This window comes from Methylobacterium sp. TK26 (assembly GCF_055361565.1).
On the sequence record NZ_CM143965.1, the window covers coordinates 1780001 to 1833771 of the forward strand.

58 protein-coding genes (2 of these 58 running past the window's edge) are annotated in these 53771 nt (G+C 69.2%); 27 read left to right on the forward strand and 31 right to left on the reverse strand.

All coding sequences use genetic code 11. The annotated features are described in order from the left end of the window. The 3 genes in view from ACXJ1Y_RS08540 to ACXJ1Y_RS08550 are tightly spaced (at most 14 nt apart) and all read left to right on the forward strand, a layout consistent with a single transcriptional unit that may run on beyond the window. A protein-coding gene (locus ACXJ1Y_RS08540; RefSeq protein WP_463849615.1) for a UDP-glucuronic acid decarboxylase family protein crosses the window boundary here: on the forward strand, positions 1 to 371 show its 3' end. It extends 571 nt beyond the left edge of the window; only the last 371 of its 942 coding nucleotides appear in the window; the start codon falls outside the window, past its left edge; its stop codon occupies positions 369 to 371. Between the two features lie 14 nt (positions 372 to 385). Next, positions 386 to 1237, forward strand: coding sequence for a radical SAM protein (locus tag ACXJ1Y_RS08545; protein ID WP_463849616.1), 852 nt, complete (start codon positions 386 to 388; stop codon positions 1235 to 1237). Further along, a complete protein-coding gene (locus ACXJ1Y_RS08550) occupies positions 1158 to 2072 on the forward strand; it encodes a glycosyltransferase (protein ID WP_463849617.1) in 915 nt (304 codons plus the stop codon). Before ACXJ1Y_RS08545 ends, ACXJ1Y_RS08550 begins: the two co-directional genes overlap by 80 nt. Positions 2073 to 2132: 60 nt before the next feature. On the opposite strand, the gene metH is transcribed toward ACXJ1Y_RS08550, so the two are convergent. The 3 genes from metH to ACXJ1Y_RS08565 all read right to left on the reverse strand — a co-directional run bounded on the left by metH (position 2133) and on the right by ACXJ1Y_RS08565 (position 8036). Beyond that, the gene (metH, locus tag ACXJ1Y_RS08555) at positions 2133 to 5885 is read right to left on the reverse strand and encodes a methionine synthase (RefSeq protein ID WP_463849618.1); all 3753 of its coding nucleotides are present in this window, start codon (positions 5883 to 5885) and stop codon (positions 2133 to 2135) included. A 154-nt stretch (positions 5886 to 6039) separates the two neighbouring features. Further along, entirely contained in the window at positions 6040 to 6954 is a 915-nt protein-coding gene (metF, locus tag ACXJ1Y_RS08560) for a methylenetetrahydrofolate reductase [NAD(P)H] (RefSeq protein ID WP_463849619.1), read from the reverse strand. Positions 6955 to 7016: 62 nt separating this feature from the next. Beyond that, positions 7017 to 8036, reverse strand: coding sequence for an ArsR/SmtB family transcription factor (locus ACXJ1Y_RS08565; protein ID WP_463849620.1), 1020 nt, complete (start codon positions 8034 to 8036; stop codon positions 7017 to 7019). Between the two features lie 122 nt (positions 8037 to 8158). Here ACXJ1Y_RS08565 and ACXJ1Y_RS08570 point away from each other — a divergent pair, with 122 nt between their 5' ends. Beyond that, positions 8159 to 8683, forward strand: coding sequence for a DUF2937 family protein (locus ACXJ1Y_RS08570; RefSeq protein ID WP_463849621.1), 525 nt, complete (start codon positions 8159 to 8161; stop codon positions 8681 to 8683). Between the two features lie 102 nt (positions 8684 to 8785). Continuing rightward, positions 8786 to 10036: a peptide ABC transporter permease gene (locus tag ACXJ1Y_RS08575; protein ID WP_463849622.1), complete on the forward strand. Its 1251-nt coding sequence runs from the start codon at positions 8786 to 8788 to the stop codon at positions 10034 to 10036. A 14-nt stretch (positions 10037 to 10050) separates the two neighbouring features. Here ACXJ1Y_RS08575 and ACXJ1Y_RS08580 read toward each other — a convergent pair whose 3' ends face one another. Continuing rightward, positions 10051 to 10401, reverse strand: a complete 351-nt coding sequence (locus ACXJ1Y_RS08580; protein ID WP_463849623.1) for a septal ring lytic transglycosylase RlpA family protein — start codon at positions 10399 to 10401, stop codon at positions 10051 to 10053. A gap of 428 nt (positions 10402 to 10829) precedes the next feature. Between ACXJ1Y_RS08580 and ACXJ1Y_RS08585 the strand changes: the two genes are divergently transcribed. After that, complete coding sequence (locus tag ACXJ1Y_RS08585; RefSeq protein ID WP_463849624.1) at positions 10830 to 12035, forward strand: site-specific DNA-methyltransferase; 1206 nt, start codon at positions 10830 to 10832, stop codon at positions 12033 to 12035. A 6-nt stretch (positions 12036 to 12041) separates the two neighbouring features. Here the strand turns inward: ACXJ1Y_RS08585 and mutY are convergent, their stop codons facing one another. Continuing rightward, positions 12042 to 13280, reverse strand: coding sequence for an A/G-specific adenine glycosylase (gene mutY / locus ACXJ1Y_RS08590; protein WP_463849625.1), 1239 nt, complete (start codon positions 13278 to 13280; stop codon positions 12042 to 12044). A 68-nt stretch (positions 13281 to 13348) separates the two neighbouring features. On the opposite strand from mutY, the gene ACXJ1Y_RS08595 reads away from it, so the two are divergent. From ACXJ1Y_RS08595 to ACXJ1Y_RS08630, 8 genes are all read left to right on the forward strand, one after another. Further along, positions 13349 to 13855, forward strand: coding sequence for a DUF721 domain-containing protein (locus tag ACXJ1Y_RS08595; RefSeq protein ID WP_463849626.1), 507 nt, complete (start codon positions 13349 to 13351; stop codon positions 13853 to 13855). A 94-nt stretch (positions 13856 to 13949) separates the two neighbouring features. Next, entirely contained in the window at positions 13950 to 14591 is a 642-nt protein-coding gene (locus ACXJ1Y_RS08600; protein WP_463849627.1) for a DsbA family protein, read from the forward strand. A gap of 193 nt (positions 14592 to 14784) precedes the next feature. Continuing rightward, positions 14785 to 15159, forward strand: coding sequence for an AtpZ/AtpI family protein (locus tag ACXJ1Y_RS08605; protein WP_463849628.1), 375 nt, complete (start codon positions 14785 to 14787; stop codon positions 15157 to 15159). 51 nt (positions 15160 to 15210) lie between these two features. Further along, a complete protein-coding gene (locus ACXJ1Y_RS08610) occupies positions 15211 to 15966 on the forward strand; it encodes a F0F1 ATP synthase subunit A (RefSeq protein WP_463849629.1) in 756 nt (251 codons plus the stop codon). 65 nt (positions 15967 to 16031) lie between these two features. Continuing rightward, on the forward strand, positions 16032 to 16259 hold the full coding sequence (locus ACXJ1Y_RS08615) for a F0F1 ATP synthase subunit C (RefSeq protein WP_007566773.1): 228 nt from the start codon (positions 16032 to 16034) through the stop codon (positions 16257 to 16259). Positions 16260 to 16396: 137 nt separating this feature from the next. Further along, complete coding sequence (locus tag ACXJ1Y_RS08620) at positions 16397 to 16975, forward strand: F0F1 ATP synthase subunit B family protein (RefSeq protein WP_463849630.1); 579 nt, start codon at positions 16397 to 16399, stop codon at positions 16973 to 16975. A gap of 14 nt (positions 16976 to 16989) precedes the next feature. Continuing rightward, on the forward strand, positions 16990 to 17475 hold the full coding sequence (locus tag ACXJ1Y_RS08625; protein ID WP_463850071.1) for a F0F1 ATP synthase subunit B family protein: 486 nt from the start codon (positions 16990 to 16992) through the stop codon (positions 17473 to 17475). A gap of 134 nt (positions 17476 to 17609) precedes the next feature. Beyond that, positions 17610 to 18887: an NAD(P)/FAD-dependent oxidoreductase gene (locus ACXJ1Y_RS08630; RefSeq protein WP_463849631.1), complete on the forward strand. Its 1278-nt coding sequence runs from the start codon at positions 17610 to 17612 to the stop codon at positions 18885 to 18887. A 4-nt stretch (positions 18888 to 18891) separates the two neighbouring features. On the opposite strand, the gene ACXJ1Y_RS08635 is transcribed toward ACXJ1Y_RS08630, so the two are convergent. Beyond that, positions 18892 to 19755 carry a formate/nitrite transporter family protein gene (locus tag ACXJ1Y_RS08635; protein ID WP_463849632.1) on the reverse strand — a complete coding sequence of 288 codons (864 nt, stop codon included), beginning with the start codon at positions 19753 to 19755 and terminating at the stop codon, positions 18892 to 18894. Between the two features lie 36 nt (positions 19756 to 19791). Next, on the reverse strand, positions 19792 to 20532 hold the full coding sequence (locus ACXJ1Y_RS08640) for a competence/damage-inducible protein A (RefSeq protein WP_463849633.1): 741 nt from the start codon (positions 20530 to 20532) through the stop codon (positions 19792 to 19794). Between the two features lie 79 nt (positions 20533 to 20611). On the opposite strand from ACXJ1Y_RS08640, the gene sfsA reads away from it, so the two are divergent. Continuing rightward, a complete protein-coding gene (sfsA, locus tag ACXJ1Y_RS08645; RefSeq protein ID WP_463849634.1) occupies positions 20612 to 21322 on the forward strand; it encodes a DNA/RNA nuclease SfsA in 711 nt (236 codons plus the stop codon). Between the two features lie 6 nt (positions 21323 to 21328). Here the strand turns inward: sfsA and ACXJ1Y_RS08650 are convergent, their stop codons facing one another. Then, on the reverse strand, positions 21329 to 22156 hold the full coding sequence (locus ACXJ1Y_RS08650) for an FkbM family methyltransferase (protein ID WP_463849635.1): 828 nt from the start codon (positions 22154 to 22156) through the stop codon (positions 21329 to 21331). Between the two features lie 103 nt (positions 22157 to 22259). Here ACXJ1Y_RS08650 and ACXJ1Y_RS08655 point away from each other — a divergent pair, with 103 nt between their 5' ends. Then, positions 22260 to 23024 (forward strand): alpha/beta fold hydrolase, encoded by a 765-nt coding sequence (locus ACXJ1Y_RS08655; protein WP_463849636.1) that lies wholly within the window; start codon positions 22260 to 22262, stop codon positions 23022 to 23024. Positions 23025 to 23223: 199 nt separating this feature from the next. Here the strand turns inward: ACXJ1Y_RS08655 and ACXJ1Y_RS08660 are convergent, their stop codons facing one another. The 10 genes from ACXJ1Y_RS08660 to ACXJ1Y_RS08705 all read right to left on the reverse strand — a co-directional run bounded on the left by ACXJ1Y_RS08660 (position 23224) and on the right by ACXJ1Y_RS08705 (position 33146). After that, complete coding sequence (locus ACXJ1Y_RS08660; RefSeq protein WP_463849637.1) at positions 23224 to 23985, reverse strand: ABC transporter permease; 762 nt, start codon at positions 23983 to 23985, stop codon at positions 23224 to 23226. 8 nt (positions 23986 to 23993) lie between these two features. Further along, a complete protein-coding gene (locus ACXJ1Y_RS08665; protein WP_463849638.1) occupies positions 23994 to 24920 on the reverse strand; it encodes an ABC transporter ATP-binding protein in 927 nt (308 codons plus the stop codon). Positions 24921 to 25009: 89 nt separating this feature from the next. After that, on the reverse strand, positions 25010 to 25270 hold the full coding sequence (locus tag ACXJ1Y_RS08670) for a hypothetical protein (RefSeq protein WP_463849639.1): 261 nt from the start codon (positions 25268 to 25270) through the stop codon (positions 25010 to 25012). A 616-nt stretch (positions 25271 to 25886) separates the two neighbouring features. Further along, positions 25887 to 26186 (reverse strand): hypothetical protein, encoded by a 300-nt coding sequence (locus ACXJ1Y_RS08675; RefSeq protein ID WP_463849640.1) that lies wholly within the window; start codon positions 26184 to 26186, stop codon positions 25887 to 25889. An 81-nt stretch (positions 26187 to 26267) separates the two neighbouring features. Beyond that, a complete protein-coding gene (locus ACXJ1Y_RS08680) occupies positions 26268 to 26651 on the reverse strand; it encodes an SUF system Fe-S cluster assembly protein (RefSeq protein WP_243954517.1) in 384 nt (127 codons plus the stop codon). Between the two features lie 51 nt (positions 26652 to 26702). Continuing rightward, a complete protein-coding gene (locus tag ACXJ1Y_RS08685; RefSeq protein WP_463849641.1) occupies positions 26703 to 27947 on the reverse strand; it encodes a cysteine desulfurase in 1245 nt (414 codons plus the stop codon). Positions 27948 to 28129: 182 nt separating this feature from the next. Continuing rightward, positions 28130 to 29452 carry a SufB/SufD family protein gene (locus ACXJ1Y_RS08690; protein WP_463849642.1) on the reverse strand — a complete coding sequence of 441 codons (1323 nt, stop codon included), beginning with the start codon at positions 29450 to 29452 and terminating at the stop codon, positions 28130 to 28132. Further along, complete coding sequence (gene sufC / locus ACXJ1Y_RS08695; RefSeq protein WP_463849643.1) at positions 29452 to 30204, reverse strand: Fe-S cluster assembly ATPase SufC; 753 nt, start codon at positions 30202 to 30204, stop codon at positions 29452 to 29454. The genes ACXJ1Y_RS08690 and sufC overlap by 1 nt, the downstream gene beginning before the upstream one ends. A 235-nt stretch (positions 30205 to 30439) precedes the next feature. Next, complete coding sequence (gene sufB / locus ACXJ1Y_RS08700) at positions 30440 to 31909, reverse strand: Fe-S cluster assembly protein SufB (RefSeq protein ID WP_463849644.1); 1470 nt, start codon at positions 31907 to 31909, stop codon at positions 30440 to 30442. A gap of 67 nt (positions 31910 to 31976) precedes the next feature. Further along, positions 31977 to 33146 carry a cysteine desulfurase family protein gene (locus ACXJ1Y_RS08705; RefSeq protein WP_463849645.1) on the reverse strand — a complete coding sequence of 390 codons (1170 nt, stop codon included), beginning with the start codon at positions 33144 to 33146 and terminating at the stop codon, positions 31977 to 31979. A 266-nt stretch (positions 33147 to 33412) separates the two neighbouring features. Between ACXJ1Y_RS08705 and ACXJ1Y_RS08710 the strand changes: the two genes are divergently transcribed. The 3 genes from ACXJ1Y_RS08710 to ACXJ1Y_RS08720 all read left to right on the forward strand — a co-directional run bounded on the left by ACXJ1Y_RS08710 (position 33413) and on the right by ACXJ1Y_RS08720 (position 35935). Next, the gene (locus tag ACXJ1Y_RS08710) at positions 33413 to 34069 is read left to right on the forward strand and encodes an alpha/beta hydrolase (RefSeq protein ID WP_243954529.1); all 657 of its coding nucleotides are present in this window, start codon (positions 33413 to 33415) and stop codon (positions 34067 to 34069) included. A 113-nt stretch (positions 34070 to 34182) separates the two neighbouring features. Then, positions 34183 to 34569, forward strand: a complete 387-nt coding sequence (locus ACXJ1Y_RS08715; protein ID WP_463849646.1) for a response regulator — start codon at positions 34183 to 34185, stop codon at positions 34567 to 34569. Between the two features lie 70 nt (positions 34570 to 34639). Beyond that, a complete protein-coding gene (locus ACXJ1Y_RS08720; protein WP_463849647.1) occupies positions 34640 to 35935 on the forward strand; it encodes an O-acetylhomoserine aminocarboxypropyltransferase/cysteine synthase family protein in 1296 nt (431 codons plus the stop codon). Between the two features lie 34 nt (positions 35936 to 35969). On the opposite strand, the gene ACXJ1Y_RS08725 is transcribed toward ACXJ1Y_RS08720, so the two are convergent. The 11 genes from ACXJ1Y_RS08725 to mdcA form a co-directional block, all read right to left on the reverse strand. After that, the gene (locus tag ACXJ1Y_RS08725) at positions 35970 to 36269 is read right to left on the reverse strand and encodes a type II toxin-antitoxin system RelE/ParE family toxin (RefSeq protein ID WP_463849648.1); all 300 of its coding nucleotides are present in this window, start codon (positions 36267 to 36269) and stop codon (positions 35970 to 35972) included. Next, on the reverse strand, positions 36266 to 36547 hold the full coding sequence (locus tag ACXJ1Y_RS08730) for a type II toxin-antitoxin system ParD family antitoxin (RefSeq protein ID WP_463849649.1): 282 nt from the start codon (positions 36545 to 36547) through the stop codon (positions 36266 to 36268). The genes ACXJ1Y_RS08725 and ACXJ1Y_RS08730 overlap by 4 nt, the downstream gene beginning before the upstream one ends. 53 nt (positions 36548 to 36600) lie before the next feature. Next, positions 36601 to 37770, reverse strand: a complete 1170-nt coding sequence (locus tag ACXJ1Y_RS08735) for an acetyl-CoA acetyltransferase (RefSeq protein WP_463849650.1) — start codon at positions 37768 to 37770, stop codon at positions 36601 to 36603. Between the two features lie 46 nt (positions 37771 to 37816). After that, positions 37817 to 39523, reverse strand: a complete 1707-nt coding sequence (locus ACXJ1Y_RS08740) for an IlvD/Edd family dehydratase (RefSeq protein WP_463849651.1) — start codon at positions 39521 to 39523, stop codon at positions 37817 to 37819. Positions 39524 to 39651: 128 nt separating this feature from the next. Beyond that, on the reverse strand, positions 39652 to 41133 hold the full coding sequence (locus ACXJ1Y_RS08745; RefSeq protein WP_463849652.1) for an aldehyde dehydrogenase: 1482 nt from the start codon (positions 41131 to 41133) through the stop codon (positions 39652 to 39654). Positions 41134 to 41196: 63 nt separating this feature from the next. Beyond that, the gene (locus ACXJ1Y_RS08750) at positions 41197 to 42120 is read right to left on the reverse strand and encodes an acyltransferase domain-containing protein (RefSeq protein ID WP_463849653.1); all 924 of its coding nucleotides are present in this window, start codon (positions 42118 to 42120) and stop codon (positions 41197 to 41199) included. After that, entirely contained in the window at positions 42117 to 42752 is a 636-nt protein-coding gene (mdcG, locus tag ACXJ1Y_RS08755) for a malonate decarboxylase holo-[acyl-carrier-protein] synthase (protein ID WP_463849654.1), read from the reverse strand. The genes ACXJ1Y_RS08750 and mdcG overlap by 4 nt, the downstream gene beginning before the upstream one ends. After that, the gene (gene mdcE / locus ACXJ1Y_RS08760; RefSeq protein WP_463849655.1) at positions 42742 to 43458 is read right to left on the reverse strand and encodes a biotin-independent malonate decarboxylase subunit gamma; all 717 of its coding nucleotides are present in this window, start codon (positions 43456 to 43458) and stop codon (positions 42742 to 42744) included. The genes mdcG and mdcE overlap by 11 nt, the downstream gene beginning before the upstream one ends. Further along, positions 43445 to 44359, reverse strand: coding sequence for a biotin-independent malonate decarboxylase subunit beta (locus tag ACXJ1Y_RS08765; protein ID WP_463849656.1), 915 nt, complete (start codon positions 44357 to 44359; stop codon positions 43445 to 43447). Before ACXJ1Y_RS08765 ends, mdcE begins: the two co-directional genes overlap by 14 nt. A 2-nt stretch (positions 44360 to 44361) precedes the next feature. Further along, complete coding sequence (gene mdcC, locus ACXJ1Y_RS08770; protein ID WP_463849657.1) at positions 44362 to 44670, reverse strand: malonate decarboxylase acyl carrier protein; 309 nt, start codon at positions 44668 to 44670, stop codon at positions 44362 to 44364. Between the two features lie 5 nt (positions 44671 to 44675). Further along, positions 44676 to 46322, reverse strand: a complete 1647-nt coding sequence (gene mdcA / locus ACXJ1Y_RS08775) for a malonate decarboxylase subunit alpha (protein ID WP_463849658.1) — start codon at positions 46320 to 46322, stop codon at positions 44676 to 44678. A gap of 211 nt (positions 46323 to 46533) precedes the next feature. Between mdcA and madL the strand changes: the two genes are divergently transcribed. From madL to ACXJ1Y_RS08790, 3 genes are read left to right on the forward strand one after another with little or no spacing between them, the layout of a single operon-like run. Then, positions 46534 to 46971 (forward strand): malonate transporter subunit MadL, encoded by a 438-nt coding sequence (gene madL, locus ACXJ1Y_RS08780; RefSeq protein ID WP_463849659.1) that lies wholly within the window; start codon positions 46534 to 46536, stop codon positions 46969 to 46971. An 18-nt stretch (positions 46972 to 46989) separates the two neighbouring features. Continuing rightward, the gene (gene madM, locus ACXJ1Y_RS08785) at positions 46990 to 47754 is read left to right on the forward strand and encodes a malonate transporter subunit MadM (protein WP_463850072.1); all 765 of its coding nucleotides are present in this window, start codon (positions 46990 to 46992) and stop codon (positions 47752 to 47754) included. 10 nt (positions 47755 to 47764) lie between these two features. After that, the gene (locus ACXJ1Y_RS08790; RefSeq protein ID WP_463849660.1) at positions 47765 to 48445 is read left to right on the forward strand and encodes a GntR family transcriptional regulator; all 681 of its coding nucleotides are present in this window, start codon (positions 47765 to 47767) and stop codon (positions 48443 to 48445) included. A gap of 7 nt (positions 48446 to 48452) precedes the next feature. Here the strand turns inward: ACXJ1Y_RS08790 and ACXJ1Y_RS08795 are convergent, their stop codons facing one another. Next, the gene (locus ACXJ1Y_RS08795) at positions 48453 to 48851 is read right to left on the reverse strand and encodes a cell division protein ZapA (RefSeq protein ID WP_463849661.1); all 399 of its coding nucleotides are present in this window, start codon (positions 48849 to 48851) and stop codon (positions 48453 to 48455) included. Between the two features lie 4 nt (positions 48852 to 48855). Continuing rightward, the gene (locus tag ACXJ1Y_RS08800; protein WP_463850073.1) at positions 48856 to 49143 is read right to left on the reverse strand and encodes a DUF4164 family protein; all 288 of its coding nucleotides are present in this window, start codon (positions 49141 to 49143) and stop codon (positions 48856 to 48858) included. Between the two features lie 357 nt (positions 49144 to 49500). Here ACXJ1Y_RS08800 and gap point away from each other — a divergent pair, with 357 nt between their 5' ends. From gap to ACXJ1Y_RS08825, 5 genes are all read left to right on the forward strand, one after another. Further along, entirely contained in the window at positions 49501 to 50505 is a 1005-nt protein-coding gene (gene gap / locus ACXJ1Y_RS08805; RefSeq protein WP_463849662.1) for a type I glyceraldehyde-3-phosphate dehydrogenase, read from the forward strand. 86 nt (positions 50506 to 50591) lie between these two features. Next, complete coding sequence (locus tag ACXJ1Y_RS08810; protein WP_463849663.1) at positions 50592 to 51068, forward strand: hypothetical protein; 477 nt, start codon at positions 50592 to 50594, stop codon at positions 51066 to 51068. A 40-nt stretch (positions 51069 to 51108) separates the two neighbouring features. After that, the gene (locus ACXJ1Y_RS08815; RefSeq protein ID WP_463849664.1) at positions 51109 to 52311 is read left to right on the forward strand and encodes a phosphoglycerate kinase; all 1203 of its coding nucleotides are present in this window, start codon (positions 51109 to 51111) and stop codon (positions 52309 to 52311) included. Between the two features lie 63 nt (positions 52312 to 52374). Continuing rightward, entirely contained in the window at positions 52375 to 53445 is a 1071-nt protein-coding gene (gene fba / locus ACXJ1Y_RS08820) for a class II fructose-bisphosphate aldolase (RefSeq protein WP_463849665.1), read from the forward strand. A gap of 33 nt (positions 53446 to 53478) precedes the next feature. Beyond that, on the forward strand, positions 53479 to 53771 hold the beginning of the coding sequence (locus ACXJ1Y_RS08825; RefSeq protein WP_463849666.1) for a thiamine phosphate synthase. Its footprint extends 361 nt past the window's final position; 293 of the gene's 654 nt are visible here — the first part of the coding sequence; its start codon is at positions 53479 to 53481; its stop codon lies beyond the right edge, outside the window.

Here is a 53771-nt window from a genome sequence, read left to right on the forward strand (position 1 = left end):
ACTTCATCCTGCAGGCCCTGCGCGGCGAGCCGATCACGATCTATGGCGACGGCACCCAGACCCGCAGCTTCTGCTATGTCGACGACCTGATCGAGGCGATGATCCGGGTGATGGATCAGCCGCCGGAATTCGGCGGTCCGATCAACCTTGGCAATCCCTGCGAGTTCACCATCCTTGAACTCGCCGAGTGCGTGCTCCGGCTGACCGGTTCGCGGAGCCGGATCATCCACCATCCCCTTCCCTCCGATGATCCAAGGCAGCGCCGACCGGATATCGGCCTGGCCCGTGAACGCCTGGGCTGGGAGCCGACAGTGTCCCTCGCAGACGGGCTGCAAGAGACCATCCGTTATTTCCGAAGCTTGGCCGTCTGACGGTGGACAGGGGAATGACGACGGACACCATACCGGCCCGCACGAAGCCCTGCGATGACGCGGCCGTGAAGGAGGCGCGCCGGAAGGCTCTTCTCGCGATGAAGGCGCCGTCGCAGATGAAGATCATCTGCATCGACATCACCAACAAGTGCGATCTCGGCTGTTCGAACTGCACGCGTCTGCTCGTCAATCAAGACAAGCACTGGGACATGACGCCGAACAATTTCCGGCTCGCCCTCAGGAGCTTGGAGGGGTTTCCCGGGATCATCGCCGTCATCGGCGGCAATCCATGCATGCATCCGAAGTTCGCGGAGTTCTGCCGGATCTTCGCGGAGGAGGTGCCGGACAAGCGTCAGCGTGGTCTTTGGACCAACAACGTGTTCAAGCACGAAGCGCTGTGCAGGGAGACCTTCGGGGTCTTCAACCTCAATCCGCATGGCGATGCCCGAGGCGAGACTTCGCTGAGCCCCCTCAAGAATCTCGGGTGGTACCACCGGGGGCATTCCGAGCATTCCTCGGTTCTGGCTGCGATCCAGGATCTCCACGAGCCCGTTGAAATGTGGGAGCGGATCGGCCGCTGCGATGTGAACCAAACGTGGTCCGCCTCCATCGTCGAGGTCCGCGGGATCCTGAAAGCCTATTTCTGCGAGATCGCAGCCGCCTTCGATCTCGCACGGGGGGGGGCAGCACGGCATGGACGTGGCGCCCGGCTGGTGGAAGCGCCCGTTGAGTCGCTTCCACGGACAGGTCGACCGCTTCTGCCCCGGTTGCGGTGTCCCTGCCCGGGTGAAGGGGCACCTCGATCACGAAGAGATCGACACCTATTCGCAGACCAATGCCGATCTTGCGGTCAAATCGCAAAATAGGAAGAAGCGAAACATCATGGAAGTCGGTAAAACCAGCTACGAAAGCATTGCTCAAATGCCAGTCACTGCCTATTCAGAAGATCTGCGACAGAGCGGTCCCCGGATCTTCGTTGTCACGCCGTATTACCGCGAATCCCTCAACGTGCTCAGGCGGTGTCATGAAAGCGTGATGGCGCAGCAGGTTGAAGCGCGCCTGACGCATGTCATGATCGCGGACGGGCATCCTCGGGAGGAAATCGACGGCTGGGACGTCCTACACATCAGGCTCCCCAAGGCACATGGCGACAACGGCAACACGCCGCGCGCGGTGGGCTGCGTCGTGGCAGAGACCAACGGTGCCGACTTCATCGCCTTTCTGGACGCCGACAACTGGTACTATCCCGAGCACCTCGCGATCATGCTCGACGCCATCAAAGAGACTGGGGCGAGCGTCGCCTGCTGCTGGAGGGACTATTTCGGTCCAGACGGCACGAAGATCGAGGTGATCGAGCCCGATGAGTTGGCCCTGAACCACGTGGACACGAGCTGTATCATGCTGTCGAGCGCAGCGTTCGACGTGAACCAGTTATGGTCTACGATGCCGAAGATCCTGACACCCTGGTGCGATCGCGTGGTCATGACCGGCATCCGCCATCGGCGACACCTGCAGTGCTACACCCGCAAGAGGACCGTCGCGTTCACGACGATCTACTCGAAGCACTTCGAGGATTTGAACCTGCCGCTGCCGCCCAACGCCAAACGGACGCCGGACGAGGCAATGCGCGCCTATCTTCAGTCGATTGAGGGCGTACAGCAGACCGTCCGCCGGATGGGATTCTGGCCCTTAGCCATCTGATCCGGAAGCGCCGGGGCTCTGCCCCGGCACCCTGCCAAAGGGCTGGCCCTTTGGGATCCCCTATTCCGCCGCCTGCGCGAGATACGAGGCGGGATTGTAGTTGAGGATCGGGCCGAGCCAGCGCTCCACCTCCGCCACATCCATCTCCTTGCGGACGGCGTAGTCCTCGACCTGATCCCGCTCCACCTTGGCGACGCCGAAATAGTGGGCGTCCGGGTGGGCGAGGTAGAGGCCCGACACCGAGGAGCCCGGCCACATGGCGAAGGACTCGGTGAGCTTCACGCCGATGCGGCGCTCGGCCTTGAGGAGATCGAACAGGGTCGTCTTCTCGGTGTGGTCGGGCTGGGCGGGATAGCCCGGCGCCGGGCGGATGCCCGCATAGGGCTCGCCCGTCAGCTGGTCCGGCGTGAAGGTCTCGTCCTGGGCGTAGCCCCAGAACTCCCGGCGGACGCGCTCGTGCATCCGCTCGGCGAAGGCCTCCGCGATGCGGTCGGCCAGCGCCTTCACGAGGATCGCCCGGTAATCGTCGTTGGCGCGCTCGAAGCGCTCGGCGATGCGCACCTCTTCCAGGCCCGCCGTCACCACGAAGGCGCCGACGTAATCCGCGATGCCCGTCTCAGCCGGGGCGACGAAGTCGGACAGGCAGAGATTCGGGCGCCCGTCCCGCTTCGAGAGCTGCTGGCGCAGGCCGTGGAACGTGGCGAGCGTGTCGCTGCGCGAGTCGCCCGTCCAGAGCACGATGTCGTCGCCGACGCTGTTCGCCGGCCAGAAGCCGAGCACGGCCTTTGGGTTGAACCAGCGCTCCGCCACGATCTGCTGCAGCATCTCCTGCGCGTCCTCGTAGAGGGCGCGGGCGGCCGGGCCCTGCTCCGGGTCGTCGAGGATCGCCGGGAAGCGGCCCTTGAACTCGTAGGTCTGCAGGAACGGCGTCCAGTCGATGTAGGGCACGAGGTCCGCGACCTCGTAGGAGCCGAAGACGCGGGCATCGGTGAAGGTCGGCTTCTTCGGCGCGTAGGCGGACCAATCCGCCTTGAAGCGGTTGGCGCGGGCCTTGGCGAGGGGCAGGCGCTGCTTGTCGGCCTCCGACCGGGCATGGGCGGCCGCGACCTTGGCGTATTCGGCGCGGACCTTCTCGATGGTGGCGCCGCGGGTCTCCTTGGAGATCAGGCTCGAGACGACGCCCACCGCGCGGCTCGCATCGGTGACATAGACCGCCTGCCCCCGCTCGTAGGCCGGGTGGATCTTCACCGCCGTGTGGACGCGGCTCGTCGTGGCGCCGCCGATGAGGAGCGGCACGTCGAAGCCCTCGCGCTCCATCTCGCCGGCCACATGGACCATCTCGTCGAGCGAGGGCGTGATGAGGCCCGACAGGCCGACGATGTCGACCTGCTCGCGCTTGGCCGTTTCGAGGATCTTGGCGGCCGGCACCATCACGCCGAGGTCGATGATCTCGTAGTTGTTGCAGGCCAGTACGACGCCGACGATGTTCTTGCCGATGTCGTGGACGTCGCCCTTTACGGTGGCCATCAGCACCTTGCCGGCGGCCTGGCGCTTGCCGTCGCCGCCATTGGCGAGCTTCTCGGCCTCCATGTACGGCTCAAGATAGGCGACCGCCTGCTTCATCACGCGGGCCGACTTCACCACCTGCGGCAGGAACATCTTGCCCGCGCCGAACAGGTCGCCGACCACGTTCATGCCGGCCATGAGCGGACCTTCGATGACGTGGAGCGGCCGCTCGACGCCCTGACGCGCCTCCTCCGTGTCGGCGATGATGTAATCGGTGATGCCGTTGACCAGCGCGTGCTCGATGCGCTTCGCGACCGGGGCCTCGCGCCACGTCAGGTCGGCGGTGCGCGCCTGGGCCGAGGCGCCAGTCTTGAACCGCTCGGCGGATTCCAACAGGCGCTCGGTGGAATCGTCGCGACGGTTGAGGACGACGTCCTCGCACAGCTCGCGGAGTTCGGCGGGAATCTCATTGTAGACTGCGAGCTGGCCGGCATTGACGATGCCCATGTCCATCCCGGCCTGGATGCAGTGGTACAGGAACACCGCATGCATCGCCTCGCGCACCGGCTCGTTGCCGCGGAAGGCGAAGCTCAGGTTCGAGACGCCGCCCGAGATGTGGGCGTGGGGCAGGGTTTCCCGGATGGTGCGCGTGGCTTCGATGAAGGCGACGCCGTAGCCGTTATGCTCCTCGATGCCGGTGGCGACCGCGAAAATGTTCGGGTCGAAGATGATGTCTTCCGGCGGGAAGCCGACCTGCTCGGTCAGGATCTTGTACGCCTTCGTGCAGATCTCGACCTTGCGCTCGTAGGAATCGGCCTGGCCCTGCTCGTCGAAGGCCATCACCACCACGGCGGCGCCGTAGGAGCGGCAGATTTTGGCGGCCTCGATGAATTTTTCCTCGCCCTCCTTCATGGAGATCGAGTTCACGATGGCCTTGCCCTGGATGCACTTGAGGCCGGCCTCGATCACCTCGAACTTCGAGGAATCGACCATCACCGGCACGCGGGCGATGTCGGGTTCGGCGGCGACGAGGTTCAGGAACTCGACCATCGCCTTCTGCGAATCGAGCAGGCCCTCGTCCATGTTGACGTCGATCACCTGGGCGCCGGCCGCGACCTGATCGCGGGCGACGTCGAGGGCGGCGGCGTAGTCGCCGTTGGTGATGAGCTTCCGGAACTTGGCCGAGCCAGTCACGTTCGTGCGCTCGCCGACGTTGACGAAGGGGATCTCCTTCGTGAGCACGAAGGGCTCCAGGCCCGACAGGCGCATCAGGCGCGGCACGTCGGGGATCTGGCGCGGCGCCTTGCCGGCGACGGCCTCCGCGATGGCGCGGATATGGTCCGGGGTGGTGCCGCAGCAGCCGCCGACCATGTTGACGAGGCCCGCTTCCGCGAACTCGCCGACGAGGGCGCCCATCGCCTCCGGGCTCTCGTCGTAGAGGCCGAATTCGTTCGGCAGGCCGGCATTCGGATAGGCGCAGACGAGGGTGTCGCAGAGCCGCGAGAGTTCGGCGATGTGGCCGCGCATCTCGCGGGCGCCCAGCGCGCAGTTCAGGCCGAAGGTCAGCGGGTCGGAATGGCGCAGCGCATTCCAGAACGCCGCCGGGGTCTGGCCGGAGAGGGTACGGCCCGACAGGTCGGTGATCGTCCCCGAGATCTGGATGGGAAGACGCACGCCGAGTTCGGAAAAGACCTGCCACGCGGCGGCGATCGCCGCCTTGGCGTTGAGGGTGTCGAAGATCGTCTCGATGAGGATGAGTTCGGCGCCGCCCGCGATGAGGCCGCGCACCTGCTCGACATAGGCGGTCTTCACCTGATCGAACGTGACGGCCCGGTAGCCGGGGTTGTTCACGTCGGGCGAGATCGAGAGCGTCCGGTTCGTCGGGCCGATGGCGCCGGCCACGAAGCGGCGACGGCCGTCCTTCTGTTCGGCGAGCCGGGCGGCCTCGCGGGCGAGGCGCGCGCCCTGCTCGTTCAGCTCATGGACGATGGACTCCATGCCGTAATCGGCCTGGGCGATGGTCGTGCCGGAGAAGGTGTTGGTCTCGCAGACGTCGGCGCCCGCGAGGAAGTAGTCGAGGTGGATCTGCCGGATCGCGTCGGGCTGCGTGAGGATCAGGAGGTCGTTGTTGCCCTTCTGATCGTGGCTGTGATCCGTGAAGCGATTGCCCCGGAAATCCTCCTCCGAGAATTTCAGGCGCTGGATCACGGTGCCCATGGCCCCGTCGAGCACGAGGATCTTTTCGGAGGCGCGGTCCCGCAGGGCCTTGGCGATTGCGGTGCCGTCGACGGGGGCGAAATCGGTCATCGTCAGTCCTTGCAGACTACCTCATCCTGAGGTGCCGAAGCGGAGCGAAGGCCTCGAAGGAGGCCTCCAGAAAGCTGTGCGATCCCTGGAGCCGTCCTTCGAGGCCCGCTGGCGCGGGCGCCTCAGGATGAGGGCTCGGGAGGGAGGTGCCCTGTCAGGCGGCCTTCGCGGCGGCGATCTTCGGCGCCTGGGCGCGCAGGCCGAGGAGGTGGCAGATCGCGTAGACGAGGTCGGAGCGGTTCATCGAGTAGAAGTGGAAGTCGTTGATGCCCTCGTCCACGAGGTCGAGCACCTGCTCGGCGGCCACGGCGGCGGCCACGAGGCGGCGGGTCTCGACGTCGTCGTCCAGGCCCTCGAACCGGGCGGCGAGCCAGTAGGGCACCGAGGCGCCGGTGCGGCGGGCGAAGTTCGCCGCCTGCTTGAAGTTCTGCACCGGCAGGATGCCCGGCAGGATCGGGATGGTGATCCCGGCCGCCCGCACCTTCTCCAGGTAGCGCAGGAACACGTCGTTATCGAAGAAGAACTGCGTGATCGCCTGATCCGCGCCGGCATCGACCTTGGCCTTCAGGGCGTCGATGTCGGCTTCGAGGCTCGCGGCCTCGGGGTGCTTCTCGGGATAAGCCGAAACCGACACCTTGAAGTCGCCGATCCGCTTGATGCCGGCCACCAGTTCGGCGGTGGAGGCGTAGCCGCCCGGATGCGGGCGGAAGGCGTGGCCGACGCCCTCGGCCGGGTCGCCGCGCAGGGCCACGATGTGGCGCACGCCGGCATCCCAGTAGGACTGGACCACCGCGTCGATCTCCTCGCGGGTGGCGTCGACGCAGGTCAGGTGGGCGGCGGGCTTGAGGGTGGTCTCGCGCACCATCCGGGCGACGGTGTTGTGCGTGCGCTCACGGGTGGAGCCCCCGGCGCCGTAGGTCACGGAGACGAATTTCGGCTGCAGCGGCGCGAGGCGCTCGATGGAGCTCCACAGAACCTTCTCCATCTCCTCGCTCTTGGGCGGGAAGAACTCGATGGAGACGCGGATGGGGTGGTAGCCGTCGCGGCTGGCGCGTGTGGTCCGGGCCATGGTGTTCGTTGCTCCTCGTCCTCAAGATCCGACGGTTCGGACGACATTTCCTTGGTGAAATCTCAGGCGACCGCGCGGCCATCGCCCCAGGCCGCGTTGGCGTCCCGCCCCTGCCCTTCCTCCTCGGCGAGCCACAGCGTGACCGTGAGTTGGCCGGAGGCTGCCGGCGCGAGGTCGCGCGCGGTGACGGCAGGCAGGCCGGCCTCGGCGAGCCAGCCGGCGATCTGCTCCGTGGAGAAGCCGAGCCGGCGGTGCGCCTGGGCGGTGCGCAGGAATTCGAGATCGTGCGGGGCGAAATCGACCACCAGCAGGCGTCCTCCCGGCGCGACGAGGCGCGCGGCGGCTTTCAGCGCGCGGGCCGGGTCGTCGAGGTAGTGGAGCACCTGATGCACGATCACAAGATCGAACCCCGCCTTGGCGAAGGGCGGGGCGTGGATGTCGCCTTGGCGCAGTTCCACCCGCGCGAGACCCTGTCGCTCGAAATTGGCGCGGGCGACGGAGAGCATGGCGTGGTTCGAATCGAGCCCGACCGCCCTCCCCGCCAGCGGCGCGAGGAGGCCGAGCATTCGGCCAGTGCCGGTGCCGAGATCGAGCAGGCTGCCGATGGGGCGCGGCCCGAGGGCATCGAGCACGGCGGCCTCGACGATGGCCTCCGGCACATGGAGCGAGCGCAGCTCGTCCCATTTCGGCGCCAGCCGGGCAAAGAAGCTCTGCGCCGCCTCGGCCCGTTGCGTCCGCACCGCATCGAGCCGCGCGCGGTCCTCGGAGAGCGGCGGGGCGGCGCGGTCGAGCCCGGCGACCAGCGGGTCGGCGAGGTCGGCGCGGTTCTCCGCGAGGCGGAAGAAGGCCCAGGCGCCCTCGCGATGCCGCTCCACCAGCCCCGCTTCCACGAGAAGCTTGAGGTGACGGGAGATGCGCGGCTGCGACTGGCCGAGGATGTCGGTGAGGTCCGAGACCGACAATTCCCCCTCCGCCAGCAGGGCGAGGATGCGCAGACGCGTCTCCTCCGCCGCGGCGCGCAGGACGGCCAAGGCTTGGGAAAAGGGGACCGACCCCGCCTCTCGCTGGCGTTCACTAGACATAAAGATATCTTTATGTGCGTTCGAGGCGGGGCGCAAGGGCAAATCGGCGTGTGCGGCGCGTCTGGAACCTGCGGCGCGGGCGTGCTCTTCTGACGGGGATATGGTTCTCGCGAGGCGGCTTCGTGTTCGGCATCCTGCGCACCCTGGGCTTGGCCCTCGGCCTTCTCGGCGGCGCCATCGCGGCGCAGGCCCCCGAATTCGCGCAGCAATACGCGCAGCGCCTCGGCGGCGCCGTGGACGAATTGCGCCGGGAGATCGCGACTCTCGAATCGGATGCGCAGGCCAACGGCACCACGCGCGACGGCGCGGTGGAGCGCCTGCGCAGTAACCCGGACGGGCTGGTCGCCCGGCGCGGCGAGGCGGCCCAGGCCGATATCGCCCGGCTCGCCCGCCTCTCGGCGCAGCAACAGGCCCTGACCGAGGCGACGAGCCCCCTCGGGCGGACGGTCGCCGTGATCCGCGATCCCGACACGGGCATCGCCCGGGCGACCCTGCGGACGTACCAGCCCGCCGTGCCGACGACGGCCGACGGGCTGACCGCCGGGCTGGTCGGTTTCCTGGCCGCCTGGGGCGGCTGGCGCGTTGTCTCCGACATCGGCCGGCGGGTCGCGAGACGCCGGTCGCGGCAGCCGGCGACGGCCGCCTGAGTGAAGAGCAGTGGCGGGGTGTTGCCGGGCGTCTACAGCCCTGTGCCCGCCGCTTGCTTATCGAGCCTGGATCCGCTCGCTCCGGATCGGATGGGGCGTACCATGCCACGCGCGTCGACACAGACGATCGACCCCGCCCTCGACGCCGCCGCCCTGTTGCGGCGCGTCGGGTTTTTCGGGCTGTTCGTGGTCCTTCCCGTCCTGGCGCAGGTCGCCCGGCGCGCGGCGGTGATCCTCGCGCCCATTGCCGTCGTGCTGCTGCTCATCGCCAGCGGCATCGACAGGCGGCAGCGGCCGGCCGTGCCCGCCATCCGGCGGCTGCTCACGGCGCCCGCCTTCCTGGCCGGCAGCCTCGTCGTCCTGTGGTCGGCCCTGTCGCTGGCCTGGACGCCCTTCCTCGGCCCGGCGGGGGAACGGCTCGCCAACCTCGTGGCGACCATCGGCCTCGGCCTTGCCGCCTACCTCGTCCTGCCCGACCGGATGCGCTCCGCGAACCTCTATCTCCTGCCGCTCGGCGTGACGGCGGGGGCCATCGTGGCCATCGCCCTCGGCGTCTCGGGGGCGCGGATGGCGCCGGGCATGGAGGATGACGGGGCCCTCGACCGGGGCCTGATCCTGCTGATCCTCCTCGTCTGGCCCGCCCTGGCGTGGCTGCGTTCCCGCCGCCGGGACCGGGAGGCGCTGGTCGTCGCCCTGCTCGTGGCCGTGGCCCTGACCGTCCAGCCGGACGCGACGCAGATCGCGGCGCTCGCCATCGGCGCCCTCGCCTACGCGCTCACAAGCCTTCGCCTGAAGGCGGGCGTGGCCGCCACCGCCCTGACGGCGGCGATCCTGCTCGCCGCCGCGCCGATCCTGCCCTTCCTCGCGCGCCCCATCGCTTCGGCCGTGCTCGGGCCGGTGAGCCCGGCCGCGCTGTCGCTCAAGAGCTGGCAGAAGGTCGTGACCACCGAGCCGGTGCGCCTCGTGACTGGCCACGGACTGGAGACCGCCCTGCGCGGGCGGGTGGTCGGGCTCGTGCCGGCCAATGCGCCGACCACGGCCCTGTTCGAATTCTGGTACGAGCTCGGCATCGTCGGGGCCCTCGCCGCCGCCTTCGCCCTCTACGCCTCGATCCGCAGGGCGGGCCGGGACGTCCCCGCCCTCGTGCCCGGCGCCATGGCCTGCTTCGCCAGCGCCTTCGCGGTGGCCTGTCTCGGCGTCGGCCTCACCACGGTGTGGTGGCTCGCGACGCTCGGCATCGCGGTAATGGTGTTCGTGACGGTGGAGCGCGGGCAGTTCCGCACCAGCCGCCCGAAGGTGACGCGCCTGCGCCGCCTCCGGGATGACGGCCCCGCCGGAGCGGGCGCCGCCTGAAGTCTGGAATAAGGTCAGTCGACGACGCGCAGCGAGACCCACGAGGTCCCACCCATGCCGAGTGCCCGCGCCGAGCCGCGGGACAGGTCGATGATCCGCCCGCGGACGAACGGGCCACGATCGTTGATCCGGACGACGACAGCCCGGCCGGTACGGCGGTTCTCGACCCGCACGCGGGTGCCGAAGGGCAGCGTGCGATGGGCTGCGGTCAGCCCGTTGGGATTGAAGCGCTCACCGTTCGCCGTGCGATGTCCGCTGCCGTACCAGGATGCATTGCCGCCCTGGGCGGCGGCCGGGGACACGGCGCCGACGGCGCCAGCCAACATTCCGAGGACGAGAGCGATCTTACCGAAACCAACCTTCATTTGTCCGCGCATTCCCTTGTTGTTAGCGGGACGGCGCCAGTCGTTTCGGAAACGGGCAGCAATATGGCGTCAAATTTCGTGATTTCGATGCCGCATTTTGGCCCCATTGATGCTGGACGCAATGATTACATGCGGGTCGACATCCGAGTTTCCTAGCTCAGAGTAAAGAATACTTGGTGCGAATGCTGGCGAAGTATCGCGATAGATGAAAGCGCGACGCCGAATGACCGGCGCGGGTGCGAGGATTATCCTAGATCTGCGTGTGGCGAAGGGCTGCATCCCGCTGAGGCGGAGGCTCGCAAATCGAGCGCGGACGGCGCCCGGCGGGGCCGGGTCAGAACGGGACGCTTTTTTCGAAACAGGCTGAACGCGGTTTTTACCGTAGCCGACGCATGGTCCCCCGGTCAGTCGCGTAACCGGTGTGTCTCATGGCTTCCCAGCGTACCGTGGCAGCCGACGCTCTCGCCCGGAATCAGGTCTCGCGTGCCGGGCGGCCCGCGTCGGCGCCACGGATGGGTTACTCTGCCCAGCCGTCGCCACTCAGGTCCAAGGACCTTCCCCTCGACACGGTGCTGATCGGCGATTGCATCGCCGCCATGAACGCCCTTCCGGCGTCCAGCGTCGACTGCGTGTTCGCGGACCCGCCCTACAATCTCCAGCTGGGTGATGCCGGGCTGCTGCGCCCCGACCAGAGCCGCGTCGACGCCGTCGACGACGACTGGGACAAGTTCGCGAGCTTCCCCGCCTACGACGCCTTCACCCGCGAATGGCTCGCCGCCGCCCGCCGGGTGATGAAGCCGAATGCGACCCTCTGGGTGATCGGGTCATACCACAACATCTTCCGCGTCGGCAGCGCGCTTCAGGATCTCGGTTACTGGATCCTCAACGATATCGTCTGGCGCAAGGCGAACCCGATGCCGAACTTCCGCGGCAAGCGGTTCACCAATGCGCACGAGACCTTGATCTGGGCTTCCCGCTCGGCGGACTCGAAGGGCTACACCTTTCATTACGACGCGCTGAAGGGGGGCAACGAAGACCTCCAGATGCGCTCGGACTGGTTCATCCCCCTCTGCACGGGGGACGAGCGCCTGAAGGACGAGGAGGGCCGGAAGGTCCACCCGACGCAGAAGCCGGAGGCACTGCTCGCGCGCACCCTGCTCGCCGCCACCAATCCCGGCGACGTGGTGCTCGATCCGTTCTTCGGCACCGGCACGACCGGCGCCGTGGCCAAGCGCCTGGGCCGCCGCTTCATCGGCATCGAGCGCGATCCCGGCTACGCCGCCGCCGCGCGGGAGCGGATCGCGGGCGTCGAGACCCTGTCGCAGGCCGCCCTCCTCGTCGCGCCGACGAAGCGCGCGGAGCCCCGCGTGCCGTTCCTGTCGGTGATCGAGGCCGGCTTGGTCCAGGCCGGCGAGACGCTCTGCGACGAGCGCGGGCGCTTCCGCGCCACGGTGCGCCCGGACGGGCAGCTCGACAACGGGCTGGTCGTCGGCTCGATCCACAAGATCGGCGCCCTCGTCCAGGGCCTGCCGGCCTGCAACGGCTGGACGTTCTGGCACGCCGAGCGCGGCGGCCGGAAGACCTGCATCGACGCGTTCCGCACCGAGATCCGCGCCACGATGGCGGGGGCCTGAGCAGCCCTACCGCGCCTTCGGCCCGCCTTTGCGCGGCGGGGCGGCGGCGACGGGCCGGCGGGACAGCACCTTCGGCAGTGGTGCCCGGCGGGGCGGCGGCTCGGCGGGCGGCGGCGTCGCGAGGTCCGGCTCCGGCGCGGGCGTCGGCGCGGGCGGCAGCGCGAGCTTCTGATCGAGGGCGTGGGCCAGCACCTTCTTCATCGCCCCCGGCAGGGGCTCCTCGCCGAGTCCGGCGGGGGTGGTGAAGCGCATCCCCTCGGGCGCCGTCATGTCGGCCGCGACCCGCGCCATGAACACCGTCAGTTCCAGCGGGAAGTGCGTGAAGACGTGCCGCACGATGCCGGGTAGGCGTTTCCAGCGGGCGTCGAGGGGCGCGTCGAGGAGCGCCTGCGCCGGATCGTAATCGGGCCGCCACTCGCTGGTCGGCGGCTCGGCCATGGCGCCGAGGAGGCCGCTCGCCGGGCGCGTCCGCAGCAGGATCGCCCCGTCCCCTGCCCGCTGCACCACGAAGGCCGCGCCCTTCCGCAGGGCGCCGGCCTCCTTCTTCACCTTGCGCGGGAAGGTTTCCTGCGTGCCCTCCCTACGGGATCGGCAAGGCAGCATCCACGGGCACAAAGCGCAGGCCGGGCGCTTCGGGGTGCAGAGCGTCGCGCCGAGATCCATCACGGCCTGCGCGAAATCCCCCGGCCGCGTCTGCGGCACCAGCGTCTCGGCGAGGGTGCGCAGGGCCGGGCGGGCGGCGGGCAGGGGCTGCTCCACCGCGAAGAGCCGCGAGACGACCCGCTCGACATTGCCGTCCACCGCCGCCGCCGGCCTGTCGAAGGCGATGGAGGCGATGGCGCCCGCCGTGTAGGCGCCGATGCCGGGGAGCTTGCGCAAGCCCTCCACCGTATCGGGGAAGGTGCCCCCCGCGGCCGCCACCGCGCGGGCGCAGGCGTGGAGGTTGCGCGCGCGCGAGTAGTAGCCGAGCCCCGCCCAGGCGCTCATCACCGCCTCCTCCGGCGCGGCGGCCAGGGAGGCGACATCGGGGAAGCGTTCGAGGAAGCGGGCGAAATAGGGCTTCACCGCCGTGACGGTGGTCTGCTGCAGCATGATCTCCGACAGCCAGACCCGATAGGGATCGGGCGCCTCGCCGGGCAGCGCGCGCCAGGGCAGCGCCCGGCGATGGCGGTCGTACCAGACCAGCAGGTCGGCCGCCTCGGGCCGGGCGTCCTGTCTTGAGTGTGACGCCGCGGGCGCTACCATGCGCTGGCCTTAACCGGTTTTTCGCGCCGGCGGGAGCAGGTTTTCGGCCACCCCATGCGACGCACCCGATGGCACGCCCCAAGCCCCTCGCCGAACTCATCGATTCCTGCATCGGCCCGGCCTTCGCGGCCCAGGGCTTCGCCTCCACCGACATCCTCGCCGCCTGGCCGGAGATCGTCGGCGAGCGTCTTGCCCGCTATTGCCGGCCCGCCAAGCTCGAATGGCCCCGGCGCCGCCGCGCGGAGGACGGGAGCGGGCCGGAGCCCGGCACGCTGGTGGTGCGCGTCGAGGGCGTCTTCGCCATCGAGTTGCAGCACCTCGCCCCCGTCGTGATCCAGCGCATCAACGCCCATTACGGCTGGGCCTGCGTCGGCAAGATCGTGCTCAAGCAGGATCGCGTCGGGCAAAGGGGCGCCGCCTCGGCCACGCGGGGGATCGATCCCGCGCGGCGGGGCGAGGTGGCGAAGGCGGTCTCGGCCATCGAGGATCCCGGCCTGCGCGACGCCCTCGACCGCCTCGGCATCGCCACCGTGGCCACCGCCCCCGGCCCGGGGCGGCCGGTGAAGAAGACGTGAGCCGGCAGCGCCGTCGCGCCGCCTTGCCAGCCCTGCCTTCCGCAGATACCCGGTTGCACAACGACACACGCCAAATGGCGGAGGCATCACGCCAATGACCACCCGACGCGACGCATTGAAGCTCACCGGCCTCGTCACCGCCGGCCTCGCCCTCCCCGGCTTCGTGGCCCCGGCCTTCGCCGACACGGTCGACAACGCCGCGCTGCTCCAGCCCGGCCCGCTGGGCGACGTCTGGCTCGGCCCGGCCGACGCCAAGTGCACGATCATCGAATACGCCTCGATGACTTGCCCGCACTGCGCGAAGTTCCACAAGGAAACGTGGCCGGAGTTGCGCAAGCGCTACATCGACACCGGCAAGGTGCGGTTCACCCTACGCGAATTCCCCCTCGATCCCCTGGCCACCGCCGCGTTCATGCTGGCCCGGTGCGAGGGCGACAAGATGTACTATCCCGTGACCGACCTGCTCTTCGACCAGCAGCAGGGCTGGGCCTTCACCCAGAAGCCGGTGGACAACCTGGAGCAGATGCTCAAGCAGGCGGGCTACACGAAGGACAAGTTCGAGGCCTGCCTGAAGAACGAGAACATCTATGCCGGCATCAACGCCGTGAAGCAGCGAGGCATGGACGTGTTCAAGGTCGATTCGACGCCGACCTTCTTCATCAACGGCACGCGCTACACCGGCGAGCAGACGATCGACGCAATGGAGAAGGTGATCAAGCCGATCATCGGAGCCTGAGCACTCGGCCACACGCGGCCGTGAAGACGGGTGGCGGGAAAAGCTTGCCGAAACGCCCGAAAACGTAACGCTGACAACGAGTTGCGACGATGGGCGGTCGCCTTGACACCCAAGGTAGGCGAAACTATGGTGCGCCCCGCTTGAAGGGGGCTTCCAGCAGATTCCGACTCCGGATTTCCCGAGGGTTAGAGCCGTGAACGGCGACGACGCGAGGGACGGAAACGGGGATGCCGGCAAGCCACCGGAGGGCGACCTCTCCGCGAGGCTCAGGCGTCTCGAAGCGCAGATTGAACGGAAGCGGCCATCGGCTGCTCCCGGCACGTCGTCGCGCCCACAGGACACTGGCCGCACCCCGCTCGCTCAGGCGATGACGCTCTCCACGGAGTTCGTCGCCGGTGTGATCGCGGGGGGCATCCTCGGTTGGATCGTCGACCACGTCTTCGGGACGAAACCCTGGGGACTGATCGTCCTCCTGCTGCTCGGATGCGTGGCAGGCTTCTACAACGTGTTGCGGGCCTCCGGGTTCGGCGGTACGCGCCCTCCAAGGCGCGGCGGATCCGATCGCTGAGACAGGCGCCGAAGTCGGCGCCGGAGAGAGATAAGAAGGGCGGGAGCGGGCATGGCGGTCACGATCGACCCGATTCACCAATTCGAACTGAAGTCCCTCGTGCCGCTCGGCCATATCGGCCATCAGCAGCTCGCGTTCACCCAATCCGCTCTGTACATGTTCGCCGCCGTGGGCGTGATCGCGCTCATCACCATCGTCGCGACGTCGTCGCGGTCGATCGTGCCGGGCCGCATCCAGTCCCTGGCGGAAGTCTTCTACGAATTCATCGACGACACGGTGTATCAGGCGACCGGCGAGGGCGGCCGGAAGTTCATGCCGCTCGTGTTCTCGCTGTTCATGTTCGTGCTGATCCTGAACCTGTTCGGCATGATCCCCTACGCCTTCGCGGTGACGAGCCATCTCATCATCACCTTCGGCCTCGCCGCCCTGGTGATCAGCGTGGTGGTGGGCTACGGCGTGTACAAGCACGGCACGCACTTCTTCGGCCTCTTCGTGCCGTCGGGCGTGCCGAAGCCGCTGCTGGCGATCCTCGTGCCGATCGAGATCATCTCGTTCATCTCGCGTCCGATCAGCCTGTCGGTTCGTCTCTTCGCGAACATGCTCGCCGGCCACATCGCGATGAAGATCTTCGCCTTCTTCGTGGTTCAGCTTCTTCTCGCCGGGGCCTGGAGCGTGCTATCGCCCCTCCCGCTGTTCCTGACGATCGCCCTGACCGCCCTCGAATTCCTCGTGGCGGCCCTTCAGGCCTACGTCTTCGCGACGCTCACGGCGATCTACCTGAACGACGCTCTTCACCCCGGCCACTGACGACCGGCCGGCTTCCCCGCCGCGAACCTCGCGCACGTTTCTCGAGAAAGACCTCAGGAGTTACCATGGATCCCGTCGCTGCGAAGTACATCGGCGCCGGCCTCGCTTGCCTCGGCATGGCGGGCGCGGGCATCGGCCTCGGCAACCTGTTCGGTCAGTTCCTTGCCGGCGCCCTTCGCAACCCCTCGGCCGCCGACGGCCAGCGCGCCACCCTGCTCCTGGGCTTCGCCCTCACCGAGGCGCTCGGCATCTTCTCGCTGCTGATCGCGCTGCTGCTGCTCTTCGCCGTCTGATCGGCGCTTGCCGGGGTCCTCGGGCCCCGGCTTCGGCGGCGCCCCGGCGCCGCTTCTCCACGGGAGGGTGACGCCCCGCGTCCTCCTCCTCCGGCGCCTCCCGGCGCCCCCCGACGGTGTTTTCTCGGACCGGTTTGATGGCGCAGCCGAACCCTCTCACGACGCCGCCTCCGGGCGCCGACACGCAAGTCGTGCCGGGCCATGTCGAGCACACGGAAGCGCATTCCGGCGCCTTCCCGCCCTTCGAGACCTCGGGCTTCCTAGCCCAGCTCGTCTGGCTGGCTCTGGCCTTCGGCCTCCTCTACTACCTCATGGACAAGGTGGCCCTGCCCCGCATCCGGGGCATCCTCCACAACCGCGCCGAGCGGCTTCGCGCCGATCTCGATCAGGCGCAGGCGATGAAGTCCCAGGCCGACGCGGCCGGGGTCGCCTACGAGACCTCCCTGCGCGAGGCGCAGAACAAGGCCCGCGACATCGCGCAGGCCACGCGCAACGAGCTGAACGCCGAGGCGGATGCCAAGCGCAAGGCGCTGGAAGCCGACCTGAACGCCAAGCTCGTCGCCGCCGAGACCACCATCCGCAGCCGCACCGACGCGGCGATGGGCAACGTCCGTTCGATCGCCGGCGAGACCGCCTCGGCCATCGTCGAGCGGCTGACCGGCCAAGCCCCCGATCAGGCGAGCCTCAACCGGGCGCTCGACGCCACGGCCCACTGAAGAGGACCGCCATGCTGCTCGAAGCCGAATTCTGGGTCGCCGTCGCGTTCTTCATCTTCATGGCCATCGCGTGGAAGGCCGGCGCCTTCAGCACGATGACCAAGGGGCTGGACGGCCGCGCCAACCGCATCCGCCACGAACTCGACGAGGCCAAGCGCCTGCGCGAGGAGGCCGCCGCCGTGCTGGCCGACTACAAGCGCCGTCAGGTCGAGGCCGAGAAGGAAGCGCAGGCGATCATCGCCAGCGCCCGCGAGGAGGCGCAGCGCGCCGCCGACGAGGGCCAGCGCAAGCTGAACGAGTTCCTCGACCGCCGCACCAAGGCGGCCGACGTCAAGATCGCCCAGGCCGAGGCCCAGGCTGAAGCCCAGGTCCGCGCGGCGGCGGCAGAGGCGGCGATCCGCGTCTCCGAGACGATCCTCAAGGAGCGCCTGCAGGGCGATTCCGCGCAGGGCCTCATCCGGTCGAGCCTCGGCGAGATCCGTACCCGCCTCCGCGCCTGAGACCTGGCGCGCCAGCGCCGACACGAAAGCCGCCTCCGGGCGGCTTTTTTCGTTTGGCCCCTCCCCGCTCCGGTGAACGCCCACCCCCTCGGGGAGTTGGCGAGGGCGTTGAGGGAGGCGGAGGTCGGGGCTTCATGGCGGACAGGGTGAGGATCGTCGTGGTCGGCGGCGGCGTCGCGGGGCTGGAAGTGGCCACCGGCCTCGGCCGGGCAAGCCGAGCCGAGGTGACGCTCGTGGATCGCGGCCTGTCCCATGTCTGGAAGCCGATGCTGCACACCTTCGCCGCCGGCACGGCCCGCCCCGACCGGCAGACGGTCGATTTCTTCGCACAGGCCAAGCGCAACGGCTTCCGCTTCCAGCCCGGTACCCTCACCGCCGTGGATCGGGCGGCCAAGACGATCTCCCTCGTGGTGGAGGAGGCCGAGTCCCGGCCGCCGCTTACCCTCCCCTACGATCTGCTCGTGCTGGCCATCGGCAGCCGCGCCAACGATTTCGGGACGCCGGGCGTGGCCGAGCATTGCTCGACCATCGACGACCTCACCGAGGCCGAGGTTTTCCACGCCGCCCTGCGCCGGCACCTGCTCCGCAGCTTCCGAGGCGGCGACGGCTTGTCGGTGGCCATCGTCGGCGGGGGCGCCACGGGCGTCGAACTGGCCGCCGAACTGAAGCACGCCATCGATCTCCTGGCCCGCTACGGCTCGCCCGACCTGCCCCGCCGCCTGCGGCTGTCCCTGATCGAGAGCGGCCCGCGCCTGCTCCCTGCCTTCCCCGAAAAGGTCTCGGCGGCGGCGGCGAGGACGCTGGCGGGTCTCGGCGTCGAGGTGAGGACCGGGACCATGGTCACGGCGGCCGACGAGCACGGCTTCGCCCTCAAGGACGGAGGCCGGGTCGAGGCGACGCTCAAGGTCTGGGCCGCGGGGGTGAAGGCGCCCGACGTCCTGTCGCGGATCGACGGGCTGGAGCGGGCCCACACGGGCGGCCTCGTGGTGGGTCCGGATCTGCGCACCACGCGGGATCCGGCGATCCTGGCGCTCGGCGATTGCGCCAGCCTCACCGATCCGGCCTCCGGGCGGCCGGTCCCGGCGACGGCGCAGGCGGCGCATCAGCAGGCGCAGCACCTCGTTCCGGCGTTGCGGCGTATCCTGGCCGGGGGCGGCGTCGCGGCACCCCTGCCGCCGTTCCATTACCGGGAGCGCGGCGCCATCGTCTCGCTCGCCGATTACAACGGCTGGGGGACGCTCGGGCGCTACACGTTCGGGGGCGGGCGCCTGAACGGGCTCTTCGCCCGGCTGGCGCACGATCTCCTCTACCGCCAGCACCAGTTCGGGCTGTTCGGGCCCGGTCTCGCCCTGGCGACCTGGGCCGCCGACGAGCTCGACCGCAGGGTGAGCCCGCCCGTGCGGCTCGACTGATCGCTCAGTCCGGCCGCTCGCCCTCGACCTCGCGGGTCTCCTCGACCTCCGGGGCGACCTGCCCGTAATTCAGCACGGCGACCAGGGCGACGCCGCCGAACAGGTTGCCGGCCAGTGTCGGCAGCAGGAACCGGAAGACGTAATCCTCCAGGGAGGCCGCGCCCGTCACGACAAGGTAGAAGCCCTCCACCGAGCCCGCGACGACGTGGGCGAGGCTGCACAGCGAGACGAGCCACGTCATCAGCATGATGATGAAGGGCGCGGCGCTGCCGGTGGCGGGCAGGAACCACACCATCAGGGCGATCATCCAGCCGGCGAACACCGCCTTCACGAAGGTCGCCGCGAAATCGTGGGCGATGGCATCGTGGCTGATCTCGGCGAAGGCCTTCTGCACCGAGGGTTCGAAGGCGCCCGCATGGGCGATCAGGGTCGCGATGGCCAGCGTGCCGAGCAGGTTGCCGGCGAGGACGATGGTCCACAGGCGCAGCACCCGCCACGTGGTCTTGATCGAGCGGTCGTGCAGGAGGGGCAGGACCGGGGTGATGGTGTTCTCGGTAAAGAGCTGCTGCCGGCCGAGCACCACGACGAGGAAGCCGACGGAATAGCCCATCGAGGAGATGACCTTGCTCCAATCGGCCTCCGGCAGGTGCGATTTGAGCACGCCGGGCACGATCAGCGAGAGCGCGATGCTCAGGCCGGCGGCGAAGGCCGAGAGGAACAGGGCGCCCCCATGGCGGCGCAACTCCTCGTCGCCACCCAGCCGGATCGCCTCGTGCAGGACGTAGGCGTCCGGCCGGGCGATCTCGTCCACGGTCTTGAGAAGCTCGTGGCGTCTCGTCTTCCTGTCGGACTTGTCGTCCTCGGTCATCCGCACCGCTCCGCTACGCCCACGATGGGAAGGGCCTCAGGCCGAAAGCCGGGCCACCAGGGCCTCGACCTCGGCCTGGGCTGCCGCGAGGGCGGCGTCATCGCGGCTGCGCACGACGATACGGTTGCGGAACCCCTCCGGCGTCATCATTGGATAGGATCCGATGGACACGGCCGCATGGCGCTTGGCGATGTCGCCGAGGTCGCCCGCGTAATTGCCCTCCGGGATGCCCTTGGCCTCGATGGTGACGGAGCGCATGGCGGTGCCACCCGTCAGGGTCGGGCCCACGGCGTCGAGCATCGCCTGCATGATCGCCGGCACGCCGGCCATCACCATCACGTTGCCGATGCGGAATCCCGGCGCCTTCGAGATCGGGTTGGCGATGAGGTCCGCGCCGAAGGGGATGCGTGCCATGCGCAGGCGGGCCTCGTTCAGATCCTCCGGCTTGTGCCGCTCCAGCAGCATGGCGCGGGCGCGCTCGTCCACGTCGATGCCGACGCCGAAGGCCTTGGCAATGCAATCGGCGGTGATGTCGTCATGGGTCGGGCCGATGCCGCCGGTGGTGAACAGGTAGGTGTAGCGCTCGCGCAGGGCGTTCACCGCCTCGACGATCCGGTCCTCCTCGTCGGGGACGATGCGGACCTCGCGCAGGTCGATCCCGGCGGCGGTCAGGTAATCGGCGATGGTGCCGATGTTCTTGTCCTTGGTGCGCCCCGAGAGGATCTCGTCGCCGATGACGAGGATCGCGGCGGTGACCGTGGCGGGGGTGGCGTTCATCGGACCTGTCGTGATTCTGAATTACCGTGCAGATAGCGCGCTGCGATCCCGACGCCACAGCCCAGACCGAGCGATCCCCATGCTTTGGCCCTCGCCCCTCACGGAGGGGCGGCTCCTGCGACGCTACAAGCGCTTCCTGGCCGACATCGAGACCCCGGCGGGCGTCGAGACCGTCCATTGCCCGAACCCCGGCGCGATGATGGGCCTCGACGCGGCGGGGAGCCGGGTGCTCCTGTCGCGCTCGTCCAACCCGACGCGCAAGCTGCCGCTGACCTGGGAGGCGGTGGAGGCCGACCTGCCGGGCGGCCCGCAATGGGTCGGCATCAACACGATGCGCCCGAACGCCCTGGTGGCCGAGGCGTTTCGCGGCGGGCTCCTCGCGCCGCTCGCCGGCTACGAGTCCCTGCGGCCGGAGGTGCGCTACGCCAAGGCGAGCCGGGTCGACTTCCTGGCGGCCGGGCCGGCGGGACCGTGCCATGTCGAGGTGAAGAACTGCCACCTCATGCGCCGCGAGGGGCTCGCGGAGTTCCCCGATTGTAAGGCCGCCCGCAGCGCCCGGCACATGCGCGACCTCGCGGAGGTGGTCGAAGCCGGTGGGCGGGCCCTGGTGGTGATCGTGGTGCAGATGCGGGCCGAGTCCTTCGACGTCGCCCGCGACATCGATCCGGCCTTCGACCGCGCCTTCCGCGAGGCGCGGGCGGCGGGCGTCGAGACGCGGGCCTATCGCTGCGATGTCGGGCCGGAGGGCGTGGCGATCGTGGCGGAGATCCCCATCGTCACGCCCGCCTGACGGGAATCAGCCCCGTTCGAACATCAGGTTCAGCCGCGAGGGCGGCAGTTCGCGGTAGCCGTGCTCCTTGAGGAGCTTCGGCAGGTCGATCTGCCATTGGCCGGTGCCGTTCTCGATGAGGAGGAGGCGCGGCAGCAGGCTCTCCGGCGCCTCGCGCAGGAAGGGTTCGAGGATCAGGTCCTCGGCGCCCTCCACGTCGAGCTTGATCGCATCGACGTGGGTCAGGCCCTCGCCGTGCAGCAGGTCGAGGAGCGTCACCGCCGGCACCGTGACCTGCGCGCCCTCGTTGGTGCCGACGATCCGCAGGCTCGATTCGCCCCGGTTGCGGGGGTCGATGAACAGGGTCAGCTCGCCGGTCTTGTCGGCGACGGCGCAGGCCACGGCCTTCACCGTGTGGAACGGGTTCTGCGCGATGTTGTAGCTCAGCCGGGCGAACACGTCCTTCTGCGGCTCCACCGCCACGATCCGCGCCTGCGGCCCGGCGAAGGCGGCGACGAAGAGGGCGTAGGCGCCGATATTCGCGCCGATGTCGAGGAACACGCAATCCTGCGGCAGCCGCGCCTTCAGCAGGGCGCGCTCCTGCGGGTCGAAGAATTGCGGGGTGAAGAGGACTTTCTTCTCGCAATTGTTGTTGTACGGGTGCAGCCGCATCTTCGCGCCGTAGCGCGTCACGTCGAGGGGCTTGCCCCCGAGCAGCGAGATGCCGATGCGCCGGAGCAGCAGGGCGAGGCGTCGCCCGTACCAGTTCTCGGTGCCGATGCTGCTGGTGCGCCGGGTGATCGCGGCGACGAGGCCGGTCGGCGCGTAAGTCCCGTAGGGTCGTGAATCGCTCATGGCGCGGCGGTGATGCCAGCCGGGGCGCTCTGTCGCAAGCGCGCGTTGTCGTGGCGCGGCGCTGCCGGTAAGCCGGACCCGTTGTGGCGGAATGGGTTCGGGGATGGACAGTTTCGATTCCGATGGCGTGCGGATCGCCTATATCGACGTGTCGCCGGCCTCGGGCAGTGGCGATGCGATCCTGCTGATCCACGGCTTCGCGTCGAACCACGCGGTGAACTGGGTCAACACCCAATGGGTGCGGGCCCTGGCCCAGGCCGGCTACCGCACCATCGCCCTGGACAATCGCGGCCACGGCGAGAGCGAGAAGCTCTACGATCCGGAGGCCTATTCCTCCGAGGCGATGGCCTCCGACGCGGTGCGGCTCCTCGACCATCTCGGCATCGATCGTGCGCATATCATGGGCTACTCGATGGGCGCGCGGATCACCGCCCACATCGCCCTCGACCATACCGCGCGCGTCCGCACGGCGCTGATCGGCGGTCTCGGGATGCACCTCGTGGAGGGGCGCGGCCTGCCCTCCGGCATCGCGGAGGCGCTGGAGGCGCCCGCCGGCACGCCCGCCCCGAACCCCACGGCGGCGGCGTTCCGCACCTTCGCCGAGCAGACCCGCAGCGATCTGCGGGCGCTGGCGGCCTGCATGCGCGGCTCGCGCCAGACCCTCAGCCGGAGTGAACTCGCGCAGATCGAGGTGCCGGTGCTGGTCTCGGTCGGGACGCTGGACACGGTGGCGGGTTCGGGCCCGGGGCTCGCCGCCCTGATGCCCGATGCCCGCGCCCTGGACCTGGAGGGCAAGGACCACTCCACCGCCGTGGGCGCCAAGGCCCACCGCGACGGCGTGCTCGCGTTCCTCGCGGCCCAGCCCTAGATCGGCGACCGATCACATTGAGGCCCCCCAACCTTGGACCTCATCCTGAGGCGCCCGCGTCAGCGGGCCTCGAAGGAGGGCTCCAGGGATCGCGCAGCAGGCTGAAGCCCTCCTTCGAGGCCGCCGCTTCGCGACGGCACCTCAGGATGAGGGAAAGATATGGAGAAGGCTGGCTGAACCAACTCGTCTGAGTGCAGCCCTAGCTCTTCAGCCGGTAGCCCGTGCGGAAGATGTAGGTCACGAGGCCGAGGCAGATCACGAGGAAGAGCCCCGTCATGGCGAGGCTTACCGCGATGCCGACGTCGGCGGTGCCGAAGAACGCCCAGCGGAACCCGCTGATCAGATAGACGACCGGGTTCGCGAGGCTCACCGCGTGCCAGAAGGGCGGCAGCATGCTCACCGAGTAGAAGCTACCGCCGAGGAAGGTCAGCGGCGTCACCACGAGGAGCGGCACCAGCTGCAGTTTCTCGAACCCGTCCGCCCAGAGGCCGATGACGAAGCCGAACAGGCTGAACGTCGTGGCCGTGAGGAGGAGGAAGCCGATCATCCAGAACGGATGGTCGATCCGCAGGGGCACGAAGAGTGACGAGGTCGCGAGGATGATCAGCCCGATCAGGATCGACTTCGAGGCCGCCGCCCCGACATAGCCGAGCACCACCTCCACGGGGGAGATCGGCGCCGAGAGGATTTCGTAGATCGTGCCGGCGAAGCGCGGGAAGTAGATGCCGAACGAGGCGTTGGCGATGCTCTGCGTGAGCAGCGAGAGCATGATCAGCCCCGGCACGATGAACAGCCCGTAGGGCACGCCGTCCACGGCCGAGACCCGCGAGCCGATGGCCGCGCCGAACACCACGAAATAGAGCGTGGTCGAGATGACCGGCGCCAGGATGCTCTGCCCGGCGGTCCGCCAGAAGCGGCTCATCTCGAAACGGTAGATCGCCAGGACCGCTGGCCAGTTCATGCCGCCCATCACGCCGCCTCCCCGCGCACCAATCCGACGAAGATGTCCTCCAGGGAGGATTGCTCCGTGCGCAGGTCGCTGAACCGGATCTCCGCCTCGGACAGGGCGGTGAGCAGCCCGGTGATGCCGGTGCGTTCGGCCTTGGTGTCGTAGGTGTAGACCAGTTCGCGCCCCTCCCCCGTCAGGGCCAGGCCGAAATGCGCGAGGCTGTCCGGCACCGCGTCGAGGGGCGTCTGCAATTGCAGGATCAGGCGCTTGCGCCCGAGCTGGTGCATCAGCGCCGCCTTCTCCTCCACGAGGATGATCTGCCCGCCGCGGATCACGCCGATCCGGTCGGCCATCTCCTCGGCCTCCTCGATGTAGTGGGTGGTGAGGATGACCGTGACGCCCTCGTCCCGCAGGTCGCGCACGAGGCGCCACATGTCCTGGCGCAGTTCCACGTCGACGCCGGCCGTCGGCTCGTCGAGGAACAGCACGCGCGGCTGGTGCGAAAGCGCTTTGGCGATCAGCACCCGCCGCTTCATGCCGCCCGACAGGGTCATGAGCCGGTTGGTGCGCTTGTCCCACAGGGAGAGCGCCTTCAGCACCCGCTCGATATGGGCCGGGTCCGGCTTCATGCCGAACAGCCCGCGCGAGAAGCTGACCGTGTTCCACACCGTCTCGAAGGCGTCGGTGGTGAGTTCCTGCGGCACGAGCCCGATCGACCGCCGCGCCGCCCGGTAATCCCGGGCGATGTCGTAGCCATCGACGGTCACGGTGCCGGTGCTCGGCGTGACGATGCCGCAGACGATGTTGATGAGGGTCGATTTGCCGGCGCCGTTCGGCCCGAGCAGGGCGAAGATCTCACCCCGCTCGATGCCGAGGTTCACGCCCTTCAGGGCGCTGAACCCGGACGCGTAGGTTTTCGACAGGTCCGAAATGGAGATGATGGGCATCGCGCGGGGGCTGCAACGGGGTGGCGGCCTATAGCACGCCCACGTTCGGCCTTAGCCCCTCCCGCGTGCGCGGGCACACACCGGGCGGATCAGGCTTCTCCGCGCTTCGCGAAGGATTCGATCATGCGCAGGCAGAAGTCGCGCATCTTCGGATCGCGGATGCGGGTGAAGGCGGCGATCACGGCCGCGCATTCGCTGCTCGACGGCTCCGGGGCCGGCTCGGCCGGGGGGGCGCGGGTGAAGGTGCCGACCGGGATGTCCAGGGCGGTCGCGATCTGGCGCAGCAGCCGGGCCCGCGCGGCCGTGGATTGCGTGTCCTGTGTCGGAAGGAAGCCGCCCGCGTCAGTCATGGTGTCGTCCGCCCACTCGACCGGTTCGTCCGAAACCCTCGCGACCCCGGGCCGACGGCCCGTGGCGCAGCACTGCGACAACATTCAATAAGACGCCGATGTTTGCAACCTGCCAGCAGGGGGCAAGTCCTGAAACTATTCGCTGATATTGGTGGTCCGGTCTCATTCGATGGAAACTTACATATATTGATCGGCTTTCGTGCGGATCAGCATAAGTCGCGTCTCCCCGGTGCCGGAGGCTCTTCTAGCCACGCTTGAAGGGGATGTCGCGCATCTGCGTAGTCGCACGCCGAGCTAACGCGCCGACCAACAGTTTGGCCACAATCCAATTGTCCTCAAGGTGCGCAAGGGCACCGCAAGGTCAGTTGGTTAACGAAGATCCCGCCTCAACCGGCAAGGTTTACCGTTCATCAAGGTTTACGATTGGAAACCGTCAATGAATGGCTAACGGAGCGTGAAAGGACTCGCGAACAAACCCTTAATGCAGGCATCGTGAGGCCATCGACGAACCGGAGAGACCGATGAGCGCCCGCCTCGAAGACCTGAAGTTCCTCTTCACGCTCAGCGCGGTCGTGCTCTGCGGCAGCGGCCTCGACATCATCCTGCGCTGAGCGGATCAGGCCGCCTGCCGCTCGACCCGGCGAAGCGAATCCAGGGCTCGTTCGAGGGCCGCCCGGGCCTCGCGCCCGTCCTGCGCCAGGGTACGCGGGGCGCAATCCACGAAGACCTGCCGGGGGATACGGCCCGAGGCGGCGTTGCGGTTCGCCGAGGCGGCCACGGCGTTGCCGGTGAGGAGCAGCCCGCGCAGTTCCGCCGCCCGTGCTCGGCTCTCGGCCCGCAGGCGGACGAGGCCGATCACGAGACCGAGGAGCCCCGTCGCGACGAGGGCGAGCGCGAGAACGTATCCGAAAGCCATCCCACCGATCCGCGCGCCGATACCAGCCGAGGTGGGACTGTCTCCGCTCATGGTTAGCGCAAGCTTAACGGTCGCGGCCGCCTACCACATGTCGAGGGCGACGCGGGCCTCGTCGGACATGCGGCTCTGGTCCCACGGGGGATCGAACACCATCGTCACGCTGCAGGATTGAACGCCCGGCACGGCCGAGACGGCGTTCTCCACCCAACCCGGCATCTCGCCGGCCACGGGGCAGCCCGGAGCGGTGAGGGTCATGTCGATGGCGACTTTGCGGTCGTCGTCGATGTCGACTCGGTAGATCAGGCCGAGCTCGTAGATGTCGGCCGGGATCTCCGGGTCGTAGACGGACTTGAGGGCGACGACGATCGCGTCGGTCAGCCGGTCCATCTCCTCCGGCGGGATCGCCGAGGCGCCTTCGACGGCGGGCGTGTTGCTGCCGCCCGTGATGGTGGCGTCGGTGCTCATCGGTCTCAACCCTTCCCTCGCCGCGTTCAAGGCGCGGCCGGTGTCATACAATCAGGCGAACAGCATTTCGGCCTTCGCCAGCGCCTCGGCAAGCGCATCGATCTCATCGGTCGTGTTGTAAAGCCCGAACGAGGCGCGGCAGGTCGAGGTGGCGCCGAACCGCGTCAGCAGCGGCATGGCGCAATGGGTCCCCGCCCGCACCGCGACGCCCTGGCGGTCGATCACGGTGGCGATGTCGTGGGCATGGGCGCCCTTCATCTCGAAGCTGATGACGCCGCCCTTGCCCTTCGCCGTGCCGATGATCCGCAGGGAGTTCATCGCGCCGAGGCGCTGGTGGGCGTACTCGGTGAGCGTCGCCTCGTGCGCGGCGATGGTCTCGCGCCCGAGGGTCATCATGAATTCCAGCGCCGCGCCGAGGCCGACCGCCTCGATGATCGCGGGGGTGCCCGCCTCGAAGCGATGGGGCGGATCGTTGTAGGTGACGGCATCCTGGCTCACCGCGCGGATCATCTCGCCGCCGCCCTGGTAGGGGGGCAGGCGCTCCAGCCATTCCTTCTTGCCGTAGAGCACGCCGATGCCGGTCGGCCCGTAGACCTTGTGGCCGGTGAAGACGAAGAAGTCGCAATCGAGCGCCCGCACGTCCACCGGCTGGTGGACCGCGCTCTGCGCGCCATCGAGGAGCACCGGCACGCCGTGGGCATGGGCGATCCGCACGATCTCCTTGGCCGGCGTCACCGTGCCGAGCACATTCGACATGTGGGTGATCGCCACCATCTTGGTGCGCGGCGTGAACAGTTTTTCGTATTCCTCGACGAGGAAGTTGCCCTCGTCATCGACGGGCGCCCACTTGATCACGGCGCCCCGGCGCTCGCGCAGGAAGTGCCAGGGCACGATGTTGGAGTGGTGCTCCATGATCGAGAGGATGATCTCGTCACCCTCCCCGATCAGCCCGGCCCAGCCCATGGACGAGGCGACGAGGTTGTACGCCTCGGTGGCGTTGCGGGTGAAGATGATCTCGTCGGTGGAGGCGGCGTTGAGGAATTGCCGCGTGGTCTCGCGGGCACCCTCGAACCCCTCGGTCGCGGCGTTGGCCATGTAATGCAGGCCGCGATGCACGTTCGCGTAGCCGGTCTGCATGCAGTTCACCATCGCGTCGATGACGGCGCGGGGCTTCTGCGCGGAGGCGGCGTTGTCGAGATAGACGAGCGGTTTGCCGTAGACCGTCTCCGCCAGGATCGGGAACTCCTTGCGGATCTCCGAGACGTCGTAGGTCGAGGTGAGGACGGGTGCGTTCATGGGCGCGACCTTCTGAAGACTTTGCCGCTCCCTGACGCAAACCTCATCCTGAGGTGCCGGAGCGAAGCGGAGGCCTCGAAGGAGGCCTCCAGCTATCATTGCGGACCCTGAAGCCCTCCTTCGAGGCGGCTTTCGCCGCACCTCAGGATGAGGTCCCGGGTTGGACGGGTCGCGGAGCGGGGTCAGCCCCGCGCCGCGAGCCACGCCTCGATCTCGCCGATCAGCGCCTCGCGGGCGCCCTCGTGCGTGACCGTCTCGATGGCCTCGCCGAGGAAGGCCTGGACGAGAAGGCTCTGGGCGAGGGGGCGCGGCAGGCCGCGGGCCATCAGGTAGAACAGGAGGTCTTCGTCCGGCGCGCCGCAGGTGGCCCCGTGGCCGCAGGCGACGTCGTCGGCGAAGATTTCCAGCTCCGGCTTGTTCATCATCTGCCCCTCGTCCGTGAGGAGGAGACAATCGGACTTCATCTTGCCGTCGGTCTGCTGGGCCGCTTGGCGGACGATGATCTTGCCCTGGAACACTCCGGTGGCGTTGCCGTCGATCACCGTCTTGAACTTCTCGCGGCCGACCCCGCCCACCGCCGCGTGGTCGGCCAGCAGGGTCGAATCGGCGAGCTGCCCGTCGCCCAGCATGGCCGCGCCGTTGACGACGACCTTGGTGTTCTCACCCGCGATGTTCAGGAAGATCTGGTGACGCGACAGCACGGCGCCCGTCACCACGGCGACGGTCTCCAGTTCCGCCTCGTCGTCCAGCTTCACGCTGATCGTCGAGAGGGCGACGGCGGCCGAGCCTTCCGTGTTCATGCGGCTGTGCCGGAAGACCGAGCCCTTGCCGATATGCACGTCGAGGGCATCGTTCGGCTGGTAGGTCAGGCCGTCCGGCCCCTCGTGGCTCTCCACCATGGAGAGTTCGGCGCCGTCGGCCAGATCGACCAGGACGCGCGTCGCGGTGGAGAACGACTCGGAGCCGGTGTTCACGAAGCGCAGGTGCAGCGGCAGGTCGGGCTTGGCGCCGGCCGTGACGCCGATCAGCACGCCGTCCGCGAGGAAGGCGGTGTTCAGCTGGTAGATCGGGTTGTCCCGCGCCTGCTCCACCGGAGCGAGACGCTTCAGGCGCGGATCGGCCTTGCCCATGGCGTCGTTGATCGGCGTCACGGTCACGCCCTCCGGCAGGCCGGACAGGTCGGACAGGGCGCGGATCAGGTGGCCGTTGACGAAGGTCAGCCGGGCCGCCTCGATCGAGGCAAAGCCCTTCGCGGCGGCGACCGCCTTGCGGGCGGCCTCCGCCGAGGGAGCCTCGGCGGGCGGGGCGGCGTCGGTGATCGCGGCACGCAGGTCGGTGTACTTGAACGCCTCGACCCGGCGGCTCGGCAGGCCGGTGGCCTCGAAGAACTTGAACGCCTCCTCGCGGCCGATGGCCTCCTCGGTGGCGAAGCTCTTGCGCCCGGCTTCGAACAGCGCCGACAGGCCGGTCTCGGCGCCCGTGCGGAGGTTCTTGACCTCGGCCATCACGCGGCCTCCCCGGTGCGGTACTCGGCGTAGCCGGAGGCTTCGAGTTCCAGCGCCAGTTCCTTGCCGCCCGACTTCACGATCTGTCCCTTGGACATGACGTGCACCACGTCGGGGACGATGTAGTTCAGGAGCCGCTGGTAGTGGGTGATGACGAGGAAGGAGCGGCCTTCCGCGCGCAGGGCGTTCACGCCCTCGGAGACGATGCGCAGGGCATCGATGTCGAGGCCGGAATCGGTCTCGTCGAGGACGCAGAACTTCGGCTGAAGCAGCGCCATCTGGAGGATCTCCATGCGCTTCTTCTCGCCGCCGGAGAACCCGACATTGAGGGCGCGCTTGAGCATTTCCTTATTGATCTCAAGCTTGTCAGCCGCGCCGTTCACCGCGCGGATGAAGTCCGGGGTGGAGAGTTCGGCCTCGCCGCGCGCCTTGCGCTGGGCGTTCAGGCACGCCTTCAGGAAGGTCATGGTGCCGACGCCGGGGATCTCCAGCGGATACTGGAAGGCCAGGAACACGCCGGCGGCGGCGCGCTCGTCGGGGGCCATCTCCAGCACGTTCTGGCCGTCGAGCAGGATCTCGCCTTCGAGGACTTCATAGTCCTCCTTGCCGGCGATGACGTAGGAGAGCGTCGACTTGCCGGAGCCGTTCGGCCCCATGATCGCGGCGACTTCGCCATCCTTCACGGTGAGGTTGAGGCCGTTGAGGATGCGGTTGTCCTCGATCTGCACGACGAGGTTCTTGATTTCGAGCATAGGTCGTTCGTCCTGTTGAAGTTCGCGGATGCCCTCCGCCGTCTCCCATCCCATCCTCGCCCTCATCCTGAGGTGCTGCGAAGCAGCCTCGAAGGAGGCTTCCAGGGATCACCGAGACTTCTGGAGCCCTCCTTCGAGGCCCGCTGGCGCGGGCACCTCAGGATGAGGCCCAGGGGGGGACAAGTGTCGCTGCCCTCCCCCACAGCGGGGGAGGGAGAGGTGTTGTGCGTGTCGCTTAGCCCACCGAGCCTTCGAGGCTGATCGAGATCAGCTTCTGGGCCTCGACGGCGAACTCCATCGGCAGCTGCTGCAGCACGTCCCGGACGAAGCCGTTGACGATGAGCGCGGTCGCCTCCTCCTCGGAGAGGCCGCGCTGCTGGCAGTAGAACTTCTGGTCCTCGGAGATCTTCGAAGTCGTCGCCTCGTGCTCGAACACGGCGGAGGCGTTCTTCGACTCGATGTAGGGCACGGTATGCGCCCCGCACTGGTCGCCGATCAGCAGCGAGTCGCAGTTCGTGAAGTTCCGCGCGCCCTTGGCCTTCTTGTGGGCCGAGACGAGGCCCCGGTAGGTGTTCTGCGAACGCCCGGCCGAGATGCCCTTCGAGATGATCCGGCTCGTCGTGTTCTTGCCGAGATGGATCATCTTGGTGCCGGAATCGACCTGCTGCATGCCGTTCGACACCGCGATCGAGTAGAACTCGCCCCGGCTGTCGTCACCGCGCAGGATGCAGGACGGGTACTTCCACGTGATCGCCGAGCCGGTCTCGACCTGCGTCCACGAGATCTTCGAGCGGTCGCCACGGCAATCGCCGCGCTTCGTCACGAAGTTGTAGATGCCGCCCTTGCCGTCGTTGTCGCCCGGGTACCAGTTCTGGACGGTCGAGTACTTGATCTCGGCATCATCCAGGGCGACGAGCTCGACCACGGCCGCGTGGAGCTGGTTGTCGTCGCGCTTCGGGGCGGTGCAGCCCTCCAGGTACGAGACGTAGGAGCCCTTGTCGGCGATGATGAGCGTGCGCTCGAACTGGCCGGTGTCGCGCTCATTGATGCGGAAATAGGTCGACAGCTCCATCGGGCAGCGGACGCCCGGCGGGATGTAGACGAACGACCCATCCGAGAAGACGGCCGAGTTCAGCGTCGCGAAGAAGTTGTCGGTCGGCGGCACGACCGAGCCGAGATACTTCTTCACCAGTTCCGGGTGCTCGCGCACCGCCTCGGAGATCGGCATGAAGATCACGCCGGCCTTCTCCAGCTCCTTCTTGAAGGTCGTGGCGACCGACACGGAGTCGAACACCGCATCCACGGCCACCCGGCGCTCGGGGGCAATGCCCTCCAGCACCTCGACCTCGCGCAGCGGGATGCCGAGCTTCTCGTAGGTCTTGAGGATCTCGGGGTCGATCTCGTCGAGGGACATCGCCGCCGGGCGCTTCGGCGCGGCGTAGTAATAGATGTCGTTGTAATCGACCTTGTCGTAGGACACGCGGGCCCACTCGGGCTCCTTCATCGTGAGCCAGCGCTTGTAGGCGTCGAGGCGCCATTCCAGCAGCCACGCCGGCTCGTTCTTCTTGCCCGAAATGAAGCGGACGACGTCCTCGGAGATGCCCTTGGCGGACTTCTCCATCTCGATGGTGGTCTCGAACCCGTACTTGTACTGGTCGAGGTCGATCGAGCGGACCCGGTCGATGGTTTCCTGCACGGCAGGCATCAGCGTCTCCTGGCATGCCCGGCGTCAAGGGCCGGGAAGCGTGTGGATGTGGCTCGGGACGCGGCCCTCAGGCCGCCCGCCCTTGCCTCTCATATAGGGATGTCACGACCCGTTCGAAGGCGTGGAGGAAGCGGGTCACGTCCTCCTCCACGGTATTCCAGCCCAGACTCACCCGGAGCGCCCCGCCCGCGAGCGCCGGGGGCACGCCCATCGCCGCCAGTGTCGCGGAGCGCGCGACCTTGCCCGACGAGCAGGCCGAGCCCGACGAGACGGCCACCCCCGCGAGGTCGAGGGCGATCAGCGCCGCCGGGGCATCGAGCCCCGGAACGGCGAAGCTCAGCGTGTTCGGCAGGCGCGGCGCGCCCTCCCCGAACACCACCGCGTCCGACGCGAGGGCGCGGACACCCGCCTCGGCCCGGTCCCGGAGATCGGCGATCCGCGCCGCTTCGGCGCGTAGCGATTCGGCCGCGATCCGCGCCGCCTCTCCCATGCCAACGAGCGAGGGCAGGCTTTCGGTACCGCAGCGCAGGCGCTTTTCCTGGCCGCCCCCCCGGACAAAGGCCCCGTCCAGGGTCACGTCGTCGGCCATCACCAGCGCGCCGACACCCTTCGGGGCGGCGAACTTGTGGCCGGAGAGGGTCAGGGCGTCGAGACCGAGGCCGGCGAAATCCAAAGGGATCTTGCCCACAGCCTGCACCGCGTCACTGTGGACGAGGGCGCGGCCATGGGCGCGGGCCCGAGCAACAATCTCTGCGAGCGGCTGGATTACGCCGGTCTCGTTATTCGCGGCATGGACCGAGATCAGCACGCACTCCCCCGCGCGCGCCGCGAGGCGCGCGTCGAGGGCGGCGAGATCGATCACCCCCGCCGCATCCACCGGAAGGTGCTCCACCGCCTCGTCCGGGAAGCGATGGCCGGCGGCGACGCAGGGGTGCTCGCTCGCGCCGTGGAGAAGGCGGGTGGGGGCCGGCCAGCCCCGGCGGCGCAGGGCGCCAGAGAGGACCGCGTTCGCGGCCTCCGTCCCGCCGCTGGTGAACACGACCTGCCCTGGCTTCGCGCCGACGAGACCCGCCACTTGCGCCCGCGCGCCTTCGAGCGCCGCCCGTGCCGCCCGGCCCTCGGCATGGATCGAGGAGGGGTTGCCCGGCAGGGTCAGGGCGCGCGCCACCGCCGCCGCCACATCCGGACGAACCGGGGCGGTCGCATTGTGGTCGAGATAGGCGCGGGTCTTGTCCATCGCCGTAATGCTTCGTCTCCAATCGCGCGAAGTGCTTGCACGCAGGGTGGCCCGCCGTGTTAAGGCGCGCCGAGAGAAATACCGGTCCCTCCGGCCGAGATCGTCCCGGCACACCACCCTGCGGTGGACTTACGCCGTACTTTAGAACGCTTCTAATGACCTAGAATTGTTCTAAGAGTGCTTTTATGACGTAGGTCCATCGAGTCAAGGTGGTCCGCTGCGGTGCGGGAACGGACGGCCGAGGGCGACGGAGCGAGAGGACGAACATGCCAGAGGTCATCTTCACCGGTCCCGCCGGGCGCCTGGAGGGCCGTTATCAGGCCCCCAAGAAGCGCGGCGCTCCCATCGCCATCGTGCTGCACCCGCACCCGCAGTTCGGCGGCACGATGAACAATCAAATCGTGTACAATCTTTTCTACACGTTCGCCAATCGCGGCTTCGCAGCCCTGCGCTTCAATTTTCGCGGGGTCGGCCGCAGCCAGGGCGCCTTCGATCACGGCTCGGGCGAATTGTCCGACGCGGCGGCGGCGCTCGATTGGGTGCAGGCGGTGAACCCGGAGGCGAAGGCCTGCTGGATCGCGGGCGTGTCCTTCGGCTCGTGGATCGGCATGCAGTTGCTGATGCGCCGCCCGGAGATCGAGGGCTTCATCTCCATCGCGGCCATGGCCAACCGCTACGATTTCACCTTCCTGGCCCCCTGCCCTTCCTCCGGCCTGTTCGTGCACGGCTCCGAGGACCGGGTCGCGCCGGCCCGCGAGGTGATGCCGGTGATCGAGAAGGTGAAGACGCAGAAGGGCGTCATCATCGAGCACCAGATCGTGGACGGGGCGAACCACTTCTTCGACGGCAAGGTCGATGAGCTGACGCAGACCGTCGACACCTATCTCGACAAGCGTCTGGGCAAGCGGGAAGAGGCCGCCTGAGGCAATATGCGGGTGGATGCCGGTAGTCGGCTTACCGTCCCTCACCTTGACGCGGCGGGGCGCTCCGAATAGGGCGCCCCTTCCATCCCTGTCGCGGAACGTATCCACGCCTGATGACGGATAGCCCCTCCGAGCAACCGGTCGTCCTGCTGGTCGAAGACGACGGCCTCCTCCTGATGGAGGCGTCCGACACCCTCGCGGATGCCGGCTTCACGGTTCTGGAGGCATCGCACGCGGACAAGGCCCTCGCCGTCCTGGAGAACCGGAACGACGTCGAGGTGCTGATGACCGACGTGGATATGCCGCAGGGCTCCATGGACGGTTTTGCCCTCGCCCGCCTCGTGGCGCATCGCTGGCCCGGTATTCCGGTGCTGGTCGTGTCCGGGATGGGCACGCCCGGCCCTCACGACATGCCCGACGGGGCCCGCTTCATCCCGAAGCCCTACGAGCCGACAACCCTGGTCCGAACCCTGCGCGCCTTCATTCGCCGCGCGGCCTGAGCCATAAGGGACCGACCTTTCGGCCGTGGCCGATCCGCGCGGTGCCGAGCCGCCTGACCCGACGAGTCCCATGACCGACGAGACCCGACAGCACCGGTTCGCGACCCAGGCGATCCATGCGGGCGCCGCCCCCGACCCGGCCACGGGCGCGCGGGTGCAACCGATCTACTTCACGAACGGCTTCGTGTTCGATTCGACCGAGCAGGCGGCCGACATCTTCGCCGTGCGCAAGACCGGCTTCTCCTACTCGCGCGGCTCGAACCCGACCGTCGCGGCCCTGGAGCGGCGCGTCGCGGCCCTGGAAGGCGCCAAGGCGGCCATCGCCGTGGCCTCCGGTCAGTCCGCGGTGCTGCTCGTGCTGATGACGCTGATGCGCAGCGGCGATTCCTACGTCGTGTCCCCGCGTCTGTTCGGCGGGTCCCTCGGGCTGATGCGCCGCCTGGACGGCCGCTACGACATGAAGCCCCGCTTCGCCCGCGGCATGGAGCCGGCGGATTTCGAGGCGGCGATCACGCCGGGCTGCAAGGCCATCGTCTGCGAGTCCATCGTGAACCCTTGCGGCTTCGTGATGGACATCGAGGGGATCGCGGCGGTGGCCAAGCGCCACGGCCTGCCGCTGATCGTGGACAACACCCTCGCCTCCCCGGCGCTGATCCGGCCGATCGAGCACGGCGCCGACATCGTCGTGCACTCGACCTCGAAGTTCCTGGCGGGCTCGGGCCAGGTGATCGGCGGCGTGATCTGCGACGGCGGCACCTTCGACTGGGTGAAGGCCGGCGGCTACGACCTGATCAACGACCCCTGGCCGGATTACGATGGGCTCGTCATCCCGCAGCGCTTCCCGGAGACGCCGTTCGCGGTGGCCTGCCGCCTGTTCGGCCTGCGCGACCTCGGCCCCGGCCTCTCGCCGATGAACGCCTTCCTGACGCTCACCGGCATCGAGACCCTGCCGCTGCGTATGGAGCGCCACTGTTCCAACGCGAAGATTGTCGCCGCCTACCTCAAGGATCACCCGGCGGTAGAGTGGGTGAGCTATCCCGGCCTGCCTGGCCAGACGGGCGAGGCGAACGCGGCGCGCTACACGCCGAAGGGACCCGGCTCGATCTTCACCTTCGCCCTCAAGGGCGGTGAGCCGGCCGCGCTGAAGTTCATCACCTCGCTGGACCTCGTCTCGCACCTCGTCAACATCGGTGAGATAAAGACCCTGGCGATCCACCCGGCCACCACGACCCACCGCCAATTGCCCGACAACGAAAAGGCCATCGCCTTCGTCGGGCCGGAGACGGTGCGCCTCTCCATCGGGCTGGAGAACGTCGAGGACCTGATCGCGGATATCGCGCAGGCGCTGGAGCAGGCGGGAGGCTAGGGTACCGCCCCCGTTGAGCGATTCTGCGGTCTCATCACAGGGCGCTGCTCCAATCCCGGCCGCCGTAGAAGAGACGCAGCACCACGACACGGTCTTCCTCGACGACGAAGGCAACCGATACGCGTCGCTCGAAGCCGATGACACGGAGATCGGGCCGGATGTCGCCGCGCAAGCTTCCGCGCTCCGCGCCGTAGGCAAGTCCCTCGCAGAACTCGCGGAGGCGTTGCTCATATTGCGCCGCGACCGCCGCGCTGTTGGCGTCCGCGACGCTGTCGTAGATCGCTTCGAGGTCGGCGGCGGCGTCAGGCGTGAAGATGACCTGCCGACGCTTCACGCCTCGCCCGTCAGTCTCTGGGCATGTCGACGCCGCATGCGCTCCGCCATGTCCTCGGGCGTCAGGCCGCCGGCCGGATCGGCCTTCCACCGGTCGTAGGTTGCCGCCACGTCCTCGCGCAGCCATCGCTCGACGGCGGCGTCGCGCTCCTGCAAGGCGCGAAGGCCGGCGCGCACCACCTCGCTGGCACTCGCGAACGAGCCGGCCTTCACCTGCGCGTCAATGAACGCCGCCTGCTCCTGCGGCAGGCTGAATGTGCGCTTCTCGACGCTTCCCATCCGATCCCCACTCCGTCAGCTTGGTATGAAGATATCACACCGCGCTGCGCGCGCTACTTCCGCCGCTCCAGGATCGACACGTAATTCGCGACCGCCGCGCCGCCCATGTTGAACACGCCCGCCAGCTCGGCGCCGGGCACCTGCATCTCGCCGGCCTCGTTCATGAGTTGCAGGCAGGCCATGACGTGCATCGAGACGCCGGTCGCGCCGACCGGGTGGCCCTTGGCCTTGAGCCCACCCGACGGGTTCACCGGCAAGCGGCCGCCCTTCTCCGTCATCCCCTCGCGGACGATCCGAAAGCCTTCGCCCGGTGCGGCGAGGCCCATCGCCTCGTATTCGAGAAGTTCGGCGATGGTGAAGCAATCATGGGTCTCCACGAAGGAGAGGTCCTCGTTGCCGATCCCGGCCTGCGCGCGGGCCTTGTCCCAGGCGCGGCGGGCGCCCTCGAAGGCGGTGGGGTCGCGGCGGGACAGGGGGAGGATGTCGTTCACCTGCGCCCGCGCCGGGAAGCCGATGGCCCGCTCCAACCGCGCGGCGGTCTCGGCATCGGCCACCACGATAGCGGCGGCGCCGTCCGAGATCAGCGAGCAATCCGTGCGCCGCAGCGGCGCGGCGACGTAGGGGTTCTTGTCGGAGACCCTGTTGCAGAAGTCGAAGCCGAGATCCTTGCGCAGCTGCGCGTAGGGGTTGCCGACGCCGTTGCGGTGGTTCTTGGCGGCGATGCGGGCCAGTTCCTCGCTGCGGTCGCCGTAGCGCTGAAAGTAGCCCGCCGCGATCCGCCCGAACACGCCCGCGAAGCCGCCCTCGATCTCGGCCTCCTCCTTCCGGTAGGAGGCGCCGAGCAGGATGTCTCCGGTCTCGGCGACGGACTTCGCCGTCATCTTCTCCGCGCCGACCACGAGGGCGATGCGGCCCCGGCCGCTGTCCACGAAGTCGAGGGCCGCGTAGAGCGCCGCCGAGCCGGTGGCGCAGGCGTTTTCCAGATGCGTCGAGGGGACGTGAGCGAGGTCCGGCTGGTTCAGGGCCACGAGGGAGCCCTCGAAGCCCTGCTTCGAGAAGCCGGTGTTCATGACGCCGACATAGATGCCGTCGACCTCGGACGCCGCGACGCCGGCATGGGTCAGCGCCTCGCCGGAGACGCGGGCGATCAGGCTCTCGACATCCGGGTCTTCCAGCTTGCCGAAGGGGGTGTGGGCCCAGCCCACGATGCAGGCGCGCGTCATCGTTTCTCTCCCGTTGCGCGGACGATGGCCCCGCCGATCCCCCGGATCAAGGGCGGTCGGGCGCGGCTCCGGCGAGGAAGTCGAAATCGCATCCCTCCGGCGCCTGGGTGACGCTGCGCCGGTAGAGGGCCTTGTAACCCCGCTTCGGCGAGGGCGGCGGCTCGTGCGCGGCGAGGCGCCGGGCGATCTCCTCCGGCGCGACCAGCAGGTCGATGCGCTTGTCCTTCACCGAGAGGCGGATGCGGTCGCCGTCGCGCACGGCGGCCAGCGGCCCGCCGATGGCCGCTTCGGGGGCGACGTGCAGCACGATGGTGCCGAAGGCCGTGCCGGACATGCGTGCGTCCGAGATGCGCACCATGTCCTTCACCCCGGCGCGGGCGAGCTTCTTCGGGATCGGCAGATAGCCGGCCTCCGGCATGCCGGCGGCGTGCGGGCCGGCATTCTGAAGGACGAGGATGTCGTCGGGCGTGACGTCGAGGTCGGGATCGTCGATCCGGGCCGAGAGGTCTTCGAGCCCGGTGAACACCACCGCCCGGCCCTCGGTTTCGAACAGGCCGGGCGTCGCGGCGGCGCGCTTGAAGATCGCCCCGTCCGGCGCAAGGCTCCCGCCGAGGGTGATGAGGCCGCCCTGGGGCGAGACCGGATCGGCGAAGGGCCGGATCACCGCGCGGTCGACCCAGGATTCCGGCTCGTCCAGCCGCTCGGCCAAGGTGCGGCCCTCGATGTCCACGGTGTCGAGGTGCAGGAGCGGGCGGAGTTCGCGCAGCAGGGCGCCCATGCCGCCGGCCGCGTGGAAATCCTCCATGTAGCCGTCGCCGACCGGCTTCAGATCGACCAGCACGGGGGTCTCGTCCGAAATGGCGTTGAACCGCTCGTAGGGGATGCGGATGCCGAGCCGGCCGGCGATGGCGGTGAGATGCACGATGGCGTTGGTGGAGCCCGACACCGCCATCAGCACGCGGATCGCGTTCTCGACCGATTTCGGCGTGATGACCCGGCTCGGGCGGATCTTCGTCTCGATGAGGCGCACGGCGGCGCGGCCGGTCTCCTCGGCGGCGACGAGCCTGTCGGAATGGACGGCCGGGATCGCTGCCGTCCCCGGCAGGGACATGCCCAGCGCCTCCGCGATGCAGGCCATGGTGGAGGCGGTGCCCATCACCGCGCAGGTGCCCTGCGTGACCGAGAGCCGGCCCTCGACCTCGGCGATCTCGTCGGAATCGACGGTGCCGGCGCGGTACTTCGCCCAAAACCCCCGGCAATCGGTGCAGGCGCCCAGCCGCTGGCCCCGGTGGCGGCCGGTGGACATCGGCCCGGTGACGAGCTGGATCGCCGGCAGGTCGGCCGAGGCCGCGCCCATGAGCTGGGCCGGCACGGTCTTGTCGCAGCCGCCGATCAGCACCACCGCGTCCATGGGCTGGGCGAGGATCATCTCCTCCGTGTCCATGGCCATGAGGTTGCGGTAGACCATGCTGGTCGGGTTGAGGAACACCTCCCCGAGGGACACGGTCGGGAACGGGCGCGGCAGCGCGCCGGCTTCCAGCACCCCGCGCGAGACCGCCTCCACCAGTTCCGGCATCCCCCGGTGGCAATTGTTGAAGCCCGAGGGCGTCATGGCGATGCCCACCACCGGCTTGTTCAGGAGCCGGGGCGAAATCCCCATGGAGCGCGCGAAGGAGCGCCGCAGGTACCGGGCGAAATCCCGGTCGCCGTAATTGGTGAGGCCCCGGTCGAGGCCGTGCGGTTCGTCGGTCATCGTGGCTCCTCGGGCCTCACCGCAGGTGGAATGCGATCCACGCCGCGGCGAGCAGGATCAGAACGGTCAGGGCGTAACGATAACCGGGTCTCACGGCGGCGACGATCACCTGCGATGCGAAGGGCGCCTCAGCGCATCACGAACGGATTCTCCGGCGCGTCGCGGCTGGTGGAGATCCAGATGCTCTTGGTCTCCAGATACTCGCGGATCGACTCGATGCCGCTCTCGCGGCCGAGGCCGGAGCGCTTCATGCCGCCAAACGGCATCATGTAGCTGACCGCCCGGTAGGTGTTCACCCAGACCGTGCCCGCCTTCAGGCCCTTCGACATCCGCATCGCCTTGCCGATATCCTGCGTCCAGACGCCGGCCGCGAGGCCGTAGATCACGTCGTTGCCGAGCTTCAGCGCCTCGGCCTCGTCCTCGAAGCCGATGATCGACAGGACCGGGCCGAACACCTCCTCCTGCGCGATGCGCATGGAGTTCGTCACGTCGGCGAAGATCGTCGGCTCCACGAACTGGCCGCCCTTCACGCCCTCGCCGGTCGCCGGGTTGCCGCCGAAGACGCAGCGCGCGCCCTCCTTCTTGGCGACCGCGATGTAGTCCAGCACCTTCTGGTACTGCGGCGGCGTGGTGATCGGCCCGATATTGGTGCCCGCCTCCATCGGATCGCCGAGCTTGGCAGATTTCGCGAGTTCGATCAGCCGGGCGGTGAATTCCTCGCGGATGCTGTTCTGCACGAGGAGGCGTGAGCCCGCGATGCAGGTCTGGCCGGTGGCGGCGAAGATGCCGGAGATGGCGCCGGCGGCGGCCATCTTCAGGTCGGCGTCGGCGAAGACGATGTTGGGCGACTTGCCGCCGAGTTCGAGGGCTACGCGCTTCACCTGCTTGGCGGCGTCCGAGTAGATCCGCGCGCCCGTCGCATCCGAGCCGGTGAAGGTGATCTTGGCGACGTCGGGGTGCTCCACGATGGCCGCGCCGGTCTCGGCGCCGTAGCCGGTCACGACGTTCAGCATCCCGTCCGGCAGGTCCGCCTCCTTGAGGAGGGCGGCGAATTCCAGCGTGCTCGCGGAGGCGAACTCGGACGGCTTGATCACCACGGCACAGCCGGCGGCGAGGGCCGGCGCGCATTTCCAGGCCACGAAGAGCAGCGGCGAGTTCCAGGCGGTCAGCGCGCCGACCACGCCCACCGGCTCGTGGGTGGTGAACGCGAAGGTCTCCGGCTTGTCGATCGGCACCTGCGTGCCCTCGATCTTGTCGGCGAGGCCGGCGAAGTAATACCACCATTCCGGCTGGTAGCGGGTCTGGCCGTGCATCTCGGCGAAGAGCTTGCCGTTGTCGCGGGTCTCGATCTCCGCGAGATGCTTGGCCTCGCGGGCGACGATGTCGCCGATCTTGCGCAGCACCTTGCCCCGCGCCGAGGCGGTCATCGTGGACCAGGGGCCCTCGGTCATGGCGCGCTTGGCGGCCGCGACGGCCCGGTCGACATCCGCCTTCGAGCCGCGCGGGATCTTCGCCCAGGGCTCTCCGCGATACGGATCGACCGAGTCGAACCACTCGCCGTCGACCGGGTCGACGAACCGGCCGTCGATGTAGTGCTGGTAGGTCTTCATGGCGCGGGTTCCCTGGCGCGGCGGCTTGCCGGGATATGGGGGAGCCGGCCTCCCCGGCCAGCCTCAGCCGCGCCCGATCCAGTCGCGCACGCCCTCCACCGAGCGGAATGCGTCGAGGGCATGGACCCGGACACCGGGCAGGGCGGCCTCAGCCATGGTGGCGAGTGCGTGGCCGGGGCCGAGTTCGAGCACATGGGTCGCGCCGTACTCGCCGCAGGCCTCCAGGCAAGCGGCCCAGTCGATCGTGTGGGAGATCTGCCGCGCGAGCTTGTCGAGCCCGGCCTGCGGCTGGAACACCGCCGCCCCGTCGAGGCCGCTCAGCAGACGCGGCGCGGAAGGCGGCGGCCGGTGCAGGTCGGCCTCCGCCAGGATCTGCCGGAAACGCTCCGAGGCGGCGGCAAGCAGGGGCGTGTGCGAGGGCGTCTCGACGGCCAGCGGCACGGCCCGCTGGGCGCCCTGCGCCAGGGCGTCCGTGCAGAGGGCGTCGAGGGCGTCGCGTTGTCCGCCGACCACGCCGCTATCGGCGCCGTTGCGGATGGCGAGGTGGCATTCGTGCCGCCGGGCGAGGTCGTCCAGGGCCTGCAGGGTGAGACCGCGAATGCCCGCGAGGCCGAACCCCTCGCCGGAAGCCAAATCCATCGCCTCCGCGCGGGCGGCGGCCAGCCGCAGGATCGTGGCGGCGTCGAACCGGCCCGCGACGCCCCAGGCGGCGAGGTCGCCGATGGAATAGCCCGCCACGATGGCCCGGCCGGGCTGGCCCGAAGCGATGACGCTCCAGCCCGCGAGCGCTGCGACGCAGCACAGGATCTGCCCCGTGCGGTTGCCGTGCAGCCCCTCCCCGGCCTTCGCGAGGTCGCGCGGATCGGTGCCGCCGAGGAGCGGGCGGGCCGCCTCGAAGACGGCTTCCGCCTCCGGCCGCGCGGCGGTGAGGTCGAACATGGCCGGGTGCTGGCCGCCCTGGCCCGACAGGAGGATCGCGAGGGTCATAGCGCCACCGATCGCATCGCCACCCGGTCGAGGTATTTCACCAGCACGGTGCCGCCGGGCGGCGCCTCGTGCAACTCCCGCCACTGCACCCCGCCGCCATCCGGCAGGAGGATTTCTCCGTCGAGGCGCATCGGCGCCTCGGCATCGATGCGGGCGAGGCCGTCGAGGAACGCGCGCGGGACCGGCCCCGGCCACAGCAGGTCGAGGTCGGACGTGGGTGAGAGATAGGTCAGGCCCGTCACCGTCTGCCACAGCAGGGCACCGAAGGGCCGGGGCGTCACGCCATGCTCGGCGGCGAGTGCCAGCAGGGCGTCGATGGCGCCCCGCCACGCGGCCGGCGCGTGGGGCGCGGCCTCGGCGAGGCTCGGCGGCGTCACCGGGCGCAGGGCTTGCGACGGCAGGGCAAGGCCGATCCGGCGCTTGCCGTCGGCAGGCGGCAAGGGCAGGCCGAGCGGCACGAGGTCGTCCCCCTCCCCCGGCACGCGGCGGCGGACGATGAGCGGGCGGCCCGCCTTCGCCCAACCGGGCAGGTGCGGCACGCCGTCGAGGTCGGGCCGCCCGGCGAGCAGCGCGTCCCAGGCGGCGGGCGCGGCGGCGACGAGGTCGTGGCGGGCGAGTGCCTCAGCCGGCACGGAGCCGCCCGGCGACGAGGCCCGCGATCTCCTCCGCGACCGGGCGCCCTCCCCGTTCGCGGCCGAGGCGGTCGCGGACGTCGCCCTCCGGCCGGTCGGCGATCAGGGACGCGATCTGCGGCCCCAGGGGCGTGGCGGGGTCGAGCACCGCGTGGACGGCGCCCGTGGCAAGCATGTTGTCCAGGCCCGGCGCGAAGACCGGCGTCGATTGCGCCATCTCCTGAAGCTTCTCCAGCGGCAGCTTGGTGACGCGGGCGACGGAGGGCAGGTCCATCACGCTCGGATTGGCGCCGGGGAGCGCCGCGAGCACCCGCGTCGCCAGGGCCGTGGCGATGAAGGCGCCGGCCGCCGAATGTCCGTAGAGCAGGCCGACGGTCGGGTGCCCGTGCCGGTCGGCGAGCAGCAGCGCCTTGGCGAGGTGGGCGAGGCATTCGTTGAGGCCGAGGAGTTCGTCCCGCCGGCTCATGCGCTGGCTGTCGGAATCGACCGCCACGAGGATCGGCGCCTTGTCCCCCGCCCGCACCGCGTCGAGGACGTGGCCGGCGAGCGTCAGCGCGCCCTCGACGCCGAGCGGCGTGTCGCCGTCGATGCCGATCACCCGCATCCGGCCGCCGTCGAAGGGGCCGTCCCCGGCGACGAGCCCGTCCGCCACCGTGACCGCATGGCCCTCGGGGAAGAGAGAGGCGAGGATCTCAGCGAGCGTCATGGCGGGCCTCCTGCACGCGGGCGACGGTCTCCTCGAAGGCGCGCGTGTCCATGGCGGGGACCGCCTCGGGATCGTTGACGCCGAGCCGCGCCCAGATCTCCGTGGCGTCCCGGCAATCGCCGAAGCGCTCGATGCGGGCGCGCAGGCGCGCCTGCTCGGCCTCCAACGTCGCGAGGTCGAAGGCCGGCGCCCGGCCGATCAGGTCGAGGGCGGCGGCGCGGAAGGCCGCCACGGTGTCGTCGCAGAAGGCGTCGGCCCCGCCGATCAAGCGGCGGTGCTTGCCGCCCATGGTGCGCCAGACCAGCGCCCGGTCGCGGGAATCGAATTCCTCGGCGCCCTTGTTGGTCTCGATGACCTCCGGCCCCGAGACCGAGATACGCCCGCCCTCCGAGACGGCCAGCCGCGAGCAGGTGCCGGCGATGAGCCCGCCGCCGCCGTAGCAGCCGGCCCGGCCGCCGATCAGCCCGATCACCGGCACCCCCGCCGCGCGGGCCTCGGTGATGGCGCGCATCGTCTCGGCGATGGCGGTCTCGCCGGCATTGGCCTCCTGCAGGCGGACGCCGCCGGTATCGAACAGGAGGAGCACGGCCTCGGGCTTCGCCGCGACGGCGGCCCGGAGCATCCCCACGAGCTTGCCGCCATGGACCTCGCCGAAGGCCCCGCCCATGAAGCGGCCCTCCTGCGCGGCGACGAAGACGGTCCGGCCGTCGAGCGCACCGGAGCCGACGACGATGCCGTCATCGAAGGCGCGGGGCAGGTCGAACAGGGGCAGGTGCGGGCTCATCCGCCGCTCGGCCGGGCCGATGGCCTCGCGGAAGCTGCCGGAATCGAGGAGCGCGTCGAGGCGCTGGCGGGCGCTGGCCTCGTACCAGCTCAGGCGGTCGCGGTCGGGTCCGGCCATCTCTACGCCTCCAGCAGCCGCGCGCCCTGCAACAGGCGCAGGGAGACGGTGTCCGGCCGGGCGCCGCCGTCGTTGATCGAGATGCGCACGCCGCCGGGCTGGGCGCGGGCGACGAAATCCGCCACCACCGCCTCCCAGACTGGGCCGTAGCCGGCGATCGGCGTCTCGATGGCGATCTCGAACGCATCCGGCGGCAGCACCCGCTCCAGCAGGATTTCGAGGTTGCCGGAGGCCACGACCCCGGTGATCGCCTGGGCCCTGGTGCCGGGCAGCGGCTTCTGCGTGGTGTGGCGGAAGGTCAGGGATTCCATGACACTCACCAGTTCCTGAACTTGGCCGGCGGCTCGTAGAGCCCCCCGGACCAATGCACGAGATCCTTGATCGAGCGCGCGGCGAGCAGCGAGCGGTCGGCGTCCAGGGGCTCGATGCCGAGGTCTTCCGGCCGGCGGATGATGCCCCGCGCGCGCAACTCCTCGACCTTCGCCCGGTCGCGTCCCCGACCGATCTCGGTGTAGCCCGCGACCCCGCGGATCGCCTGCTCCCGGTCGTCCGCGTCGCGGCAGAGGAGGAGGTTGGCGATCCCCTCCTCTGTGACGATGTGGGTCACGTCGTCGGCGTAGATCATGACCGGCGCCAGTTCGAGGCCGATCTTCTTCGCGAGCTCCATCGCGTCGAGCCGTTCCACGAAGGTCGGCACCAGCTTGTCGCCGAAGGTCTCGACCAGCTGCACCACGAGCTTGCGCCCGCGCATCAGCGCCGGATCGCCGACGACTTGCGCCTCGCGGCCCGCCTTCATCCAGGCGTCGGAGGGGTGGCGGCGGCCGTGCGGGTCCGAGCCCATGTTCGGCGCCCCGCCGAAGCCCGCGACGCGGGACTGCGTGACGGTCGAGGAATGGCCCATCAGGTCGATCTGGAGGGTCGCGCCGATGAACATGTCGCAGGCGTAGAGCCCGGCCGTCTGGCACAGCGCCCGGTTCGAGCGCAGCGACCCGTCCGCCCCCGTGAAGAACACGTCCGACCGCTCGCGGATGTAGCGGTCCATGCCGACTTCCGAGCCGAAGCAGTGAACCTGCTTCACCCAGCCGGATTCGATGGCCGGGATCAGGGTCGGGTGCGGGTTCAGGGCGAAGTGGGTGGCGATCTCGCCCTTCAGCCCCAGCTTCTCGCCGTAGGTCGGCAGCAGCAACTCGATGGCCGCCGTGCCGAAGCCGATGCCGTGGTTGAGCCGGCGCACGCCGTACTCGGCGTAGATCCCCTTGATCGCCATCATGGCGATGAGGATCTGCGTCTCGGTCATCGCCGCCGGGTCGCGGGTGAACAGCGGTTCCACGAAGAACGGTGTGTCCGCCTCGACCACGAAATCCACCCGGTCGCCGGGGATGTCGACGCGGGGCACCTTGTCCACGATCTCGTTGACCTGCGCGATGACGACGCCGTTCTTGAAATGCGTCGCCTCCACGATGGTCGGCGTGTCCTCGGTGTTCGGCCCCGTGTAGAGGTTGCCCTCCCGGTCGGCCGAGACGCCCGCGATCAGCGCCACGTGCGGCGTGAGGTCGATGAAGTAGCGGGCGAAGAGTTCGAGGTAGGTGTGCACCGCCCCGAGCTTGATCTGGCCGCCATAGAGCATCTTGGCGACGCGGGCGCCCTGCGGACCCGAATAGGAATAGTCCAGCCGCTCGGCGATGCCGGTCTCGAACACGTCGAGATGCTCCGGCAGCACGATGCCCGACTGCACCATGTGCAGCCCGTTCACCTTGGCCGGATCGCATTGGCTGAGCGCGCGGGCGAGGCAATCCGCCTGCTTCTGGTTGTCGCCTTCGAGGCAGACCCGGTCCCCCGGCTTCAGCACCGCCTCCAGCAGCGCCACCGCCGCGTCCGCCGGTACGACCTTCCCCCGCGCGTGCGCCCGCCCCGCCTCGATGCGCGCGTCGCGGGCCTTCCTCTCCCCGCGCCAGTCGGCCATCGCTCGTCTCCCTTGTATGCGAGAATGAGGTTAGCGCGCCAAAGTGAATTTTCAAACCGTTAATTTTCACATTCTCGTATATCGCATTGCCAAATCGGCACGATGTTGCATACGTTAGGGCTAACAAACCCAGGGAAAGGACACGCCCCATGCCGCATCCGGCGGAATCCGTCAGCGCGCCGTCGCCGCTCCGTCACGGGAGGGCCGCGCGATGATCGTCTTCGGTGTCGCCCTGCTCGCCGCCTGCACGCTGATCGGCGTGTATCTCGGCGACCTCCTCGGGATCGCCCTGGGCGTGAAGGCCAATGTCGGCGGTGTCGGCATCGCCATGATCCTGCTCATCGCCGCCCGGATCTGGCTCGACCGGCGGGGGAGGCTGTCGAAGGGCGTCAAGTTCGGCGTCGAGTTCTGGGCCGGGATGTACATCCCCATCGTCGTCGCCATGGCGGCGCAGCAGAACGTGGTCGCCGCGCTGACCGGCGGCCCCATCGTCATCATCGCGGCGGTGGGCTCGCTGGTCCTGTGCTTCGGCGCGGTGGCGCTGCTCAGCCGCTTCGGCGGACGGGGCCACACGGGCGCAGAGGCCGCCCAAGCCGGCGCCGTCATCGAGGGCGACGCCGACAAGATCGCGCCGCGGCGGGAGGTCTGAGCGATGAACAGCACCGGCATCTGGCACGGCATCGAGCACGTCTTCATCGAGCAGAGCCTCGTCGCGGCCTTCGCCGTCGTCGGCGGGCTGATCCTGGTCTCCAACTACGCGGCGAAACGCCTGACCAACGGCCGGGTTCACGGCTCGGCCATCGCCATCGTGCTCGGGCTGGTGCTCGCCTATGTCGGCGGGCTCTACACGGGCGGAAAGAAGGGCGTCGCCGACATCCCGGCGCTCACCGGCATCGGCCTGATGGGCGGGGCGATGCTGCGCGACTTCGCCATCGTCGCCACCGCCTTCGAGGTGGACGTGATCGAGGCCCGCCGCGCCGGATTGCTGGGCGTGCTGGCGCTGGCGCTCGGCACGATCCTGCCCTTCATCGTCGGCACGCTGACGGCGGTGGCGTTCGGCTATCACGACGCGGTGTCGATCACGACCATCGGCGCGGGGGCGATCACCTACATCGTCGGCCCGGTGACGGGGGCGGCCATCGGCGCCGATTCGACGGTGATGGCGCTCTCCATCGCCACGGGCGTGACCAAGGCGGTGATGGTGATGGTCGGCACGCCGCTCGTCGCCAAGCTGATCGGGCTCGACAATCCCCGCTCCGCGATGGCCTATGGCGGCCTGATGGGGACGGTGAGCGGTGTCGCCGGGGGCTTGGCGGCCACCGATCCGAAGCTCGTTCCCTACGGCGCGCTGACGGCGACGTTCCACACGGGCATCGGGTGCCTCGTGGGACCGTCGATCTTCTTCCTCACGGTGCGCGCTCTCGTCGGCTGAGGGGCTGGGCATGTACGGCGGCGAAGCGGTGGAGAGTGCGGAGCGGGGGCTCCTGTCGGAGCGCATCCGCAACGCGCTGACGGACGCCATCGCGGCGGGGGATTTCGCCGCCGGCACGACCCTCGACGAACAGCTTCTCGCCGACCGCTACGGCGCCTCGCGCACCCCCGTGCGGGAGGCCCTGCGCCAGCTCGCCGCCTCGGGGCTCGTGGAGATCCGCCCCCGCCGGGGGGTGGTGGTGGCGCAATTCACCCCGCAGCGGATCGGCGACATGTTCGAGACCTCCGCCGAGGTCGAGGCCTTGTGCGCCCGGCTCGCCACCTACCGCATGACGCCCCTCGAACGGGGGGCGCTCATCGACCTGCACGACCGGTCGGCGGATTCCGTCGCGACGGGGGATGTCGACACCTACGACCGGCTGAACCGCGCCTTCCACGAGGCGCTCTACGCCGGCACCCATAACGGCTTCCTCGCGGAGCAGGCGCTGGCCCTGCGCGAACGCCTCGCCGCCTTCCGGCGCACGCAATTGCGCCAGGGCGACCGCATCCACCGCTCGCGAGAGGAGCACGGCGAGATCCTGGCCGCGATGTCGGAGGGAGACGGCGAGAGGGCCGCCCGCCGGATGCGCGCGCACATGCTGCGCGCCGCCGCCGCGCTGGGCCGCTACATCGCCGGGCCGGGGTCCGAGTGAGCGGAGGCTAGTTCTCCTCCCCGCCCCGCCCGAACGGCGCGCTGCCGATGGGGGCGTTGAGGGCGTCCGCGAGGCGGGCGAGCCGGCCGGCGGCGGCGGTGATGCCCTCGGCCGCCCGCGTGGCCGCCTCGTCCCGGTTCCGCTCCGCCGCCTCGACCACGCTGCGCGACTGCGCCACCTCGGTCTCCAGGGCCGCGAAGCGCTTGCGCAGGTCGGACAATTCGTCCGAGATCGTCAGCGCGGCCATTACATGCAGCCGCATGTCGCCGATCTCGCCGAAGCTCTCCCGCATCCGCGCGACGCGCTCGCTGAAATCCTGGGTAAGGCCGGTGAGGTGCGCCTCCTCGTCCTTGCCGCAGGACATGCGGTAGGTCTTGTTGTCGATGGTGACGGTGATGATCGGCATCCGGTCAGTGCCTTTCCAGCACGCCGGCCACGGCGGCGATGGCCCTGTCGAGCCGGCTTCCGACCTCCCCCGATGTCGCCTCCACCTGCGCGAGCCGGGCGCTCGCGGCGTCGAGGGCGGCGGCGAGCCGGCTCCGGTCCTCGCCGAGCAAGGACAGTTCGGCGTCGCGGTCATCGGGGGCGGCCTCTGCTTCGAGCCGGCGGGTCACGCTCGCCTCCAGGCGCGCAAGGACGGTGTCGAGCCGTTGCAAGGCTTCGGACACGGGATCTGAATCGGGCACGTCGGACGGCATCGTCATCTTGAGTGAGGGCATGGTGCGGGCAGGCCCAAGTGTCGACCGGATGGTTCACGATTTCCAGGGAAAAAGCCTCTCCGAGGAATCTCTGCAGTCTTCGACCGGTGCAATTCACCGAAGTTCGTGACAACCAGTGGTTTGTCACTTCCCGTCGTTTGACAGGTCGGGGCGCCATGCTAGACAGCCGCGCGTTCCCGAAGTGGACCACCGAGCCGCCGCCGGGCGGGCCCGCGACCGCATTTCCTTCGCCGCATTCGAGAGCGTTGTGGCGGTGCCGGAATGGCGGTGCACCGGTTCATCCCCGGTTCAAGCCCGCGCCAGCAGGGCTGCCCGGAATCAGGAAGGATCATTGCCGTGACGAAGGTTGCCATCAACGGGTTCGGGCGCATCGGCCGCAACGTGCTGCGCGCCATTGCCGAGTCCGGCCGTAAGGACATCGAGGTCGTGGCGATCAACGATCTCGGCCCGGTCGAGACCAACGCGCACCTGCTCCGTTTCGATTCCGTGCATGGCCGCTTCCCGGGCCAGGTCGCGGTCGATGGCGAGTTCCTCGTGGTCGATGGCCGCCGCATCAAGGTGACGGCCGTCCGCAACCCGGCCGAGCTGCCGCACCGCGACCTCGGCGTCGACATCGCCCTCGAGTGCACCGGCATCTTCACCTCGAAGGACAAGGCCAAGGCCCACCTCGACGCCGGCGCCAAGCGCGTCCTCGTCTCGGCCCCCGCCGACGGCGCCGACCTGACGGTCGTCTACGGCGTGAACCACGACAAGCTCCAGGCCGACCACCTCGTGGTCTCGAACGCCTCCTGCACCACAAACTGCCTCGCGCCGGTCGCGAAGGTGCTGCACGAGGCCATCGGCATCGAGCGTGGCTTCATGACCACGATCCACTCCTACACCAACGACCAGCCGTCGCTGGACCAGATGCACAAGGACCTCTACCGGGCCCGCGCCGCGTCGCTGTCGATGATCCCGACCACCACCGGCGCCGCCAAGGCCGTGGGCCTCGTGCTGCCGGAGCTGAAGGGCCTCCTTGACGGCACCTCGATCCGCGTGCCGACCCCGAACGTCTCGGCGGTCGACCTCGTGTTCACGGCCAAGCGCCAGACCACGGTTCAGGAGGTCAACGACGCGATCAAGGCTGCGGCCGCCGGCCCGCTCAAGGGCGTCCTCGGCGTCACCGATCAGTCGAACGTCTCGATCGACTTCAACCACGATCCCCATTCGTCCACCTTCCACCTCGACCAGACCAAGGTGATGGACGGCGTGCTCGTCCGCATCCTGACCTGGTACGACAACGAGTGGGGCTTCTCGAACCGCATGGCCGACACCGCCGTCGCCATGGCCAAGCTGATCTGATCGACCGCGACCGACCCCGCCGCCCCCGATGGGCGGCGGGGTGATCTGTTTTGACACGGCGTTCCTTCGGAAGGGTGGTTCTCGGGATGGCAGACGCGTCGCAGGGCTCTTCGAGCGGACAGGGTTTCATTCCCCAGGCTCCCGCTTCGGCACCTCCGCCTCCTCCCGCACCCGCCGCTCCACCGCCTTCCGCCGTTCCCGCCGCCGGCTCCGCCGCGGCCCCGGTGACGTCCATTTCCGCCAACCAACTCTTCGACCAGCTCGCGCGGATCGAGGACAAGGCCTCGCGCATCGAGGACAAGTACGCCCGCTCCGAGGCGCTGCTGTCCCGCGTCGAGGACAAGGTCGAGGGCGCCACCGGCCGGATGAACGAGGCCGCCCGCCAATCCGACCTCGCCGCCCTGCGCAACGAGGTGCGCGGCCTCGCCGAGCGCACCCGCCGTCTGCCGGGAACCGGCGCCCTCGTCCTAACCGCCGTCATCACCGCCGTGCTGACGGTCGCGCTGATGGTCGCGCTGCAGCGCTTCAACCTCGACCAGCTGCTGCCGCCGCGCGCCGGCTGATCCCGCCTTTCCCCGATAGTCCGACCCCTCAAAGGACCCGATGAGCGCCTTCCGCACCCTCGACGATGCCGGCTCGCTTCAGGGGAAGCGCGTGCTCCTGCGCGTCGACCTGAACGTGCCCATGGACAACGGCCGCGTCACCGACGCGACCCGGATCGAGCGGGTCGTCCCGACCATCCGCGAGATCGCCGGCAAGGGCGCGAAGGTGGTGCTGCTCGCGCATTTCGGCCGTCCGAAGGGCAAGCGCGAGGCCAAGGATTCCCTTGAGCCGGTGGTGCCGGCCCTGTCGAAGGCGCTGGGCCAGCCGGTTGCCTTCGCCGCCGATTGCATCGGCGATCCGGCGGCCCAGGCCGTCGCCGCGATGAAGGACGGCGACGTGCTCCTGTTGGAGAACACCCGCTACCATGCGGGCGAGGAGAAGAACGAGGCGGGCTTCGCCGACGCGTTGGCCGCCAACGGCGACGTCTACGTCAACGAGGCGTTCTCGGCCGCCCACCGCGCCCACGCCTCGACGGAGGGCCTTGCCCACCGCCTGCCGGCCTATGCCGGACGCGAGATGCAGGCCGAGCTCGACGCCCTCACCAAGGGCCTGGAATCGCCCCAGCGCCCGGTCATCGCCCTCGTCGGCGGCGCCAAGGTGTCGTCGAAGATCGACCTCCTCGAGAACCTCGTCGCCAAGGTCGACATGCTGGTGATCGGCGGCGGCATGGCCAACACCTTCCTGCACGCGCAGGGCAGGCCGGTAGGCAAGTCCCTCTGCGAGAAGGACCTCGCCGACACCGCGACCCGCATCCTCGCCGCCGCCGAGAAGGCCGGCTGCCGGATCATCCTGCCGGTCGATGCCGTCTCGGCCTCCGAGTTCAAGGCGAACGCGGCCCACGAGACCGTCCCGGTCGATGCCGTGCCGGAGACCGGCATGATCCTCGATGCCGGCCCGCAATCGGTCGCCGAGATCAACGCCGCCATCGACGGCGCCAAGACCCTCGTCTGGAACGGCCCGCTCGGCGCCTTCGAACTCACCCCCTTCGACGCGGCGACCGTCGCGGCGGCCCGGCACGCGGCCGAGCGCACGAAGGCGGGCCAGCTGGTGTCGGTGGCGGGCGGCGGCGACACCGTGGCCGCACTCAACCACGCTGGCGTCGGCCAGACCTTCACCTACGTCTCGACGGCAGGCGGCGCCTTCCTCGAATGGCTGGAGGGCAAGGCCCTTCCGGGCGTTGAGGCGCTGCGCGCCAAGGGCTGAGCTGGAATTTCACGCCCTCACGGGCGTTTGCATCGCGACACACCGAACGGGAAGGCGGACAATATGGCACGGATCACCCTGAGGCAGCTCCTCGACCACGCCGCCGAGCATGAATACGGCGTGCCGGCCTTCAACCTGAACAACATGGAACAGGGGCTCGCCATCATGGCGGCCGCCGATGCCACCGATTCGCCGGTCATCCTGCAGGCGAGCCGGGGCGCCCGCGCCTATGCGAACGACATCGTGCTGGCCAAGCTGATCGATGGCCTCGTCGAGATCTACCCGCACATCCCGGTCTGCATGCACCTCGACCACGGGAACAACGAGGCGACCTGCGCCACCGCCATCCAGTACGGCTTCACCTCCGTGATGATGGACGGCTCGCTCAAGGCCGACGGCAAGACCCCTGCCGACTATAACTACAACGTCGAGATCACCCGCAACGTCACCCAGATGGCCCATTGGGCCGGCGTCTCGGTGGAAGGCGAACTCGGCGTGCTCGGCTCGCTGGAGAGCGGCCAGGGCGAGGCCGAGGACGGCCACGGCGCCGAGGGCACCCTCTCCCACGACCAGCTCCTCACCGACCCGGAGGAGGCGGTGAAGTTCGTGCAGGCGACCAAGGTCGATGCGCTGGCCGTCGCGATGGGCACCAGCCACGGCGCCTACAAGTTCACCCGCCAGCCCGATGGCGACGTGCTGGCCATGAACGTGATCGAGGAGATCCACCGCCGCCTGCCGACGACCCACCTCGTCATGCACGGCTCCTCCTCGGTGCCGCAGGACCTGCAGGACATCATCAACCAGTACGGCGGCCAGATGAAGCCGACCTGGGGCGTGCCGGTCGAGGAGATTCAGCGCGGCATCAAGCACGGCGTGCGCAAGATCAACATCGACACCGACAACCGGATGGCCATGACCGGCCAGATCCGCAAGGTGCTCACCGAGAACCCCTCGGAGTTCGACCCGCGCAAGTACCTCAAGCCCGCCATGGACGCGATGACGAAGCTCTGCCGGCAGCGCTTCGAGGAGTTCAACACGGCGGGCCAGGGCTCGAAGATCCGTCCGATCTCCGTGGCCGAAATGGCCAAGCGTTATGCCAACGGCTCCCTCGACCCGAAGATCGGGGCGCAGTAAGCGAAGGCGGTTTCAGCCTCGCATCCAGGGCCCATGGTCGATCAACGTCTCGCTCTCCTCGGTCCCCACGGCCTCGACGCCGCGGGGGCCGAGGCTCTCCTGCCCGCCCTAGAGGCCGCCTGCGCCGCAGGCGACGTCGCGGCGGTGATCCTGCGGCTCGCCCCCGCCGACGAGCGGGCGCTGACCGCCCTCGTGAAGCGCGCCTCCGCCATCACCCAGGCGCGGGAGGCCGCCCTCGTCATCGCCTGCCCCGGCTTCGCGGGAGACCTCGTGCAGGTCGCCGCGCGGGGCGGCGCCGATGGAATCCATCTCGACAAGCCCCGCGA

Excerpts from the sequence above, each read along its gene's own strand:
- ACXJ1Y_RS08545 (WP_463849616.1), top strand. The coding sequence starts at position 386 with ATGACGACGGACACCATACCGGCCCGCACGAAGCCCTGCGATGACGCG.
- metH (WP_463849618.1), bottom strand. The coding sequence starts at position 5,885 with ATGACCGATTTCGCCCCCGTCGACGGCACCGCAATCGCCAAGGCCCTG.
- metF (WP_463849619.1), bottom strand. The coding sequence starts at position 6,954 with ATGGCCCGGACCACACGCGCCAGCCGCGACGGCTACCACCCCATCCGC.
- ACXJ1Y_RS08565 (WP_463849620.1), bottom strand. The coding sequence starts at position 8,036 with ATGTCTAGTGAACGCCAGCGAGAGGCGGGGTCGGTCCCCTTTTCCCAA.
- ACXJ1Y_RS08575 (WP_463849622.1), top strand. The coding sequence starts at position 8,786 with ATGCCACGCGCGTCGACACAGACGATCGACCCCGCCCTCGACGCCGCC.
- ACXJ1Y_RS08580 (WP_463849623.1), bottom strand. The coding sequence starts at position 10,401 with ATGAAGGTTGGTTTCGGTAAGATCGCTCTCGTCCTCGGAATGTTGGCT.
- ACXJ1Y_RS08585 (WP_463849624.1), top strand. The coding sequence starts at position 10,830 with ATGGCTTCCCAGCGTACCGTGGCAGCCGACGCTCTCGCCCGGAATCAG.
- mutY (WP_463849625.1), bottom strand. The coding sequence starts at position 13,280 with ATGGTAGCGCCCGCGGCGTCACACTCAAGACAGGACGCCCGGCCCGAG.
- ACXJ1Y_RS08595 (WP_463849626.1), top strand. The coding sequence starts at position 13,349 with ATGGCACGCCCCAAGCCCCTCGCCGAACTCATCGATTCCTGCATCGGC.
- ACXJ1Y_RS08600 (WP_463849627.1), top strand. The coding sequence starts at position 13,950 with ATGACCACCCGACGCGACGCATTGAAGCTCACCGGCCTCGTCACCGCC.
- ACXJ1Y_RS08610 (WP_463849629.1), top strand. The coding sequence starts at position 15,211 with ATGGCGGTCACGATCGACCCGATTCACCAATTCGAACTGAAGTCCCTC.
- ACXJ1Y_RS08615 (WP_007566773.1), top strand. The coding sequence starts at position 16,032 with ATGGATCCCGTCGCTGCGAAGTACATCGGCGCCGGCCTCGCTTGCCTC.
- ACXJ1Y_RS08620 (WP_463849630.1), top strand. The coding sequence starts at position 16,397 with ATGGCGCAGCCGAACCCTCTCACGACGCCGCCTCCGGGCGCCGACACG.
- ACXJ1Y_RS08630 (WP_463849631.1), top strand. The coding sequence starts at position 17,610 with ATGGCGGACAGGGTGAGGATCGTCGTGGTCGGCGGCGGCGTCGCGGGG.
- ACXJ1Y_RS08635 (WP_463849632.1), bottom strand. The coding sequence starts at position 19,755 with ATGACCGAGGACGACAAGTCCGACAGGAAGACGAGACGCCACGAGCTT.
- ACXJ1Y_RS08640 (WP_463849633.1), bottom strand. The coding sequence starts at position 20,532 with ATGAACGCCACCCCCGCCACGGTCACCGCCGCGATCCTCGTCATCGGC.
- sfsA (WP_463849634.1), top strand. The coding sequence starts at position 20,612 with ATGCTTTGGCCCTCGCCCCTCACGGAGGGGCGGCTCCTGCGACGCTAC.
- ACXJ1Y_RS08650 (WP_463849635.1), bottom strand. The coding sequence starts at position 22,156 with ATGAGCGATTCACGACCCTACGGGACTTACGCGCCGACCGGCCTCGTC.
- ACXJ1Y_RS08655 (WP_463849636.1), top strand. The coding sequence starts at position 22,260 with ATGGACAGTTTCGATTCCGATGGCGTGCGGATCGCCTATATCGACGTG.
- ACXJ1Y_RS08660 (WP_463849637.1), bottom strand. The coding sequence starts at position 23,985 with ATGAACTGGCCAGCGGTCCTGGCGATCTACCGTTTCGAGATGAGCCGC.
- ACXJ1Y_RS08665 (WP_463849638.1), bottom strand. The coding sequence starts at position 24,920 with ATGCCCATCATCTCCATTTCGGACCTGTCGAAAACCTACGCGTCCGGG.
- ACXJ1Y_RS08670 (WP_463849639.1), bottom strand. The coding sequence starts at position 25,270 with ATGACTGACGCGGGCGGCTTCCTTCCGACACAGGACACGCAATCCACG.
- ACXJ1Y_RS08675 (WP_463849640.1), bottom strand. The coding sequence starts at position 26,186 with ATGGCTTTCGGATACGTTCTCGCGCTCGCCCTCGTCGCGACGGGGCTC.
- ACXJ1Y_RS08680 (WP_243954517.1), bottom strand. The coding sequence starts at position 26,651 with ATGAGCACCGACGCCACCATCACGGGCGGCAGCAACACGCCCGCCGTC.
- ACXJ1Y_RS08685 (WP_463849641.1), bottom strand. The coding sequence starts at position 27,947 with ATGAACGCACCCGTCCTCACCTCGACCTACGACGTCTCGGAGATCCGC.
- ACXJ1Y_RS08690 (WP_463849642.1), bottom strand. The coding sequence starts at position 29,452 with ATGGCCGAGGTCAAGAACCTCCGCACGGGCGCCGAGACCGGCCTGTCG.
- sufC (WP_463849643.1), bottom strand. The coding sequence starts at position 30,204 with ATGCTCGAAATCAAGAACCTCGTCGTGCAGATCGAGGACAACCGCATC.
- sufB (WP_463849644.1), bottom strand. The coding sequence starts at position 31,909 with ATGCCTGCCGTGCAGGAAACCATCGACCGGGTCCGCTCGATCGACCTC.
- ACXJ1Y_RS08705 (WP_463849645.1), bottom strand. The coding sequence starts at position 33,146 with ATGGACAAGACCCGCGCCTATCTCGACCACAATGCGACCGCCCCGGTT.
- ACXJ1Y_RS08710 (WP_243954529.1), top strand. The coding sequence starts at position 33,413 with ATGCCAGAGGTCATCTTCACCGGTCCCGCCGGGCGCCTGGAGGGCCGT.
- ACXJ1Y_RS08715 (WP_463849646.1), top strand. The coding sequence starts at position 34,183 with ATGACGGATAGCCCCTCCGAGCAACCGGTCGTCCTGCTGGTCGAAGAC.
- ACXJ1Y_RS08720 (WP_463849647.1), top strand. The coding sequence starts at position 34,640 with ATGACCGACGAGACCCGACAGCACCGGTTCGCGACCCAGGCGATCCAT.
- ACXJ1Y_RS08730 (WP_463849649.1), bottom strand. The coding sequence starts at position 36,547 with ATGGGAAGCGTCGAGAAGCGCACATTCAGCCTGCCGCAGGAGCAGGCG.
- ACXJ1Y_RS08735 (WP_463849650.1), bottom strand. The coding sequence starts at position 37,770 with ATGACGCGCGCCTGCATCGTGGGCTGGGCCCACACCCCCTTCGGCAAG.
- ACXJ1Y_RS08740 (WP_463849651.1), bottom strand. The coding sequence starts at position 39,523 with ATGACCGACGAACCGCACGGCCTCGACCGGGGCCTCACCAATTACGGC.
- ACXJ1Y_RS08745 (WP_463849652.1), bottom strand. The coding sequence starts at position 41,133 with ATGAAGACCTACCAGCACTACATCGACGGCCGGTTCGTCGACCCGGTC.
- ACXJ1Y_RS08750 (WP_463849653.1), bottom strand. The coding sequence starts at position 42,120 with ATGACCCTCGCGATCCTCCTGTCGGGCCAGGGCGGCCAGCACCCGGCC.
- mdcE (WP_463849655.1), bottom strand. The coding sequence starts at position 43,458 with ATGACGCTCGCTGAGATCCTCGCCTCTCTCTTCCCCGAGGGCCATGCG.
- ACXJ1Y_RS08765 (WP_463849656.1), bottom strand. The coding sequence starts at position 44,359 with ATGGCCGGACCCGACCGCGACCGCCTGAGCTGGTACGAGGCCAGCGCC.
- mdcC (WP_463849657.1), bottom strand. The coding sequence starts at position 44,670 with ATGGAATCCCTGACCTTCCGCCACACCACGCAGAAGCCGCTGCCCGGC.
- mdcA (WP_463849658.1), bottom strand. The coding sequence starts at position 46,322 with ATGGCCGACTGGCGCGGGGAGAGGAAGGCCCGCGACGCGCGCATCGAG.
- madL (WP_463849659.1), top strand. The coding sequence starts at position 46,534 with ATGATCGTCTTCGGTGTCGCCCTGCTCGCCGCCTGCACGCTGATCGGC.
- ACXJ1Y_RS08790 (WP_463849660.1), top strand. The coding sequence starts at position 47,765 with ATGTACGGCGGCGAAGCGGTGGAGAGTGCGGAGCGGGGGCTCCTGTCG.
- ACXJ1Y_RS08795 (WP_463849661.1), bottom strand. The coding sequence starts at position 48,851 with ATGCCGATCATCACCGTCACCATCGACAACAAGACCTACCGCATGTCC.
- ACXJ1Y_RS08800 (WP_463850073.1), bottom strand. The coding sequence starts at position 49,143 with ATGCCGTCCGACGTGCCCGATTCAGATCCCGTGTCCGAAGCCTTGCAA.
- ACXJ1Y_RS08810 (WP_463849663.1), top strand. The coding sequence starts at position 50,592 with ATGGCAGACGCGTCGCAGGGCTCTTCGAGCGGACAGGGTTTCATTCCC.
- ACXJ1Y_RS08815 (WP_463849664.1), top strand. The coding sequence starts at position 51,109 with ATGAGCGCCTTCCGCACCCTCGACGATGCCGGCTCGCTTCAGGGGAAG.
- fba (WP_463849665.1), top strand. The coding sequence starts at position 52,375 with ATGGCACGGATCACCCTGAGGCAGCTCCTCGACCACGCCGCCGAGCAT.